The organism is Aerococcus sanguinicola (assembly GCF_008726925.1).
GTDB lineage: Bacteria > Bacillota > Bacilli > Lactobacillales > Aerococcaceae > Aerococcus.
On the sequence record NZ_VYWO01000007.1, the window covers coordinates 1 to 56,052 of the forward strand.

Genomic DNA, 56,052 nt, shown 5'->3' on the forward strand with positions numbered 1-56,052 from the left:
CCCTCTTTATATAGATGGATATAGTTAGCCAATTCTGCTGGTGAATGTTTTCTATTTGAACGCATAAAAACTCCCCCTAAAGTAGTTTACTTTTTTTAGTGTCTACTTTAGGGGGAGCATACCAGGGCGGTGCTTCACACTTTATTTAATTATTTACCTAATGCTGCTTTTGCTTGGTCGCAGATTGATGCGAAGGCATCGGCATCGTTGACTGCAAGGTCTGCAAGCATTTTACGGTTGATTTCAATGCCTGCTTGTTTCAAGCCGTTGATTAACTTGCTGTAGCTTAAGCCGTTAACGCGTGCTTGGGCATTGATACGGGTGATCCATAGGCGACGGAAGTCACGTTTTTTCTGACGACGGTCGCGGTAAGCGTACATATAAGATTTCATGACAGCTTGTTTCGCCATCTTGTAGTTTACGCTCTTAGTTCCGTAATAACCTTTTGCTAATTTAATATATTTTTTACGTCTTTTACGACTAACTGTTCCACCTTTAACTCGAGCCATTCGAAATTCCTCCTTGTTTCTCTAGATTATTACTTATTTGTAGGTATCTAACATTTGTTGGATACGTTTTTGGTCAGATTGATGAACCATTGTAGCTGGTTTGTGCTGACGACGTTGTTTCTTGGTCTTACCATGGAAACGGTGAGAGCGTTCTGAATGACTACGTTTTAACTTACCTGAAGCGGTAAATTTGAAGCGTTTAGCCGATGCACGGTGTGTTTTTTGTTTAGGCATAATAATTTCCTCCCATTTTTGTTAATTGGATTATTTGTCTTCAGGCTTAGGTGCTAGCATCAATTGCATAGACCGGCCTTCCATTTTTGGTTTTTGCTCAACTGTCGCGATATCGCTGATTTCGTTAGCAAAACGTTCCAGCACTTCACGTCCCAAGTCCTTATGAGTGATGGCACGTCCCTTGAAACGGATAGATACCTTCACCTTGTCGCCCTTGCCGATAAACTTGCGGCCTTGACGTAGTTTGGTGTTGAAGTCATTATCATCGATAGCTGGACTCAAACGGATTTCCTTAACTTGGATGGTCCGTTGGTTCTTGCGCTGTTCACGGGCCTTGCGTTGTTGTTGGTAACGGAACTTGCCGTAATCCATGATCCGGGCAACCGGTGGCTTAGCACCTGGTGACACGAGAACGAGGTCAAGTTCGTATTCGCCGGCCTTATCTAGAGCGTCTTTCTTAGAAAGCACACCCAACTGTTCACCATCAGGATCAATCACGCGCATTTCGCGTGCCCGAATCGATCCATTGACGATGTTATCTTTTTCTTTTGCGATAATTATCCCCCTCCATAGTTCAAATTTGCATTCATCGGTCATTGAGATTTCAGCATAGAAAAAGCGACGAATCCATAAAAGTACCCGTCGCTGCTCACACAAGGCTCCCCTTGTGCACTTGAATCTATCAACCCGAGGACGTCTTTGTCAACTCAGGTGAGAAACGGGTAGGTCTCTGCTTCTTGTCTCACTCAAACATCATAGCATGTTCCCTATCCAAGGTCAAGGATTAATTCAAAAAAGACTGGGAATCTTCTCCCAGCCTCTCCTTTAAAGCAATTATTCAGGTAAAATCCAATAAGCTTGACTTGATTCTTGGTTAATCTTCTCCACGGCGTCCTTGACTTGGTCGGACTTGTAGGCTTGGGAAACAGCCTTGACCCAGTCCTTATCCTTGTCCTCTTCCCGGACAACGAGTTGGAGCATGAATTCAGGGGCTACGTCTTCATAGGCCAGTGCGGTCTGGAAGTCGATACCCGCGTCGAAGGCTCGCGAGCCTGGAATGGCAGCAATGGCCAGGTCTGGTGTGGTCCGCGCTAGGTTGGGTGAACTGATGACCTCGATCTTCACGTTTTTCGGATTTTCTGTGATATTTTCCACATTTAAGTTGGCCTTGTCCGCATTCGGATCTAACTTAATGATCCCTTCCTTCTCTAGCAAGAGCAAGGCCCGTGACAGGTTAGAGGGGTCATCGGGTACTCCCACTTGGTCCCCTTCTGCTAAGCTATCCAGGCTATCCTTCTGTCCTGGGAAAATAGCCATAGGGACAGTTGGCAGGGGCTGGATATTGGTCAGGTGGGCATCTTTCTCCTCGTTGAAGTTCTCCATATAGAGGGTGTGCTGCTCAATATTGAGGTCAGCTGCCTTCTCTTCAAGGGCTACATCAGCTTCGCGTAAGTCGGTGAATTCAACCGTATCCACCTTGTAACCCTCTTCTTCGAGGATCGGTTTGACTACATCGAGGAAGAGGTCGCTGTAAGGGCCCGGTGAAGTAGCGAGGCGGATTTCCTGACTATCTTCGGCCGCCGCCTCATTCTGAGAAGCCTGCTGGGATCCGCAAGCCCCTAAGACCAAGAGGGACAAAAGGGCGAGGACCGCTGTTTTAACTTTATGCATACGAACACTCCTATCTGCTTACTTTTCATAAGTTTATATATACTAACATATTGTAAGCTCTTTGGGAACCAAAAGCCCCTCCCAGCTGATAGTTCTTTCCCATCATGGCTGACCAAGCATGCTATAATAGACGTAAAGCCAAGAGAAAGGATGACTTGAACAGATGACAGCACGTTGCAGCTGGGCCACGACGCCCGAACTTATTGCCTACCACGACCAGATTTGGGGCCGACCGACCACCGATGACCAGGCCCTCTTCAAAGCCCTGAGCCTAGAAATCATGCAGGGTGGCCTGTCCTGGGAGACCGTCCTCAAGAAAGCGGACGATTTCGATGCCGCCTATGATGGCTTCGACTACCAAAAGATTGCCCGCTATGACCGTTATAAGTACCAGGGCCTGCTCCAGGACAGCCGCTTGATCCGCAACCGGCGCAAGATCCAAGCCATTATCCACAATGCCCAGGTCCTAGTCGACTTACTGGATGAGGGCGAAGGCTTCTCCGACTATGTCTGGGACTTGATCGAGACCGCTAAGGACCAGGAGGACAGCCCGGAGGCCCTCAGCCAAGCAGTGGTCAAGAGCATGAAGAAAGACGGCTTCACCTACATCGGCCCCACCACCATGACCGCCTTCCTCCAAGCCATCGGCGCCTACAATCCCCATGAAGCGGGTTGTGATTTGGCGTAATATTATAAGATTATTTAACTAATTGCATGGATGAGCCTTCGTTTCATTTTGACTTTGGTCGTTAAAATGCCATGGCACCGGTTCGGGTCAAGGTCCCTCACCTAGCAAGACTCAAACGGCTAGTACGGCTAAATTATTAGCCTACTAGCCGTAATTCGCTTTGCTTGCTTGTTCATGGCTAACGACCAAAGTCAAACTCCACTACTGCTCATAATCGAAAACCAATCAATTATTTTGAAGATTGCAAACTAAAATTAATCCATCTCCAAAACAATATTAAAGCACGACTCCTCAAAGTAAGGGGCCGTGCTTTTCTGTGATATTTAATTATTAAAGTATTAAGCATTCAAAGGCCAACTTCGATAGCGCAACGGATGCTCACCACCGCGATTTGACTTCTCTTACTGCTCCAAGATTAAGTCCACAATTTCGTCAGCTGTGATGGTTCCAAAATATTGGCTGAGGTCGAACTGCTTTAGCTGGTCCAGGAGGTCTTGGCGACGGAGTGGCGTGCCAACTAGGGCGGTCTCAATATCAGCGATCGGTTGGCTGCCGAAGAAGTCGCCGTAGATCTTGCAGTCCCTTATCCGGCCTTGTTCGATGGCCAGGCTGATGTCGAAGGTGCCCCCCTTGAAGTGTTCATTGCGGTTGTATTCAAAGCGAGGGGAAGCGCCGAAGATCCAATCCCAGTTAGCGTATTTTTCTTCCATCATTTGGTCGATAGCGGCCCAGTCCTCATCGGTCAATTTATATTTCTTAATTTGGTCATAGGAAGTGACGCCTGCCGTCTTAACCAGGATCAGTTCCAAAAACTCTTCAGAGGTCAGGTCCTTATATTCGGAGTCCACATAGTCGCGTAAGTTACCTACCCGGCTTCTCACGGACTTGATGCCTTTTGACTCGATCTTCTTCTGGTTGGGACGGAGGGCGTTGACCATGTTCTCCATATCCACATCGAAGAGCAAGGAGTAGCCGCCGTAGACCCGGCCGTTCTTCATGGTCATGGCTGCCCCAGAAACCTTCTTCCCGTCAACCATCAAGTCATTGCGCCCACTCTTTTCGATCTGGGTCACACCGATTTCGCGGAGGATCTGCATCACGGGCTGGTACATTTTGTCGAAGTTGGAGAAGGCATTGGTATCCTGGCTATCCATCAAGAAACAAATATTAATCTCGCCCCGGTCCAGGTATACGGTCCCGCCTCCCGTATCCCGGCGGACCATCTGGATCCCATTGGCTTCCACATAGTCCATGTTGACTTCTTCCATGGCATTCTGATAGCGGCCAATCTGGACAAAAGGATCCGTCATATAAGGAAAGAGGATGGGTTCATCCAGGAAGATATGGTTCTGGGCATAGACCTGCATGGCCATGGCGACAGCCCCATTGTAGATCCATTCGCCGTCACGTTTCATTTCAATAATATACATCTTATCGGTCACTTCTTTCGTCTAAATTCTCAAGATCTTCGAGGAGTTGGCGGATATCCGCTTCCAGCCAGATGGTATTTGAACGAATGGCTGGTGGGATCCGGTAGTCCTTTAGATTCACAGTCAGATAGAGGGCTTGGGGGAAGGCCTCCGCCATATCTTGGAAGGGGTGCTTGATGACTTGGGGGGCCATATAGCCACAGCCCATCTCGAGGAGGAGGATCTTTTTGTCCTTGTTCTGGTCGAGGAAATGCTCATAACGGGCCTGCTCTTCCTTGAAGGCTTCATCTTCCACCATCCAATCCCAGTGGTTGCGCCGGTTGAGTTCCATCCGCTGGCCGCATGCTGGACACTGGGGAATCAGGTCGGCTGGCACCCGCATATCTTCTTGCCGGTCCACCATCTCTTCTACCAGGTCATCGATCCGGTAACGCTTGGGATGGCAGCCGTACATGCACTGCATGAGGATATACTTGCCCTGGACATCGAAGACCTTGTCGGGATCATAGTCGGCCTTCTCGAAGGCATTGTCCGCATTCGAAGTAATGATATGGTAGTTTCGCCCCTCCAAGGCTTGACGCATCCGCACATAGGACGCACCCAGGCCCTGGTCCAAATAATTCAACTTGACAAAACGACTAAAAAAGGCCCAAGATTCCGCCTCGTTGGCAAAGGGAAAGACGCTGGCCTGGAACATATCCAACCAACCATACTTGCTAATAAAATCCGGGAAGGCTTCTTGGAAGCGCGGTCCCACATAAGTGAAGCCATCCGCAGCTCCCATGCCCGCACCGACTCCGACTAGAATCGCCTCTGCCTCATTCAAGGCCTCTCGCAAGAGCTCAGCCTGGGAGACCTGGTCTTGTCTATCTAAAACTTGCCAATTCTGTGTCACAATTGCCGCCTCCTTCTCTAACATACATCCCTTATTATAACGCATATGAGCGCTTACTTCATGGATTTCTGCTTGTTCCTTATCTTAATCCAGCAAGCTATCTTACCAGGAAGGTAAATCAGCAATCGCTACAAAGCTCCTATTTTTGTCTCTTGGAGGAGCTAATACGGATACTTCCACTCCCCTTATGACCGTTACTGGGCCGGATACGGACACAGCTAGCTCCCTTATGACCGTTACTGGACTTGTTACGGACATAACTAGCTCCCTTGTGGCCGTTACTGGACCAGATACGGACACTACCACTACCCTTGTGGCCGTTACTGGACCAGATACGGACACTACCACTCCCCTTTTGACCGTTACTGGAGCTGATACGGTCACAACTAGCTCCCTTATGACCGTTACTGGACTTGTTACGGACATAACTAGCTCCCTTGTGGCCGTTACTGGACCAGATACGGACACTACTACTCCCCCTTATGACCGTTACTGGAGCAGATACGGTCACAACCACCCCCTTGTGGCCGTTACTAGCCCTTTGAAGCTCGCTAGCTGAGAGACCGGAGATCGGACCGTAGTGGTTAGCGGTTGGAGCATCAGCAACTTAGGGATATCGTACAAGACGTGCCAGCCGTTCTTGTCCTTCTTAAATTCAAGGGGCCAATTCAATAGCGCACCGCATGCCCACAGCACCATTTCTTTATAAACTTATTTCACTTTTGTCTTCCAATAATAAAAAGCCCAGCCAAAGATCAGCTGGACTTAGTGTAATTCAATTATTCGTGGTTCTTAACAGCTTCCTGTAAGGCCTCAAAGAAGGCTTGGAAGTCTTGGCTTTCGGTCTTCTTAGAGCCGTAGCGGCGGACCGTTACGGACCCTTCTTCAATTTCCTTGTCACCAAAGACTAATTGATAAGGAATCTTATGGGTTTGCGCTTCGCGAATCTTATAACCCATCTTTTCATTACGGTCGTCGACTTTAACCCGGAAGCCTTTTGCTTTCATCTCTTCTGCAATCTTGTAGACATAGTCGGCATGGGCATCTTCATTCACAGGGATGAGGACAGCTTGGGTTGGTGCCAACCAGGTTGGGAAGGCGCCCTTGTATTCCTCAATCAGGTAGGCGACAAAGCGTTCCATGGTTGAGATTACCCCGCGGTGGATAACCACTGGACGGTGGGTATTTTGACCATCTTCACCGACATAAGTAATGTTAAAGCGTTCAGGTAAGAGGAAGTCCAACTGAACCGTTGACAGGGTTTCTTCAGTGCCTAAAGCGGTCTTCGTTTGAACGTCAAGCTTAGGCCCGTAGAAGGCGGCTTCCCCTTCTGCTTCGAAGTAGTCTAAACCGAGACCATCCATGGCTTCCTTCAACATGGCTTGGGCCTTTTCCCACATTTCATCGTCATCGAAGTACTTATCGGTATCGTTAGGGTCGCGGTAGGACAGACGGAAACGATAATCGGTGATATGGAAGTCTTCATAAACTTCGCGAATCAAGTGGAGGACGCGGGTGAATTCATCCTTGATTTGGTCAGGGCGGACAAAGATATGGGCGTCATTCAAGGTCATTTCACGAACCCGTTGGAGACCAGAGAGGGAGCCTGACTTCTCATAGCGGTGCATCATCCCGAGTTCGGCAATCCGGATAGGCAGTTCCCGATAGGAGTGGATATGGTTTTGGTAGACTTCCATATGGTGAGGGCAGTTCATCGGACGGAGGACTAATTGTTCGCCATCGCCCATGTCCATTGGTGGGAACATGTCATCACGGTAGTGGTCCCAGTGACCGGACTTCTTGTAGAGGTCCACGTTAGCCATAATTGGCGTATAAACGTGCTCGTAGCCTTGAGCGACTTCCTTGTCCACAATATAGCGTTCCAACAAGCGGCGGATGGTTGCCCCTTCAGGTAGCCAGAATGGCAGGCCTTGGCCAACTTCAGGTGAGACGAGGAAGAGGTCGAGTTCCTTGCCTAACTTCCGGTGGTCGCGTTCCTTGGCTTCTTCGCGGCGCTTGAGGTCAGCCTTCAAGTCTTTCTCATTGAAATAAGCTGTCCCGTAAACCCGTTGCATCATGGGACGGTCAGAATCTCCGCGCCAGTAAGCCCCAGCTAAGGAAAGCAATTGGAAGTGCTTGATATAGCCAGTTGAAGGGACGTGGCCCCCGCGGCAAAGGTCGATAAATTCACCTTGGCTGTAGACGGTAAGGGTTTCGTCTTCTGGCAGGTCGTGGATTAATTCCAATTTATAAGGGTCTTCCTTGAAGATTTCTTTGGCTTCTTCCCGGCTCACTTCACGGCCTTCAATAGGGAAGTCTTCTTGGACAATTTTTTCCATCTCCGCTTGGATAGCCGGAAGGTCTTCTTCCTTGACTTGTTGGCCTTCGCCGTTGTCCGTGTCATAGTAGAAGCCATTCTCAATCGCAGGTCCCACCCCGAAGTGGATGTTAGGATAGATCCGGCGCAGGGCTTGGGCTAACAAGTGGGCACTAGAGTGGCGCAAGATTTCAAGAGCTTCCTCTTCATTAGACTTGGGATCAATTAATTCAATCGCCCCAGACTCATTGATCGGTTCATCTAAGCCCTTCAATTGGCCATCTAACTTATAAGCCAAGACGCGTTTGGCAAGACTGTTTGAGATGGACTTGGCAACTTCGCGGCCAGAAACACCGGCTTCGAATTCTTTGACTGCGCCATCTGGAAATGTGATTTGCATGGTTATCCTCCTTGTAAAATAAAAAAGCCCTAACTGAAGTTTCCTTCAATTAGGGACGTAATCTGATTCAATACGTGGTTCCACCCAATTTTTGCCTATTTAGGCACTCGTTCATGACCGATATCGGGGTTCACCGTTCAACTTCAATCATTGAAAGCCTCCGGAGTGGTCGCTATCTTTGTTTGCGGATCTTCCACCAAACAATCCGTCTCTAGCTTCAAACAAAAACTTTGTCTCCTTCATCGGCGCTTAACTAGTCTACCCCTATTAAAGCACTATTCAGATAAAAAAGCAAGCGCAGACTTCGGACCTTCCATAGATTTTCCCCAAAAAGATCTATGCGGCATCCTTATCATCCAAGCATCAGATCTCATCATGAAAGCTTTAGAGCGTCTCCTAGCCTTCAAATAAAAAAGCTTGGGCTAGGCGCCCAAGCTTGCTGGTGTTAGCTCAATTATTGAACACGTGAACCGTCTGAGTATTCACCGTCTTCGTGTGCACGACGACGTTCTTCAGCAGCTTTACGTTGTTCTTCGTTTTGTTTACGTTCCCATTCGCCACGAGTTACAACATCGTTAACGTTCATGTTAACTTCAACAACTTTTAAGCCAGTCATCTTGTTAACATTGTCTGAGATTTTCTTGATTGCTGATTCGAAAGCAGCAGGAATGTCCTTGCCGTATTCAGCAATAACTTCTAAGTCTAAAGCAACTTCTTTCTTACCAACTTCAGCGCTTACGCCTTTTGTTTCGTCTTCGCCGGAGCCTGAGAAGAAGCCTTTGATTCCTGAAGTAAAGCCACCTTGTAATTCAAGGATGCCTTCTACACCTTGTACAGAGTAGTTAGCAATTTTTTCAAGAACCTTGTCCGCGAAAGTTAATTCGTTTTCGTGTTGCACTTGGTTTTGTTCATTAGCTTTTTGTTCTGCCATGATTATCATCCTCCAAAAATTTTATTACAATTGCTTGTACTTTAATCATACCGATTTCTCAAATTATTTCAAATAATATGCCTTAGAAATTTTATAAATTGTGGTCAAAATATTTTCCAGCGTAAAAGCCAGCTACCGCAAGGACTGCCACCAAAATAGCGGTCCCAATATTAGTTGCCAAACTGACGACCGTAAATAAGAAAGCAGCAGCGGTACAGATTATACGCCATCTATAGGCATACCATGACTCTGGTGGTTGTTTCATTGCAATGCCTCCTCTACTTATCTAACGCGTGGTCCGTTCTGAGCTGCTTGAGCTTGAACCGCACGGGTATCAATTTGGTTGACTTTGACATTGACGGATCCTGGCTTAGCTCCTAACTTCCGGCCTACCGCATCTTCGACCCGTTCTTGGACCGACTTGGCGATAGTCGCAACCGGTGCATCTTGGCTAACATCGACGGTCACCTCTAGCTTGGTGTCCCCTGGATGATTGCCCATCTTAGCTTCAGCTTGTGGATGTTTCACCTCATCTACTGAACGTGCAGCATGCTTAGCCGCTGCTTCAGCAACCGTATGGTCAATGGTGACTTCCCCGTGCTCAGTATCCACTTTCAACCAGGCCTTCTTAGAGGTGGCAAAGCAAGCATAGAGCAGGAAGATTAAAGCAATCACAGCTACAACAGCCAAAACAATAGCAACCGTGGTGCTGACTTCCGGAATTCCTAAAACATAGACAGCAACAAATTCCGTCAGGTAAGGAATCGGATACAGCACAGCAATGGCTGCAAGCAAGGCTAAGAGTGCAATTAATGCGCCTAGAACTTGGATAAATTTAACAAATCCGTTCATCGAAAGGCTCCCCCCTATTCATCTTCTATTAAATTTAAAAAATAACAAGTATCTCTTATACCTTAAGATTAGCCTTTATTCCTTCTAAATGCAAATTATACGACTTTTAAAGCAGGAAAAATCCTAGCAAGGAGATGAGCGCGTGGCAAAAGTCGATCAGGCCAAGTGAAAAGTCTCTCAGCACGACCCTGGACCTTGGCCGAGCTGAGAGACTTTTCTCCTCATAAAATATACAATAATGTGCTTAGTCATGGCGGCGGTTGCGGCCGCCGACCTCAATTTCTTCAGCTAAGAAGCTGATACGCTCCATAATCCGTCCGGCCTTCACAGGCTCTAAATCGCCAGAATTGGTCCGCGCCAGGTGGGCTTCCAATTCGTCAAAATTAAAGTTAGACGAGAAGAAGGTCGGCAATTGTTCATTCATCCGATACTGGAGGATAACTCCCAAGATATCATCACGCAGCCAGGCTGAATTGCTCTCCGCCCCGATATCATCCAGCATGAGTAACGGAGCCTTCTGCAGACTCTCCAGCTTGTCCTGGACCGTATTGCTGGCAATGCTCTGCTTGATAGCCTGGGCAAATTGCGGGTAGTGAACCAGAGTGGACTCATAGCCCTTATCCGCCAAGTCATTAGCAATGGCTGCTAAAAGAAAGGTCTTCCCCACCCCGAAGGCACCGTGGAAATAGAGGGCCTTGTGGAAGCGGTCCGGCGCCTGGAGATAATCCCTGGTAAAGGTCAAAGCCCGGCTTGCTGCCTCTTGACGGGCAGGGTCATCCACGTCAAATTGGTCAAAATTTGCTTCCCGCAGAGACTTGGGCAGGTCCACCAGGGTAATCCGGCGGTTGCGCTTGAGGGCAGCTTGCTTGGCCAAGTAATCCTCATTGGCTACATACTGGACATCAATATAATTCACATTCATCTGCAGCTGGGGGTGGAAGTTAGGCATCTTGGGCGCATAGCCTGCCTGGATGCGGTTTTTCTCTTGGACAAATTCATAAATCTTAGATAAACTCCGCTGGATTAAGGCATCATCCACCTGGTCCTGGTGCTGGTTAATAAAGGCTTGGACGTCAGGATCGCTGAGGGCCTCTGCTTGGATTTCCTTGAGTCTTTGCTTATAGTCCTTTTGCTCTAGGATTTTCTTAATTTCTGGTCCGATATTTTGCATCTTAACGATCCTCCTTGTGCCTTTGGGCGATTAGGTCACGCAAGTTTTGCGACTGGTCACTGCTTGGCTCTGACTGGTCAGAGCGCTTCTCAGCCTGGTCGTCTGCCTTAAACCATTTAGGCTTGACCTCCTCGCGACCTGGGCGTCTTTGGTAGTTCTTCTTTTGGTAGCGGGCTTGCCGCTTCTCTTGCATGCGTTTGATTCGGGCTTGCTTTTGCTGGTCGAGCCGGCCCCGCAGGTAGAGGAGAGCCGCTTCGGGCGAATCCACCTGGTGCTGGCTCCAATCATCTGCCGTTGCTTCCAATAGGGGGCGACTCAGGCGCTCCTTCCCGTCCTCCACCAAGTAATAGTGGATCATGACATTGAGGGTGGCTGGATTAAGAATACCCATCTGCAGGATATCCCCGATAGCCTGGCTTTCATTCTTGGTCAAAAAGCCCCCCTGCTGGTCCTTGATCGACTTGGCAAAGGGCACCGAGGGATAATTGCGCAGGGTCGCTGTAAAGGTCAAATCCTCATCACTGAGCCCTTGCTCCTTCCAGAGCTTCTGGGCCTCTTCCTGGGCTTGTGCCTGGCGCTCCTGCCGCTCTTGGCTACGTTCCTTAAGCGGGGCCTTATTATCTAGGTCTGCCTGAGCCAAAGCAATGGCTTGGTACTTGTCCAGGTCGATTTTATTTGCTTTAATGTCACAAGCTTCCAGGGCCATACGCTGGAGGGTCACCTCATCGTAGCCGAAGATGGCATGGAGGGTCTGGGTCATCTCAATGACCTCCTTAGTGAGCGCCTTCTCACCGACAAAGCTTCCCTGGAGCAATTCCTTGAAGGCCAGGAGGTCAAAGTTGGAGTCCTGGCTCAAATCGAAATGCTTGTCCCCCTCATTGGTCCGAAGCAAGCCCTCTCTGGTCTCCTGGCTGACGGGGTAAATTGCCTGGGGCAGCCGGTAAACATCACGGAAAGAAGCCGTCACATCCCGCCAGTCCGCCTGTTCTAAGGCCTCGTAGGGATGCCAGGAGAAGCGGTCAACCAAACGCTGGAAACGGTCCTCCCCCACATAATAAATCAGCAGGGAAGACATTAGGGAATCTGTGAAGAATTTATCTGCAGGCAGGGGCGCCAACAAGTCATAGCGGGCCTGGACCTGCTTGTCTGGATTCTGGTTGTGGAAGACCTGGACTAAGCCCAGGGCCTCTAAACGCTGCCTGGCCCGGACATATTCTTCCTTGCCCATAACCAATTGCTCCATCAAGTCAGAATGGCGCAGGATGGCAGAATGCCAACTGCCTACTTCAATCTGGGCCCGCAAGCTCTGGTAGAGGGCGGCACTCTCTGCTCCAAGCATGGGCTGGTAGAGGTGAAGAAAAACAGCCATATCATTTTCCGAAAGCCATTCTTTCTGGTAGATGATAAGGCCGCTCTGTGGTTCTAAATTTTCCCATGGAACAAAGGCCAAATTAAAGCTCCCTTCTAATCCGTATCCCCATCTAAGTCGAGATTCTGCTGACCCTCAACCTGCTTGCGCTGGAGTTGCCGCAGCGACTCAATCTCTTCCAAGAAGACAGTAGGGTCTTCAAAGCGCCGGTAAACGCTGGCATAACGGATATAAGCTACTTCATCAATTGCTGGCAACCGGTCCATAACCATCTCCCCAATATCCTGGGAGGAGACTTCATCATGGGCCCGGGCCCGCAAGTCGGACTCAATCTCAGCGACCAAACGCTTCAAGTCTTCTAGGGCAACCGGCCGCTTCTCGCAAGAACGCACTAAGCCACGCAATAATTTCTCCCGTGAGAATTCTTGACGGTTACCGTCGCGTTTAATCACAAGGAGTGGCGGCTGTTCCACCCGTTCAAAGGTTGTAAAGCGGTAGTCGCAGGCCAAACAAGCCCGACGACGGCGGATGACGCTCCCCTCTTCCGTTGGCCGACTATCAACAACTTTGGTATTTTCATGATGGCATTTTGGACATTGCATATCTTTCTCACCTATTTCTATACAAGAAGGACAGATTCAAGCCTATTATAGCATACGCCAAGCTATTCAGCGACAGGATTTGGGCTAAAACCACTGATAGCTAACCAGGCATCCACCTGCTGGAAGGTATAGCCTAAATCCCTACCATTATCGATTAACACATCTGCCCACTCGGCCTTGCGTTCAATCGAAATCTGGGAACAAATGCGCTGGAAGGCTTCCGCTTCACTGAGCTGGTCCCGGGCCATCAAACGGTCCAACTGGGTTGATTCTGAACAATAGACCACCATGACCTGGTCGCAGATTTCCTGGTAACCCTCTTCATAGAGCAAGGGAATATCCAAAACGACTAGACGGTGTCCCGCTTCCTCATAGGCTTGGGTCTCCTGGCTGATCCACTGGCGGATATGGGGTTGGAGGGCCTGGTTGAGCTGCTGGCGGGCCTGGTCATCGGCAAAAATTAGCTGGCCCAACTTCTTGCGATTGATGGTCTGGTTGGGAAAGATATAGTCCTCCCCAAAAAGTTCACGGATAGCTTCTAAACCTGGCTGGCCTGGTTCTACCACTGCCCGGCTCCCCAGGTCGGCATCGACGATGGGATAGCCAAGCGCCTTGAGGTGTTGGCTCACAGAGCTCTTCCCCGTTGCAATAGATCCGGTTAATCCTAAGTGAAATGTCATCTTAGCTCCTTTCTTTCTTCAAGACTTGGCAGCGGGGACAGAAGGTCGTCCCCCGCTGTCCCACTTTAATCTTCTTCATCGGGGTCTGGCAGCGGGGACAAGCTAACCCGGCCCGTCCATAGGCATTGAGGGTCTGTTGGAAGCCCCCACTGTGGCCCAAGGCATCCGTATAAGAACGGATAGTCGTCCCCCCTTTCGCCATGGCTTCACGGATAACTTCTCCGGCATAGTGGACCAAGCGGTTGGCCTTGATCCGCGATACAGTATGGGCTGGCTGTTCGGGATGGAGCCGGGCCCGGTAGAGGATTTCATCCGCATAGATATTGCCAATCCCAGCGACCACATGCTGGTCCAAGAGCACCAGCTTAATGGCCTGCTTGCGCCGCTGGAGCTGCTGGTAGAAGGCATCCGCGTCAAGCTCCCAGGGTTCAGGGCCCAACTTGAGCCGGTCCAGTTCAGCAGCCAATTCTTCTTTAGGGAAGAGCCGGATGCGTCCAAACTTACGCACATCATGGTAGCGCAGGTCCCGGCCATCATCGAGCTGGAGGACCAGGTGGGTATGCTTGTCGACTGCCTGGTCGCTCGGCAGGACTAACCACTTGCCTTCCATACGCAGGTGGCTAATCCAAGCCCAGTCGCCCCAATCAAAGATTAAATACTTCCCTCGCCGGCCCATAGCTTCTAGGCGAAGCCCCGGCATAATGCGCTCAAAGGCTTGGGGACCTGGCTTTTCGATAATTTTAGGCCAAGTGAGCCTAAGGGCGGTCACCCGAGCCCCTAGTACCAGGTCTTCCAATCCCTGGCGGACCCGGTCCACTTCAGGTAATTCTGGCATCTTTCTGCCTCCTTTCGTCAAGAAAGCGAAAAGCCTGGCCGTCGATCGCTCTGCGGCCAAGCCTCTCATTCGCTTTCGCTAGCTGTTAAGATACTTATTTAGCATCGTACCAAGTGTCGCCATAATTACTATCTACCAGTAAAGGCACGTCCAATTGAACGGCTGATTCCATGACTTGGGGAACCAGTTCCTCTAGGCGGGCAATCTCTTCTTCAGGCGCTTCAAAGATCAATTCATCGTGGACTTGGATGAGCAGTTTGGCTTGAAGGCCTTCTTCCTCTAAGGCAGCCTCCATCTTCAACATGGCCAATTTAATAATATCAGCGGCTGTCCCTTGGATAGGCGTATTCATAGCTGTCCGTTCGGCAAAGGACCGCAGATTAAAGTTGCGGGCCTTAATATCCGGCAGGTAACGGCGCCGGTGGAAGAGGGTCTCCACATAGCCCTGTTGGCGAGCCGATTCTACAATTTCGTCCATATAGACCTTCACCTTGGGGAAGTTATCGAAGTAAGAATCAATAAAGGCCTTGGCTTGGGGCCGAGAAATATTGAGGTTCTTACTGAGGCCGTAGTCCGAAATGCCATAGACAATCCCGAAGTTAACCGCCTTGGCATCCCGGCGCTGGTTAGGGCTTACCTCGTCCTCATCAATTCCCAAAACCCGACTGGCCGTGGTCCGGTGGATGTCGCGGTTTTCTTTGAAGGCTTTTTGCAAGTGTTCATCCCCTGAAATATGGGCCAAGACCCGCAGCTCGATCTGAGAATAATCCGAGGAGAAAATCTTCCAACCGGGCTCTGATGGCACAAAGGCTTGGCGGATTTTCCGCCCATTCTCTGTCCGGATCGGAATATTCTGCAAGTTGGGGTCTGCCGAAGACAGGCGTCCCGTTGTGGTCAGGGTCTGGATGAAACGGGTGTGAACTTTGTGGTCTTTCTGGATAAAGTTCTGAATTCCTTCGATATAGGTCGATTGCAGTTTGGCCAGCTGGCGGTAGTCCAAGATTAAGTCAACGATGGCTGCCTTACCCTGGAGCTTCTCCAATTCCGATTGGGCCGTCGAATAGTGACCGGACTTGGTCTTCTTGCCCGCTGGGAGGCCCATCTCTTCGAAGAGGACATCACTTAATTGCTGGGTAGAATTGATATTGAAGTCGTGACCAGCTTCTTGGTAGATGGCTGCCTCTAAGTCCTCTAATTGGCCTTCGATAGCCTCATGCATGGTCTCTAAGGTCGAGCGTTCCACCCGGATCCCACGTATCTCCATATTGGCCAAGACTAAGGCCAAGGGGAGCTCCATCTCTCGGTAAAGTGCCGTCATCTGGTCCTCAGCTAGGCGGTCTTTGGCCAAGGGAACCATCCGACAAATCACATCGATCTTCCGCGCTAAGTGGCCATGCATCTGGCTCTCATCCTCAGGTACGGCTTGCTTCTTGCCCTTGCCGTAAACCATTTCATCATAAGCCAGGTCCTCGATGCCGAATTCCCGAGCAGCCTCCGCCAAGTCATTGGAATTATCCTTGGCATGGACTAAATAAGAGGCAATAAGGACGTCCTCCGATACCCCCTTGAAGTCGATTCCTTGCCGGGCTAACATGACCTTGGTCCGTTTGGCATCGAAAACTTGCTTGGTCCGGCTAGCATCCTCCGCCCATTCTTGGAAGGCTGGTGCGGCTAAGGCTACTTCCTTGGGCAGGATATAGACCTGGTCAGAATTCCCTAAGGCGAAGGCGATAATCTCCCCCTGGTGGTAGTTCTTAGCGAACATTTCCCCATAGAAGGCCATCTCTTCCGCCTGGAATAGTTCAGCCGTCACTTGGCCCGCTTCCGTCAAGACCTGGTAAGGAATGTCCCGGGCTTCCGCTTGGACCTGGTCCGAGAGGTCGGCGTCATCCAAGAGATCCGCCATAAAGCGGTTGAAGTTCATCTCTTTGTAGAAATCCACTAAGGCTTCTTGGTTCACTGCTCTTTTCTTGATATCCTCATAGCTGATGGTTAAGGGGGCGTCATCCAGGATACGGGCTAATTTCTTGGACAAGAAGGCCTCTTCCTTGTCATTGACCAGGTTTTCTTTGCGTTTCTTCCCTGATACCTTGTCCAGGTTGTCATAGACCCCCTCTACCGAGCCAAATTCATGGAGGAGCTTGAGGGCTGTCTTCTCACCAATCCCAGTGACCCCGGGATAATTGTCGGAAGAATCCCCCATCAGCCCCTTCATATCAACAATCTGTTCTGGCGTGATTTGCCAAGCTTCTTCGATGGAAGCTGGGGTATACTCCTCTAATTGGCTGACGCCACGGCGGGTAATGTCCACCCGGATATTGTCCCGGGCCAATTGCGTCAAGTCCCGGTCGCCCGAAATCACTACCACATCAAAAAGCTCGGGGTCGGCTTGTAAGGCTAGTGTCCCGATAATATCATCGGCCTCATAATTGGCTAATTCATAATGGGCCAGGCCAAAAGCATCGAGCAAGACATTAAAGAAGGGCATCTGCTCCCTGAATTCAGAAGGCGCGCTCTGGCGTCCCCCCTTGTAGTCGTCATACATCTCCGTCCGGAAAGTGGTCTTCCCAGCATCCCAAGCAACCAGGGCATGGGTCGGTTCTTCCTTATCTAGCACCGTCTTTAGCATGGCGTGGAAGGCATAGAGGGCATTGGTATGCAAACCATTCTTATTGACGAAAGAATCTAAATTTTGAATAGCATAGAAGGCTCGAAAAGCCAGGGAAGAGCCGTCGAATAAGAGCAATTTATTTTTTTTAGTCACTGTTTAGATCGCCTCCGTTGACACGTTTCAGTTCACTAGAATCAATAATTTGTGGTTGGTCGGTTAAGGTTTCTTCCGGTGGGAGGACCATCAGCATGGCGTCTAAGACCCGGTCTTCGCCTGTCGTCTCGTTATTTCCAATGACATGGATGGTCACATAGCCCCGCCATTCCTCGATCCGAATGACTTCAAAATGATAGGTAATGCTCGAATCATGGCGGATCGCCTTATTGATTGTAAAATTCATCTCCACCAACATGGACCCCGGACCTGGAAAATGCATAGAAACCGTCCGCGTAATCGCCCCCATCAAGGCAATCGGGGGAATCACTGTCTCCAAATCAACCGCTTGGTGGGCCTCCTCCGTTTTCAAATAACGGGGATTAATATCGTTCGTCACTCCCATGTAGAGGAGAATATCCCGCTCCCGGAACCGCTCCGTCATGGTAAAGGTATCCCCCACCTCAATCGCATGCAGAGGTTTTCCAAAAGACAAGCCATCATCATTATAAATCGCCATGACACACCCTCACTTCCTATTTTCTCTACTCATTCTATCAAATACCCAAAAGAAACACAAAAACAAAAGGGTGTGAGAGGATGCGGTTAGACTTGAATAGCGAGGAGCATCCATTCCGCTTTTGAATTTGACCATTAAAGAGCCATGGCACCGGTTCGAGCCAAGGTCTCTCACCTAGCGAGCTTCAAAGTTAGAGTGTGACAGAAGTCGTTAAGCTCTGAACCACTGGAGCAAAGGATGGAAGAACCTTGTCAAAGGTTCAGCCAGCCTTTGTGAAGTGGAGTCAGAGCTGACTTCTGGAACAGGTTTGGGCTCGTACGGCTTGAGCCTACGAGCCATAATTCACATCGCTTGCTGATTCATGGCTAATGGTCAAATTCAAAGCTCCATTCCTGCTCAAAACTAAGTCGCTGCAGTCATAAGATTTAACTTTTTAAAAAATAAGCTCAAAAACTTCTAGAGCTATGGCTAAACTATGCTTGCTTTAATATCTGATAATTTAGAAAATTAAAAAGCAAATTATTTCATCTAGGCAGAGAGCCGTGGAATTATTTCAAGCTTGCTAAATCGAACCCGACTAAAAAAGGGGGTGAGGAGGCGCGGTTAGCTTCCTTTCACTGGAGCAAGTCACCAGAGCAGTCTGGAGGACTGCGGCGGAGACTTGTGAAGTGACAAGGAAGCTGCGCAACCGAACCCGACTAGAAAAGGGTGTGAGGGCTAGCGGGAGAAATAGACCTCTGGAGGCAAAAGCCAGAGAAGACTGAAAGTCTTCGGCGGATCTTGCTGAAGAGGAGCTATTTCTGCTAGACTGAACCCAACTAGGGTGTGAGAGCGTGCAGTAGACTCGGTTAATTGTGCTCAACAGCTCCGAATGCAAACCGCCTGAAGTCATTTTGCCTTCATCAGCTCTGAGCGCAAATCGACCCTCCTCCTCGAATCTTCATCCCTTGCCAAAACAAAAACTTCCTAGTTAGCTACACGTCTGGCTAGCTAGGAAGTTTGCTTATTTAGTATGACTTTCTAATTGTCGGGGAATTGCTTGTAGTGGACCTTCCGATATTCTTCTTCCGTCATAATGTCACGGACATTCACGTTTACTTCCACAACTTCTAAGCCCGTTGCTTCATGGATGCGCTTGTTGACATTTTCTACAATTTCATCAAAGATCTTAGGAATTTCCTTACCGTAGGCGACGACAATATCGAGGTCAACAGCCACTTCTACCTTACCCACTTCAGCATTCACGCCATCTTGGTAATGGTCGCCTTCTTCATGGCCCTCAGCCTCTCCTTGGTCGTGTTGGCCTTCTTGCTCATTATTTTCCTCCTCATCAGAGAAACTTTCTTGAGCTTTTTCTTTGACCTGGTCCGCCCAGTTAGCGGCTTGGGACAAGGCGGTATTGAAGGCATTGCCTTGGGTCGTTAGGACGCCATCGACTTCTAAGACGGCACGGCTAGCAATCGTTTCAATTGCTTGGGCATCAAAGTTCAATTCATTTTCTTGCTTGTTTTCTTCAGCCATTTCAGATCACTCTTTTCTCTCTTTAATTAGCTTGCTAGATTTAAGTTTACCATAGCATAAAATCCTCAAAAGACCAAAGTATAAGCCTTCAAAGTACCTATAAAAAGCCCAGGCCTTTAATCCCTGGGCTAATTTCTATTCATAAATACGGACGTCTGCCTTCTCAGCTTCGGGCAGGGCATCACGCAAGGCTTGGATGGTCTGGTCTGTGCCCGGTAGGACAAAATCTGCCGCAATCTCTGCCATGGGGAAGAGGACAAAGGCTCTCTCCTTAATTCGCGGATGCGGCAATTCCAAAATCTCATGGTCAATCACTTGGTCTTCATAGGCTAAGAGATCGACATCGATGGTGCGGGGGCCATTCTTAATAGTCCGCACCCGGTTGAGTTCATCCTCAATCTGCTGGGCAATCCCTAGCAAGGCGAAGGGATCACAGGTCGTTTCAACTTCTAGAACCATGTTCAAGAAGTCTGCCTGGTCCGCATAGCCTTTAGGCACGGTCTCATAGATGCGGGACTTTTGGACGACGGAAGTGGATTCATTCCGGTCTAGGGCCTTGATCGCCCGGTTCAAGAATTCTCGGCGGGGCTCAATGTTAGAGCCCAGAGCGATATAAGCATGGTGGGTTTCACTTGGCATAAATAGTCTCCTCCCTAATGGCGTTCACGATAAATCTCGACTGCAACCGAATCATAGTGGCCTGGAATCGGTGGGTCAGGTTTGGTGACTTTCACCTGCACAGCTTCTACGAGCTCCTGGCTAGCGAGGACTTCGTCAGCAATGACTTGGGCCAGACGTTCAATCAGCTTGAAGGGCGCCCCCTCCACGATCCGCTTGACCGTCTCATAGACCTCACCATAGTGGGCACTATCCGTCATTTGGTCGCTTTGCCCCGCCTGGCTGAGATCCAAGTAGAGGGCCAGGTCTACTATAAAACGTTGGCCTAGCTTAGTCTCTTCAGGAAAGAGGCCGTGATAGGCATAGAAATTTAAGCCGTTAAGGTAAATACAATCTCTTCTCACCAGACCACCCCTAGCCGCGAATCATTGATAGGACTTCTTTACGCAATTCGGAATTCTCCTTGAAACATCCAAGGGCGGCCTTGGTCACAGTAGAAGCGCCTTCTTTATGGACACCGCGAATAGACATGCACATATGCTCGGCTTCTAAGACGACAAAGACCCCTTCAACGTCGAGATTATCCGCAATGGTATGAGCCACTTCACTTGTAATTTGTTCTTGTAATTGAAGTCGGAGACTGATATCTTCTAAGATTCGTGCCAATTTGCTCAGGCCGACCACCTTGTCTGCCCCTGGCACATAAGCAATATGCCCAACCCCGTAGAAGGGTAAGAGATGGTGCTCGCACATGGAATGGAAAGGAATATCCTTGACTAATACGAGTTCACTATCTTCAGCAGTGAACTGCTTTTCCATATGTTGGGCAGGGGTCCGCTGGTAACCATCTAAAAGCTCCGCATACATCTTAGCTACCCGCTTAGGGGTTTCTTGTAAACCTTCCCGGTCAGGGTCTTCCCCGATTCCGATCAATAGGTCACGAATAGCTTGTTCAACTTTTTCTTTATCCATAATTCATATCATTTCCTAACTTCTTATTAATTAGATTCCTCATGTAGCCCACATAGTAGAAGCTCCCAAAAATCACTAAAACCGTGTCCTCATCCAAGAGCTCCATCGCTTTATTGAAGGCGTCTTCATAAGAATCAGATGGAATTATTGTATCATACTGTTCAGGATATATGGAAACGATTTTATCTCGAAGTTCTTCAGCCGTTAAGGCACGCGGTGTGTTGGGACGGACGGTCACCACTTGGTCTAGAATGGGAAGAATTTCGCTGACCGCATGGCTGACATCTTTATCAGCCAGCATGCCCATAATAGCAATGATCTTCTGGCCGGGAAAATAGCGCTGGAGGTTAAGCTTCAACTGGCTAACCCCGTCCAAATTGTGGGAACCATCCACAACAATAGTGGGCTGGTCATGCATAATTTCAAAGCGGGCCGGCCACTTCACTTGGTCCAAGCCGCGTGCAATAGCGTCATCAGAAATTTTGTAACCCTCTTGGCGCAGGGTCTGAATGACTTCCAGGACGACACTGGCATTCTGCACTTGATGGGCTTCTAGAAGGTTGAGCTGCCAGGTCTGACCCTTGTAGCTAAATCTCTGCTTGCGGGCTTGACCGCTTTCTAGGGCCTGGATATCCCCTGGGTCAACTTCCAAGTAAGGAGCGCCCATTTCTTCCGCTTTGGCCGCAATTACGGCCTTGGCTTCTGGGTCCTGTGGGTAGGAAATAACTGGTCGTCCGGCTTTGATGATGCCCGCCTTTTCTCTAGCAATTTCAGCTAGGCTGTGCCCGAGAATGCCCACATGGTCGAAGGCAATCTTCATCAGCAAAGTGACTAAGGGGGCTTGGACAAGATTCGTTGCATCCAAGCGGCCACCTAAACCGACTTCCAATACAAGTAAGTCACAGGCTTGGTCCGCAAAGATCAACCAGGCCATAGCCGTGTAGACTTCAAATTCGGTCAAGTGTAAGTCTAAGCGCTCGCAGGAGGCCTTAATCGCTTGGGCCGCCTGGATAATCGCCTCATCTGAGACAGGCTGGCGGTTGACCATAATCCGTTCATTAAAGGACATAATAGACGGCGAGGTATAAAGTCCAACCTTGTAGCCAGCTTCTTCCAGAATCGTTGCTAACATCATAGCCGCTGAGCCCTTGCCATTAGTTCCTGCAATATGAATGGTCGGCAGCTGGTCTTGGGGATTGCCCAACTCCGCCATCAATCGCGCGATCGTATCCAAGCCGAGGACCATTTTACCTTCTTCGGCTAGGGGCAGGAGCTCTTCTAGTGTTTGGTAATCCATAATTTTCTCCTATTGTTGCTTGTCTAAATATGCTTGCCCCTCATGGACAAAGGCGCGAACGTCCTGGAGGGCCAGTGCAACGCCTTCTTGCCAGAAGTCAATCTGGGTCAAGTCAACGTCTAAGTGTTTGGCGGCCAAGTCTTCAACCGTCATGACAGCCGTATCCCGCAAGAGGGCTGTATAGCGTTCCGTGAAGTGGTCGGGGTCTTTCATCAGTTCAGCCAAAATCCCCTGGCTAAAGAGGTAGCCAAAACTATAAGGGAAGTTGTAGAAAGGCACATCGGAAATAAAGAAATGCAGTTTGCTAGCCCAGAAATGGGGATGGTAGCTATCGAGCGCCCCCGCAAAGGCCTCGCGCTGGGCGGAAACCATGAGCTGGTTCAAGCGTTCTTCCCCGACATAGCCGGCTTGACGTTCGCTGTAGAAATTCTTCTCGAAGAGGTAGCGGGCCCGGATATCCATAAACATGGCTGTGGTATTTTCCAACTCAGCATTGAGTAATTGCAGACGTTGACCGGGATCTTCAGCTTCCTGTAATTGGCTGCTGGCAATCAAATTCTCAGCCAAGGTGGACGCTGTTTCCGCCACATTCATGGCATAAGCTTGCTGCCAGGTGGACAGGTCGCGCATGACATAAGAATGGAAGGCATGGCCTAGTTCATGCGCCAGGGTACTCACATCTTGAGCGGACCCGGTAAAAGTCATGAAGATCCGCGATTCCCCGTTGGCTAGAGGCTCGGTACAATAGCCACCTGGTCGCTTACCCGGCCGGTCTTCGGCTTCCACCCAGCCGGACTGGAGAGCTTGGTCCGCAAAGTCCGCCATCTCTTGGCTATAGGTCCGGAAATGATCGACCACAAAGCGGCAAGCTTCTTTCCAAGTATAGCGCTGAGCTTGACTGCCCGGTAAGGTTAAGGGCGCTGCCACATCCTGCCAATTTAGCTTATCCAAGTTGAGGAGTTTTTGCTTGGTCTTAAGGAATTGGAGGAGATCGGGACGGGCCCCATCGACTGCCTCCCACATGGCTTCTAAGGTCTGATAGCTCATCCGGTTGAGGCGCAGGGGTTCTTTGAGGAAGTCGTCCCCATGTGCCTTCTGCTTAGTCATCCGGTAGCCAGCTAAATGGTTCAAGATTCGCGCAAAGACGGGACCCATTTGGCTAAAGGCTTCTTCCCAAGCCTTAAAGAAGGCCGCTCGTTTCTCAGGGTCTTCATCGTCTAACATATGGTTCATGGCTTGGCCCACTGAGTAAACCGTCTGACTCCCCTCAGGCTGGATATGGAGGCAGGCAACCAGGCTATCATAGGTCTGCGACCATGCCTCGATGCCATCCCGGTCCAGAGCCAGGAGCAAGCGCTCGGTTTTTGGCTCCAGGGCCCGGCTAGCTTGCTGGCGTCTTTCCTCTAAGTGGAAACGATATGGGGCAAGCGCTGGACTAGCCAAGAGATCTCGCCAGTCTTCATCCGACCAGAGGAGCAGTTTTTGGTCAAATTTTAAGTTCAGACTATCAAAGCCTTCTAGGAGTTGGCCAACCCGGTCGAGAGCTAAGACGGGCTCTTCGGCTTGAATATCGGTATCCGCAGCCATTTGAGCAAAACTATCCAGAGTCACTAAGTCTGCTTCCAAGTCTTCTAAGCCCTGAATCAGTTGGTAGAGGGCTTGGTCAGCGTCCGCTTCTTTAGCTTCAAAGTTTTTTATTTTCTTATTTAAGAGTTCTTTTTCGATTTTAGCAGCTTCCAGGCTCTCCTTAAAAGCTGAGCCTTCTACCCCAGCTGGGTAGAGGTCATCAAGCTGCCAGGTGTTTGGATAAGTCATTGAATCCTCCTTAATTATGGTTTTCACACTTAAAACAATGGCATGAATGTTTGAAAACTGTCTTGGATACAGCCGCTATCTGCCTGCCGGTCGAAGGGCTATCTTTCTATTGACGTACAAAGTCTTTGCCTGCAAATTGCTTTATTGTATTTGCTCTCAGACCCTCCGAGTGCAAATAGGACGCTTGCTTTATGCTCTCAGAGAAGCTGAAAGCAGAAAAGCCAATGTGCCCTCAACGCCTCTGCTCACACCCTTTAGTCGGGCTCGACTTGGCAGACTCGGAGTGATTTCACAAGTCTCCGCCGCAGTCTGTAAGACTGCTCTGCGGACTTGCTCCAGTGAAAGGAAGCTAAACGCGCACCCTCACACCCTTTTTAGTTGGGCTCGCAGAGGCAGAAGTTTCTCCACTTCACACGATCGAAACGTGCAAGCAGAGCTTGCCCTTTTTCGTTCGTGCTCCAGTGGTAAGCTTCTAACCGCCTCTGCTCACACCCTTTTTTAAAGTATTTTTTCGCGGATGAGGCGTTGGCAGATGGGGAGTAAGATGAGCATGAAGGCGAGGTTGCCTAAGGCGTGGCCGGTGTCATAGGGGAGACCGGCTAGGTAATAGGTCCAGAAGGGCATGCCGAGGCCGAAGAGCAGGAGCATCATGTAGCTGACAACTAGGCCGTAACAGTAGCCGGCTATTAGGGACCAGGCTAAGACTACTAAAGGGGATTTGAAGGCCCCTAGCTTCATCAAGAGATAGCTGATCAGGACCACCGCCCCGTAAGCTAAGATCTGGCCAAGTGTCCAAGGCCCCATGCCTAAAATCAGATTGCTGAGCAGCATGATTAAGGTCGCTACGATCAAGCCCCCCGACAAGCCAAAAAGTGGCACGGCAAGGATAACCATATCCGTAACGGGTTGGATATTGGGCAGTCCACTGACGAGAATCCGCCCCACCACAGCTACAGCTACCCATAAGCTCAAATTCGTCAAACGCCGGGTCAACGATAATTGCTGGAAATAAGGATAGCGCACCAGGTCCAAGTCGACTTTAGGGATTTTCATTTTGTTTTTCCTCTTCTACTTTAGAACAAATTCTTAATACTTTCAATATTCTTCAATTCAATCGCGATCGTGCCATCTGGATTATTCTTAATTTCCACTACCTCAGGATCATTGAAGAGGTCAAGGGGAATCGTTAATTCGATTCCATTATCAAATTTCAACTTTTGGCGCTGCATCTTGGCCGATAACATATCAGGGCTTGCGGCTTGCTGGTGGATCATCCCCATTTCTTCCGTTTCCCGCAGATAGGTTTGCTTCTGACTCATGTTATCCCCGTAGAGTTGGTCCGCCAGCTTGCGGTTATCGAATTCTTGGTCATCATAGACCGCATGGTAGAGAATATCTTTAGCCTCTGCTAGGGCTTGGTAGTCGGCTTCATTATAATGCTTGGCCGTCTTTTCAACGCCTTTTTTCACAATTTTCAGATTTTCATTCATATTGAGATTAGTTTCAATACCAAGAAAAATCTCGCTCAGATAAGGCATCCGCTCGCCCGTCTCTTCCATCAAATGATTTTTCTCAATGAGGAAGTATTCACTCGTCTCTGGGCAATAAAGAAAGCCTTCGTCAATAGCTTGCTTGGCCTTGGGTAGGATGGACCGGTGAACAATCAGATCATTGCGCAGGACTTCGTCATCGGTTGAAACAAAATGGGTAAAGGATTCATTATGGTTCAATTTAAACATTCCTACAAAAGGAAAGTCATTCAGCACAATCGATACCCATAGTAGGTCTGCTGGCGGAATATCTGGATTTAGGCGCAAGATCTGAAAGAATTTAGAGGTCAGGGGCCGGGTAGTAGCTTGGAAGTCACTGGCCAGACTTTGGAGCTTGTCATAGATAGGCGCAGTTTCTGGAATCACGCCATTCTTCTGCTTACCGGTCTGCATGACCTGGTTGACCTTGCAATCCACATAATGAATAATGGTCTCGTCCCGGAAGTCTAAAGCCGCTTGAGAAAGGATAGCTTCGCTGGTATTAACATCATAAATATGGAGGATAGCATCCCGAATTTGAATCATGATCTTCCCTCTTTCTTGAAAAATTACACCCTTTCATTTTAACCAATTTAGCGCTAAAAAGCGAATGGAATTCTTGAAGGCAGGAGAACAGACCTTTAAGGGATTTTATGCTATGCTTGATGTAAATTAAAAGGAGGTTGCCTATGTCAGTCGAAACAGTTTTAAATTTTTGGTTTGAAGAATTAGGCCCAGAAAAATGGTTCAACGGTGGTGACAGTGTCGACCAAGAAATTGCAGAGCGTTTTAGCCAGCTCCACCAAGAAGTGCGAGATGGCGAGCATGCAGATTGGCGGGAAAGTTTACGCGGCCGTTTAGCAGAAATTATTGTTCTCGACCAGTTCTCAAGAAATCTCTACCGCGGGAGTGGTCAAGCCTATGCCCAGGATGATATGGCCCTCGCCCTGGCCCAAGAATGCATCCGCCTAGAAGACCTGTCTTCACTCAGCCCCGAAGCCCGCAGTTTCATCTATATGCCCTTCATGCACTCCGAGTCTCTTGTCATCCACAATCAGGCGATGGAACTTTTCAGCTCCGAAGAAGCTCTGGAGACCAACCTGAAATATGAAAAGGCCCACTATGAAATCATTGAAAAATTTGGCCGTTACCCCTACCGTAACGAGGCATTAGGCCGGGAAAACACCCCTGAAGAAGAAGAGTATTTAAAGCATAATGACGGTTTCTAGAAAGCCATCATAAACCCCCCTCGCATCTGAACGTTATCAGATAGAGGGGGTTTTATCTTTAGTCTTTTTAAAGGGGGACTTGTAAATGGGGCCCTGTTTGAAACTTGACTCGGTCCTACTTGCTAACAGGGCCCTCATTTGAAACTTGAAACGATCCTACTTGCTAACAGGGCCCCCATTTGAAACTTGGCCCGGTCCTACTTGCTAACAGGGCCCTCATTTGAAACTTGATCCGGTCCTACTTGCTAACAGGGCCCCCATTTGAAACTTGACCCATATCTAACAATAAAAACAAGCTAGCGAGGAAGAGTCTTCCTTGCTAGCTTGTTTTTTATTGTATACTTCTAACCGCCAAGTCTCTCACCCTTTAATTTAGGGATGATTTCGTCTCTGAGGTAGGCTTTGAATTCAGGGCCGGTTTGTTTGTGGCGGAGGGCGTATTGGATGCTGGCTTTGACCATGCCGAGGGGTTCGCCAACTTCATACCATTCGCCATTGAAGATAAGGCCATTTAAGCCTTGGTCTTGGGCAATCTGGCTGAGGGCATCACTGAGTTCGATTTCGCCAGAAATAGGGTTCACTTCTTGACCTGCTAGGGCTTGGAAGATGCTTTTGTCTAGGACATAGCGCCCACAGATAGCGTATTGGCTAGGCGCCTGGCCTTGAGGTTTTTCAATGACATTACCTGCTTGGAGCATCCCCTCTTCTGCGGCTTGGTCAGGGTCCAGGATACCATAAAGATGGGTCAAATCTTCATCAATTTCTTGGACTAGAACAGAGCTCTTGCCCGTCTTATCATAGGCTGCCATGAGGGCCTGGGAGGCAGACTCTTCACTCACTAAGATGTTATCACTCAACATCAAGAGGAAGGGCTCTTCTCCTACAAAGGACTCTGCCAGGGCAACTGCATCGCCCAAGCCCTTAGGATAGTGCTGACGTTTGAACTGGATATTCTCCAAGGTGGAATCTTGGACCATGGCTAGGAGCTCATCCTTGCCCTTGGCTTCCAAGTTCTCTTCCAATTCAATATTGGCATCGAAATGGTCTTCTACTGAGCGCTTATGGCGGCCGGTAATGACAAGAATCTCTTCAATTCCTGCTGCTAGGGCTTCTTCAACAACAAATTGGACAGCTGGTTTGTCCATGACAGGGATGATTTCCTTGGCCATGGACTTGGTTGCTGGGAGGAAACGTGTTCCTAAACCAGCTACTGGAATAACCGCTTTTCTAATCTTTTTCACTTGCTTGGCTCCTTTCAGCACCGTTTGCGTCTAAGTCTCTAACGTGATTTCAAGGCTTCGGCATAGGCTCGACCGTACTTAGGCACATCACCTGCTCCCATAAAGAGAACAACAGCATCATGGTAGCCCATCAGTGGGCTCATATCGTCTAAGTCTAAGATTTGAACCGGCTTGGTCACTTTGGCAGCCAGGTCTTCGCTGGATACTTGGTGGGTATCCTGCTCCCGCGCTGAAGCAAAAATCTCACACAAGAAGACTTCATCCGCCTGGTCAAGCGCCTGAGCGAATTCATCCATCAAGGCCAGGGTTCGACTGTAGGTATGGGGTTGGAAGACCGCAATAATCTTCTTCTCCGGATAGCGTTGTTTAGCAGCATCCAGAGTGGCTGTAATTTCTGAAGGATGGTGGGCATAATCGTCCACGAGAATCATGTCAGCTACTTCTGTCACATTGAAGCGACGTTTGACCCCAGCGAAGGATAAGAGGGCTTCTTGCACCTTGTCAGCTGGGAAGTTTTCTAAGCAGCAGAAGCCAATCACAGCCAAGCTATTGAGGATATTGTGCTCCCCGCAGCCCTTGATTTGGAAGTGGCCATAGTCTTTGCCTTGGACTTCCACATCAAATTGGCAGCCCGTCGTATCCCGAACCACATGGTGGGCAACAATATCATAGTCCCCCTCAATGCCGTAATAAAGCACATGGTCCTTGTCGGCTAGGCGTTGGAGGTAGGGGTCATCTCCATACATGATGGCCTTCTTCTGTACCTGGCTGGCGAACTGGCTGTTAGCCGCAAAGACTTGGTCAATGTTTTGATAATAGTCTGGATGATCGAAATCAATATTCGTAAAGATCGCATAGTCCGGTTCATAGGCGAGGAAGTGCTCCCGGTATTCATCAGCCTCTAGGACAAAGTATTCCGCCGCTTCATCCCCGTAACCAGTCCCATCTCCAATCAAATAGGAAGTGGGAACATTGAGGGAGAGGACATGGGACATCAGGCCTGTGGTTGAGGTTTTACCGTGCGAGCCCGTGATAGCCACGCTCGTATAATGCTTAATCAATTCACCCAAGAACTTGTGGTAGCGGGTTACTTTCAGGCCAAGGGCTTTGGCCTTCTTAACCTCTGGATGGTCATCAGGGAAGGCGTTACCTAGGATGATTTCCATGCCTTCATGAATATTATTCGGATCGAATGTTAAGAGACGAATATCTGCAGCTTCTAAGCCTTGTTGGGTAAAGAAGTAGGTCTCCACATCTGAACCTTGCACCTTATAGCCTGCTCCGTATAGAACCAGTGCCAAGGCACTCATTCCAGAACCTTTGATTCCTGTGAAGTGATAGATCGTTTCTTTATTCATGGTTATGCTTATCTCCTGTTCCTTGGTGTTTCGAATAATAAGGGGTTTGTTTACTGTCCTCATCGTTTAAGCCAGCAAACACACTCCCCTTGGCATAGCGGGGCCGCTCCTGGGCCATAATCGCTTGAAAATCGCGGTTGAGTCCACCCTGGCGTTGCTTGCTTGAACTGGTCTTCTGTCCGTTAGACTTGACGGGTTGATTGGCAGCCTTGTGGGGCTTACTTGGCTTATTAGATCCTTGGATCAAGTGCTTGGCCTGTGCCTTTGTAGCCTCCTGCCGCCGCTTCTTGTCTCGCATATAGTCTGCCTGGTCAGAGCTCTTGACGGACCGGGTCTGAGCTTTCTGCTGGATAGAGGGAACCTCAGACGGTCGGAAGGCCCGACGGAATTGATAGTTCTCATAAGCCCGCAAGTCACGCCGTATCTTCTCATAGCGTGCTTCCCGCTCTTCATCCCGGTGGAGGGCATAGTCTTGTTGGCCCTCCCGTTGGCGGCTCGGTCGTCGGCTAGACACCGTATTAAAATTATTAATGGGCTGCTGGCGAGCCTGGTCGAAGCGGTGCTGGCGCTGGGCTTCCTTCTGATGGCTTTGAGGGGTCCACCACTTGTCATAGCTCTGGGGCTGGCGGTCACGCTTCTGCTCATTGAGATCACTTCGCCAATTCATATAGTTCGGGAAGTAAGGTTTTTGGGCCTTATCAGTTAAGAGCTTGTCATCTTTCTTTTGGTAAAAGGGTTGAAAATGCTCTTCACGCTCGCGTTTCAACCGTTCATCCTGCCACTTCAAGGCTCCCCCTCCTTAGCTTCTTAGTCTCTTCTAGTCCGTTGTCAAACTGGACAGATCCAATTCAGAAAACGGTGTTCCTACAGGCACGTCGTCCTTAATTTCAATAATTCCTTGGAGCTTGTGTTCAGGGTCAACGCCTAATTCGTAAGCTGAACACAACATCCCTGAGCTCTGCACACCGCGCAATTCACTTGGCCAAATCACTAGACCATCCGGCATCACGGCGCCTGGTAAGGCAGCAACGACCTTCATGCCTTCATGCACATTGGCTGCCCCGCAAACAATTTGATAGCTTTGGTCGTCGCCCACCTGGGTTTCGGTAATATGCAAGTGGTCCGAATCCTCATGGTCAACACACGACTTCACATAGCCGACCACAATAGCCGGGTCATTATTGGTGCTGATGGTTTCAAAGCCCTTCTCATAGAGCAGTTGGTTGAGCGTATCGAGCTGCTCATCTGTCAAGTGCACCTGGCCTGACCCCTCTAATTTAATATAGTCAGAGATGGAATGGAAGTTATAACCCATGGTATTATCCGTCTCTTGGTTATAAATCCGCGTGATTCCTGCAATAGTTTCCGTTGCAATTTGGTCTCTTTGTAACTGGCCGCGTGTCACCATCAAGACATCGCCGACGCCCTTCGGATTGTAAAAACAGATCCACATGAATAATTTGCTCCTTTTCTTCATTTACTGGCAGTCTAGCTACCTTGCTTTGGCTTCATCCCAAGATGAAAAAATAGTCTAGTTAATTTCTAAACTAGACAAGCCTTCTTAATATAAAGCATCAGATCATTCCTTTCAAATTATATACTTTTTACCCAAAAAAGGCAACGCCCCTCCATCATAGGGACAGAATTATTCCAAGAATGGGCTAAAAACAGGCTCTTAGCCTAGCTGGAGGCACTTAGCACTGTTAGCGTTTTAATTTAAAGGATTTCTTGCTATAATAGGACTAATATTAGAGAGGAGTGTTTGATTTGGTATTTGATTTAAAAGACAATGTAAAAAATAAGGCCTATGCCCTAGCTGGCAGCCTCTTCGTCTGCGGCGCTGTTATTGGGGCTGTCTCCACCGCCCTCTACCTGGACAGCCGGGAAACAGGGAAAAAAGCTCAAGTTGACGGGCAAAGTGTCATTGAAGAAGTTAAGAAACTCTTAGCTCAAGGCGGAGAAATTGAAGGCTCATGGATTGAACTCCAACCCCTGACGAAAGAACGCTACGGCCAAGAACAGATCCTTTACTTTGGTGGTGTCTCTCGCCAAGAAAAAGGTCACCTGGTCCAATATGAATTCATTGCAGATGCCCAGAGTGGGCAGATCATTGACCTCTACAAAGTCTAAAATAAGCACAGAAAAAAGTTCGGCCGTTTGTACGCGCCGAACTTTTTTACTTATGCCTCTGCTTGGGGATAATGGCCTCCAAGCGGTAAATGGGCTGGCCCTTAGCCGCAAACTTCTCTTCATATTCCGTCATGATGTTCCCTTCAAAATCACTGGCGTGGAGGTCCAGCCAGACCTGGCGGAAGGCCATGCCATACTGGGACATGCTCGCTAGGGAATATTCAAAGAGACCCTGGTTATCGGTCTTAAAGTGGACCTCCCCTTCTGGCTTGAGGACAGCTTGGTACTGGGCCAGGAACTTAGGGCTGGTCAAACGCCGCTTGGTATGGCGACGCTTAGGCCAAGGATCCGAGAAGTTCAAATAAATCCGGTCCAAGCTATGGCCTTCAAAAAAGTTTGAAATTTCGCGGCCATCAGAGCGGATAAAACGGAGGTTAGGCAAGTCCTGATCCTCTTCTAATACCTTCTGCAGGGCCATCACGAGCACATCAGAATACATCTCGATTCCCACATAGTTGATCTCTGGGTGGGCCTTGGCCATACCAATCAGGAATTGGCCCTTGCCTGTCCCCACTTCCACATGGAGGGGCTGGGCCTTCTCAAAGACCTGGTTCCACTTACCCTGGGCTTGGTCGGGGTCTGGCACCACAATGTTAGGGTAATCCTTAATCATATCAATTGCCCACGGTTTATGTCTTACACGCATAGTAAGCCTCCTTCATTCGCTATCTGTTTATTATTTTATAAGTAATCAATTGGTCTTGGCCATAAGCTCCCTGAGCAAAAATAAAAGCGGGCCAAGCGCTCTAAGGGAGGGAGCCCGCCTGCTTCTATTACCCGTTATCAGCTAATACTGCTCTTGGAAATACCGGTTGTCATAAATATGTCTCAATTTTAAAATGGCTTCATTGACGTCTAGCTGGCGGTCTTTGCGGTAGCTTTCCTTAATCAAAAGCAAAAGATTAATTAAAGCAAACCACTCAATCCGTAGATAAGTCCCCTCGTCCACCTCGAGGCCGTAACGTTCCCACCAGCTTTCCCAATCTTCGCCAGGAATGTATTGGACAAGGACCTGGGTCAAGTCAGACATGGGGTCGGCAATTCGCACCGACTCCCAATCGACCAAGTAGAGACGGTTTTGCTCAGATAGTAAGAAATTCTTACGGTTGAGGTCACCGTGGCAGACGGTCCTAAGGGATTGGTTGATAAAGGCGGCGCTATCTTCCAGGTAAGCCACCACCTCATTCAAGAGACTGTGGGAAGCCAAATGCTCGTGGAGTTGGTCCTGGTAGGCCGCAAGAAAATCCTGGCAGTCCCACTCTTGGCCGCCAATCTTGACCAACATCTTGTAGAGGTGGTCGGAATGTTGGTAGCGGTGGATGAGATTGATGACCTGGCTTTGGTGCATCTCTTGTTCCGTCAGGGTGTGGCCGCGCAACCATTCTTGGGCTGAGAAGGTATCCCCCGTACTGGTCCGCTTCGACCAGATTAAGCGCGGGGTGATTCCTTCCATGGAGAGAGCAGCAAGGAAAGGAGAAGAATTGCGCTTGAGGAAGACACGTTCCTGCTTATGGGTGCCCATGAAGGCCTGGCCCGTATCCCCACCAATTGGATGCAAGGTCCACTCCTTATCGAATTGATATTCCAATGCTCTTCCCTCCCTTATCTTTAAGATGGTTTTTCTTGCTTAGAAGCTATAAAAAGAAAAACTAAAGCATTCATTATTGTAGTCATTATTTTCCATATAGTCAATCATTTCGTTAGATCTTTTGCTTCTTTCTTCCAGCGCTGCGGGCCCTTTTTTTCTTTTGCAGTCTTCGCGGCAGATAGTAGCGAATAAAGAGAAACTCAAAAACAAGAGCGGTCAATAGATAGACCAAGGCCCAAATCCCGAAGCCTGCCAAGCAAAGGGCAAGACTAAGGACGAGAACTTGAAAGGTGTAAACTTGACCCAGGAGGCCTTGAAAGGCTCTAAGTCCCTGGTCGTCAGATTCCGGATAGAGCTTGAGCATGGTCTGCCCCTCCTTAGCCTTAGCCAAGGGTAACAATTGGAAGTGGCTAGCATAGTTTAGTAGGAGGAAGACGACCAGGGTCAAGCCGTGTTTAGGCAAGGTGAAGGCCAACAAGAGACTTACGAGGGTCAGGCGGCGCCAAATTGGAAAGAGGTCCGTGCTCCGCCAGAAGCTGCGGCTGTAAAGATAGGCATGGGCAGACGGGGCCTTGTCTAAAGAGAGGGTCAAGGCATCCAAATAAGCGCGACGCTTGGTCTGCTTCTTGCCCGCCTTCAGATCGACAAAGAGGGATAAGAAGCTAGTTAGGCTCTGCTTGGCCTGGCCTTCATCCCCTAGCAAGGTCTGCCAGTCCCAGCGATCCCCCCAAGTGCTATGGAAGGCCTGCCAGAGCGCATAGCCGCCAGCCAGAGCCAAGCCCCAGACTGCTTGATAGGCAAAAGCCAGGCCATAAACCAGAAGAATAAGGACGAGGTGAAGCCAAGCGGGCTGGCCTGACCGCCCTTGGTAGGCTTCCATGTCTGCCATTAACCCTGTTGCCTTCAGAAGGATAAAGCTCAATGCCAAGGCTAAGAGCTCCCAGCCGGTCCAGTTCAGGCCCCATTTGAGATAGGGCCAGGCCAAAAAACAGGCCAGGGGGGCTAAGAAGCTTTGCTTAAGCAGTGACGACCTAAAAGCCGCCTTAAAATAAGCCTTCCATTCGGTCTCAAGGGCCAGGAGAAATTGGATATCGGCTTCCTTCAAATAGGTCCGCACGCCTCCCAGCCAAGTCATCAAGCTAAAGGCGACAATTAAGAGGCCATCAGCGATGACTTGCCGGCCTTGGAGCGCCTGGACCCAGCGCGAATAGTTTAGCGAGAGCGCCCCCACTAGAAACATCAAAGCGATGACAAAGTGGTCATTAAAAATATAGCGGCTATAATAGAGAAAATCTTGAAATTTTTTTTCCTGGCGTTTGTTAAACAATGCTTTCAAGTTTAAGCCTCCCTTGCCAGTTGGATATAGAGTTCTTCCAGACTAGCCGCTTCCTGGCCAAAGACTTGGCGGATATCTGCCAGACTTCCTTGGGCACGCAGGTAGCCTTCATGGAGGAAGAGGAAACGATCGCAATAGGTCTCTGCATTGGCCAAGACGTGGGTAGACATCAGGACCATGGCGCCCCTTGCCCGTTTCTGCTCCAGGATTTGGATGAAGTCATGGGTGGCTAAGGGGTCCAGGCCGAGAAAGGGCTCATCAATGATATAGAGGTCCGCTTCCACCATCATGGCACAGACAATCATCAACTTTTGTCGCATCCCCTTGGAGAAGTGCTTGGGCATCCAATCGAGCTTATTATCGAGGCGAAAGGCCTTGAGCATGGGCATGGCTCGGTCTAGAATGTCAGCTTTGTCGATCTGATAAGCTAGGCCGATGAGGTTCAAGTGCTCACGCAGGGTCAGTTCATCATAAATCATGGGCATTTCGGGAATATAGGTGAAGGCCTGGCGGTAGGCCCGGTTATCTTCATCTAGGCTTTGCCCATTGAGCCGGATCTCCCCTGACTGAGGCTTTAAGAGGCCAATGATATGCTTAATCAAGGTGGACTTGCCTGCCCCATTCAGTCCAATTAAGCCGATAATTTCTCCCGCTTGAATATCAAAATTAATATCGTGGATGACTGGCCGGTTCAGGTAACCGCCAGTTAGCTGCTTGACGCTGAGACTCATTCTCGTCTTCCTTTCCGCTTTTTCAATTTAAGTCTAGTTTATCAAAGTTTGCTTGGGAATTTAACTTTAAAGTTTAAAGTTTTGGCTAAGACAGGAAATTAGGACAAGGGCTTGGGATTTTTTAAGGGACGACTGACTTTTACCGCAAGTCGCTCTTCAATTGTTCCCCCCTAAAGATTATGCTAAAATGAGCCTAGTATAAGAATTATCAATTGAAAGTGGTGGATCAAATGACTGATTGTATCTTTTGTAAGTTAGCTAATGGGGAAATCCCAACCAATATCGTCTATGAAGATGAGGTTGTGACCGCCTTCTTAGACACTAGCCAGGTAACCGAAGGCCATACCCTTATTGTGCCTAAGAAACACCTGCAGGATATCTATGACTATGATATTAAGGATTCTGGGGCCATCTTCCGTCGTATTCCAATTGTTGTCCAAGCCCTCCAAGCCGCTCTTCCTGACATGAAAGGGGTCAATATCCTAAACAATAATGGCGAAGTGGCCTATCAGAGTGTCTTCCATTCCCATATCCACATCATCCCCCGCTACAGTCGGGATGGCGATGACTTCAAGGTCGTAATGCCTGATAATGGTGACCAATACTCCAATGAAGACCTCGCTAAGCTGGCTCAAAAGATCCAGGAAAAGGTTGAGGTGTAGGATGGCCATGAGTTTTCTTAAAGGTTTAGTGACTGGCGCTGTCGTCGGAGGGATAACGGCCCTCCTCAAGAACCCCAATACGGGTGAAGAGAACCGCCGCAAGCTCCGCGCCTATAGCCAGGATATTACCGCCGCTTCACGGAAGCTCGAAGGCAGTCTCGCCGAAACGCAGATGGCTCTGACTGACTTAGCCAACCAGGGCTTGTCAACGGCCAAAGTTGCCCGTGATGACCTCAGTGAAGCCATCCGTGACTTCCAGACCTCTAGCCTTCCCCACCGCAATGCCATGCAGGAGAAGCTTGCCAAGATTAATGCGGACCTTGAACTGACCCAGATGAGCCTTGAAAACCTTGAAGAAAAGCTTCAACAAGATAAAAAGTAAATTTCTTTAAAGGATCCCCCAAAGCTGCTCAGCTGCGGCAGACTTATGTTATATTTAAGCTACAAAATAAGAATTTGATCAAGGAGTCATCGCATGAATTGGAATAAGAAATTAAGCTTAGGCGCCCTCACTTGCGCCACTGTTTTCAGCCTCGCCGCTTGCTCCAGCCAGAATGAAGCTGGTCAGAATGTTATTGCTAAAGGCGAAGGCATTGAAGTAACGGAAGATGAATTAGTCAAAGAACTCAAGGATTCAGCGGGGAATGCTGCTGTCCAGCAACTTGTTTTTGGCGAAATCTTCGAAAATGAACTGGGCAAAGACCGGGTCAAGGAAATCGAAGATGAAGTCGATGCCGATACCGTCAAATTAGTGGCCCAATACGGCGACGAAGACAAGTTCAAAGAAGTCGTTGCGGCTAATGGCTATAGCAGTGTGGACGAATATAAAAAAGCCCTCCGCTATTTTAAACTTCTGACGGAAACCATCTCTAAAAACATCAAGGTTTCTGATGACGAGCTAAAGAAAGCCTACGAAAATTATGAAGCGCCACGAAAGGTTTCCCACATCCTCGTTAAAGATGAAGATAAGGCCAAAGACCTCATTAAGCAAATTAACGAAGGTGGCGATTTCGCTAGACTAGCGGAAGAGCACTCGGAAGACAAGGGCTCTGCCAAAGCAGGCGGGAGCCTGGGTGAGGTCACTAAGGGCATGATGGTTAAGGAATTCGAAGAACCTGCCTTCAAGCTCAAGGCTGGCGAAATGACCCAAGAGCCGGTCAAGAGCCAGTACGGTTGGCACATCATCAAAGTCGATGAAGTGGGCAATAAGGGCTCATTCGACGAAGAGAAAGACCAATTAGAAAAACAAATTCGAAAACAAAAAATGGACGACCCTAAACAGGTCCAACAAGTGCTCAAGGATGTCCTAGACAAATACCAAGTGAAGATTACCGATAAGGACTTCAAGAATGCACTCGATACCTTCCAAACTTCAAATGACCAAGAAGCCGCTAAGAAGCAGGCTGAAGCAGAAGAAGCCAAGGAAGAAAGTAAATAAAATTGCCTGCAAAAAGGCCAGCTCCCAAGCTAGGAGCTGGCCTTTTTGTCTGTATAAACGTAAGAAGGATCTTTTTATTGGTTGGGCTGTCAAGCTACACTTGAGGCCTCTGTTTGAGGGTTGGACAGTATCAAGCCACACTTGGAGTCTGTGTTTGAAGCTTGGATCATTGACCAAAGCTTAGCACATGGTCTCACACTCTACCTAGTCGGGTTCAGCCGATTTGTAATCAGAGCTGACGAGTGCAATCATCCGAGCCTAATCGTCAAGTTTCACACCCTTTCTAGTTGGGTTCGCAAAGGCAGAAAGGGTGTGACTTCAGCAAAAGGGAACGATCGGCTTGCAGCCGCTCTTATCCCTTTTGCCTCCAGTCATCCCTTTCTTAACGCCTTTGCTCACAACCTTTAGTCGGGTTCGGTCGCGCAGCTTCCTTGTCACTTCCCAAGTCCCCGCCGCAGTCCTCCAGACTGCTCTGCTGACTTGCTCCAGTGAAATGAAGCTACCCGCGCGCCTTCACACCCTTTTTTATCCCCAAACTTCTTCTGCAATTGAACGTACTAGGGCGATTTTTGCCCATTGTTGGTCTTCGGTTAGGCTGTTGCCTTCTTCGGTTGAGGAGAAGCCACATTGGGGGCTGAGGCAGAGCTTGTCTAAAGGAATGTATTTGGCTGCTTCGTGGATGCGTTGGATCACCTGGTCGCGGTCTTCTAATTCACCTGTCTTAGAAGTGATCAAACCGAGGACAACTACGCGGTCATCGCCAATTTTGGCGAGGGGTTCAAAGCCACCTGCCCGGTCCGAATCATATTCCAAGTAATAGGCTTGGGCATGTTCATTAGCGAAGAGTTCGTCTGCTACGGAGTCATAGCCCCCTTGGCCGAACCAGTGTGACCGGTAGTTGCCCCGGCAGACATGGCTAGTAATCGTTAAGCCTTCAGGTGCCCCGTCAATGGCCAGATTATTCACATAGCGGTAGAGTCCAGCTAGGTAGGCCTTCTCATCAGCCTTGGCTTGGCGTTCAGATTCTGGATAGTCTTCCAGGTGGATATCAACGAGTCGGCCCCAGGTGCAGTCGTCGAACTGAACCACTGTCGCTCCTTCCGCTGCAAAGTCTTCTAAGACATCAATATAGGCTTTAGCGATTGCCTGAGCGAGCTCACGGTGTTCATCTTCTCCATAGAAGGCCTGGGTAGATGCTTGGTTATGGGGTTTGAGTAATTCTTGCAATAATTGAGCAGGGGCTGGGATGGTTTGCTTCACTTCACTTGCCGCTGACTTATGATCACGGACAAATTTGAAGTCTTCCACAAAAGGATGGTTGTGTCCGTCTAATTCACGGCTTGTTAAAGAAGCCGTTTCAGCACGGGTCTTCATGTCGTGGAATTGGCCACCTTCTTCAATATAACGCTTCTCAATTCCGTTCAAGCCCCACATAAAGTCGTAATGCCACCAGCTGCGGCGGAATTCACCGTCAGAAACAGCTTTCAGGCCAGCTTCTTCTTGCTTTTGAATTAATTTGATGATGGCTTCATCTTCGACTTGGCGCAGGGCCTGACCATCGATTTCTCCCGCTTCAAAAGCTTGACGTGCTTCCTTCAAATGAGCAGGCCGTAAAAAGCTCCCCACAGTATCAAAGCGGTAAGGTTGTTGTTGACGTTTTGTAAATTCTCCCATTTTATAGCCTCCATTTTTTGTTCGTTAGAACCGAACTCTCTCAGTTCAATATAAGCTCTAGTATACGGTTAATTTTTCTTATTTTAAAGCCCTTATTCGATACAGCTTACAGAACAAAGGTGTTCGCTTTTATTGATCAGTCAAGCGGTCATAGCTCCTCACTTGGCGGACTTGGTAATTGCTTAGGATCTGGTCCAAGTCAGCCAGATCATCAATGAAGAAAATCCGCTCATAATCTTCTTGGGCAAGAAAACCGGCCTGGCACATGTTAGCAAAAAGCTCCTGCATGGGCCGGTAATAGTCAGCCACATTAAGGAAAGCACAAGGGCGGTCCGATTGGCCGAGTCGGGCTAAGGAAATCGCCTCTGAGATCTCTTCTAGGGTACCTGGTCCCCCTGGCAAGGCCAGGCAAGCATCCGATAAGGCCAACATTCTTGCCTTACGTTCAGCCATCGTCTCCACAATCTCCAAGTGGCTGAGACCTGAATGGGCAATTTCCTTGTCTTTGAGGAAGGCAGGCATCACGCCATAGACCTCAGCGCCCTGGTCCAGGACTTCATCGGCCAGGATCCCCATAAGTCCCGTCCGTCCACCACCATAAACCAGGCGGTGGCCTGAACGTGCTAGCCACTGACCGAGATCACGTGCAGCCTGGGCATATAAGGGATCCTTCCCAGGATTAGCCCCACAGTATACTAATATATTCATTATCATCACTTCTTTCCTTAACACTAAAAGAAGCCCCCGCCTCCCCTCTCAGGGACTTGGCTGGGGCCTGCTTGTCTGCTTATGCTTGGTCTAAGTTCGGACGGTAGAATGTCCGCCCATCCATGCCTGGGATATAGGCCGAGAATTCACCCGGAGCTGTTTTCTCTAGAGCAGCGCTGACCATATACATGGAAGCATCCAGGTCGTCAATCCGGTGGAGGACCTCCGCTTCTAAGACGTGGGGCCTTACTGGGCTCCCATATTCCTTCTTCCCATGGTGGGCCAAGACCATATGCTTCAAGAGCATGAGCTCTTCACTGGTCTGGTCCAAGCCCAGATCTTGGATGGCAAGGCTCAATTTTTCGGCGACTAAGGAGATATGACCCAAGAGATTCCCTTGGACCGTATAGTTCCCGCTGAGCGGATCGGATAATTCGCTCGTTTTAGCGATGTCATGGAGGATCACTCCCGCATAGAGAAGGTCGGCATTCAGGACGGGGTAGAGCTTCTGTACCGCCTTAGCCAGTCCCAACATGGAAACTGTGTGGTAGGCCAAGCCCCCCACGAAGGCATGGTGGTGCTTCTTAGCAGCGGGATAGTAGTAGAAATCATCCCCTACCTCATCGAGGATGTAGCTAACTACTTGTTGGATTTCTTGCAAGTGAAAGTCAGCCACAGTGCGCTCAATCTCTTCCTGCATGGCTTCCTTGGACATCGGACCTTCTGGCATATAGAGCATGGGATCATGAGGTTCATGTTGTTCAGCCAGACGCATCTGCTCAATCCGAAATTGCGGTTGGCCATTGAAGAGCTCTCGGCGGCCGTAGAGGTAGACTACCCGACCAACTTGGAATTTTTCAGCATCTGCGTCTGTCATGCCCCAGAGTTTCCCATCTAAAATGCCCGACCGGTCCTGGAAGTTCAAAGCCAGGTAGTCCTTGCCATTGCGGTCCTGCCTAATATCGGCATTCTTAATCAGGGCAAAGGTCTTAAAATTTTGATCCATAGCAGCATCAAAGAGTCTTGTTGTTTCCATTCTCCCATCCTTTCATATTTAATCGTCAAGCTTAAATACGTGTAACTTCCTTGCTCGACCGGTTGAGGGCGGCACCTTCATCGATCGTTAACAGGATAATTTGTTGGTCCTGGCTGCGTTCATCGAGGAAGCGGTAAATGTTTTGTCGGTAGTAGTCATCAATATGGGCAAAGGCTTCGTCGATTAGGATTGGCATATTCAACTGACCGAGTTGGGCATTCAGGAAGGCAAAGCGCATCGCGACAAAAAGTAAAGCCTTCTCCCCTCGTGACAGTTGGTCCACACCTAGCCAGAGCTCATCTTCACTAAGGACTTCTACTGTATCATTCTGATAGCGTAGTTTCTCGAGTTCCCCATTTGACAGGTCATAGAGGTAGCGGTTGGCATGGCCCATCACGCGTTCCAGGGCTTCGCCTTCTTCGCCGACACTGGCCTGCTCGAAGGTCGCAACAGCTAGCTTATTCGCTGCCCATTCAACAGCTGAATCATAAGCTTGGTCCACATCACTCGCATGTTCGGCTTGGAGCTTGCTCATTAAGCCGCTAGCTTCAAGCTCGCGAATCTGCATCTCCAATTGCGCATTACGTTGGACTAAGTCTTGGATGCGCTGAGTCAACTGGCCCAGAGTGTGCACATTGTCTTCCAATTGTTGGTCAATGCTTTCATCCTTGTCGTGCAGTTGAGCAGCTTGGGGGTTGAGCGAGTGGTCAAGGAGGTCAAAGCGTTCCTTCTTAGCCAACATCTCTGCCTCCTTAGCCAAAGCCTCTTCAACCTCATCTGCCGACTCAAAGCCATAACGGTCTAAGAAGTCTTGGCGGGCCCGGCGCAAGCTTTGGATGCTTTGGTGGAGTTCTTGCTTCTGGTTCTTCTCAGCCTGGTAGCTTTGCGCAGTAAAGGCATGGTCCATCTCCAGCTGACGCAAGCTATGGTAGTCATCTTCAAAGGCTTGGAAAACGGAATCTTGGGACAGTGGATTATTAGAAATAACCTGGGCATAGTCCCGCCATTCTTGGTCGTGGGCTGCGGCATACTGGGCTGCTCCAGTGGCCTGGATTAACTGGTTACATTCCGCTTCTAAGGCATTGACCTGGGCCACATAATCATGGTCCAACCAGGTTAAAGGCTGGATATATTCAGAACCGCCCTTCTCTTGAACGAGGGCTTGGAGTTCAGCCATAAAGTTTTGTGATTCATTTTCCAATTCAGCTAATTGGTCATTTTGAATATCGATGCGGCGTTGGATTTCCGCCTGCTCGCTCTCAATATCGCGCAAGTCCAGGTCGAAGGCTTGTGATTCCTTCTTCACCGAGCGCTTGCCGAGGCCACTTTGGAGGAAACCAATAATTGTGAAGAGAATCCCCAAGGCACCGGCTGCCAAGCCCGACCCCATCATGAATGGCTTATCGGTAACAAAGTAGAGAATAGCAAGGATCAAGGCAAGGACAATCAAGATCAAACCAAACGTCTTGAGCCAGGAGCTGGTCCGCTCTTTAATGGTTCCCTTGAAGCTATTGTATTCGGACTGGACTTCATCATATTCGTCATGGAGGTCTTGGTTCTCTGCCATCAAGTCCTGGAGGTCATGCTTGGTATTCTCATAGAAGATCCGCCGATTATCCAGTTCTTGCCGGCGGTTTTGCCAGTCTTGGCGCTCACTAGCCGTTAATTCTTCTGGCAGTTCATCAATCGATTCCGCACCCAGAGCTGCTAACAAGCGATGTTCTTCATAGCGTTTCTGGATAAGTTGTTCCTTGAGCGCTTCATCACTGTTTAACTGCTCCCGGTAGGCCCGGGCTTCAGCCAGCATCTGGTCCGACACATGGTCATGGTTTAGTACCCATTCTTGACCAATAGAGAGCAGGCTATCCGCATCCGCTGGCTCTTCATTGGCTTCTTCATCGAGAACTAGGAAACCCTCCGTTTGGTCTATCTGGTCTTCATAGCGGGCTAGGTCTTGGTTTAAGTCATGCCAGGTCTCTGCTGCGCCTTCCGGGAAGTTATGGAAGTCATAACCAGCTAATTCAAAACCAAGGGCATTCTTTTCTTCAACGGATCCAGTTTCCTGGGAGGCAATCTGCAATTTCACCTGCTCGCTTTGGGCCTCGGATTCTTGCTGACGCAGGTCTTCCAGCTCTGCCTGGTTAGCCTGGAGTTCTTCTTCTAAGGCAAAATAATTCTGTTCATTGGCTGCAGCCTGGTCCAAACGTTGGCTGCTAGCTGCCAGCTGGTTAAGTTCTTGGTTCAGCTGGGGCTTTTGGCCATTAGGCAGGTAAAGGTCTGCGGCTTTAGCTTCTAGGTCTGGGGTAATGCCATTGAGCACCTGACGACCGCTAACGCCCAGGCTCACCAAGCTTTTAGCAAATTGATCTTCATCCTCCCAAACGAAAGCCATTAGGTCTTCTTCGTCAAAACCAAAGTAAGTCAGGTAATCGTCCTTTGTCAATCCTTCGAAGAGTTCATCGAAGGAAGAGACTTCTTCACGGGGATTCTCATTAACCGTCATAAATAATTGCTGGCGCCCCTGCTGTTTGATGCGCTCAATCATCACCTGGCCGTAAATCGTTTCTGTTAAATAGAGGCGGCCCCCATAATTCACATTGGGATTCACATCATAATTGCGACTATGCTTGCGTCGCATATTCGGAAAGCCGAACATGATAGAAAGAATAAAGCTCATCAAGGTTGATTTTCCCGAACCATTTCCACCAATAAAAACATTCAAATTTGGCTCCAAGTAGAAGGTCTGGTCGACCCACTTCCCGTAACCAAAAATTTCAATTTTTTGAATTTTCATTTTTTCCCCTCACTTATTTTTCTTTTTGTTCCACCGCTTGACGAACAATGATCTTCTCAATGGCCCGGCTTAGCACGTCCGCCTTGAAGCTTTCCCAATCAATTTGGGGCAGCATATAGCGTTGCCAGAGCTGGTTTTGCATCAATGGCGCCGTCAAGCTTTCCCACTCGGCGTCTGACTGCAAGTGGTGGAAGCTCTGTTGGAGTGCATCTTGGAAAGCCTTGGAATAAGACCAGCTGCTCTCTTCATCGATAACAAGTTTGAGCTCAGTCAGATAGATCTCTTGGTCGCGGTACTGGTCTTGGTTGCTCAAGCTCCACTGCAATTGATCGCGTAATTCCTCAGCGTAGCGGTCCCACCAGTAGAGGCTCTCTTCATTACCATCTGAGCGGAAGGCCAAGCGTACAAGGAGGTTCACGCCTTCGTTCTTGGCATACATGACTTCTTCGTGGAGAGCTCGCTCGACCACATTGCGTAAGTCCTCAATGTTCTCAAGTTTTGGCAGGTCTCTAACAGGCGAACTGAACTGCCAATCGGTTGTTTCGACGAATTCAAGTTCTGCTTCTTGATACTTCTTCAGGCTGACCAAGTAGACCCCCTTAGGCCCAGCTTCCTTGAAGCTAGCCCCTTGAATATTGCCTGGATAGACCACAGGGGGGTGGTCGGCTAGAAGTTGACGCTTATGGATATGGCCGAGTGCCCAGTAATCATATCCCAGGGCCGTTAAATCAGAAACATTGAAGGGGGCATAGTGGTGCTTGCCTTCATGGCGCTGGTTCTCCCCATGGATAACTCCAATTTGAAAGTCAATGCCTGGCTGCCTTTGGGGGAAGTCCTGGACCATGTCTCGCTCGATCCAAGCTTGCCCATAGGAAAAGCCGGTCACCATCACGTGCTCCCCAGACTTAGCCTGGAAATGGTAAGAGTCGACATGGTCGGGGAAGATATACACATTATCTGGCATGGCCAAACGGTGGGCATCCCCTTCAATATAGTCATGGTTACCATGGCAAACGATGGCCTGGATTCCCGCTTGGGCCAAACGCTCCATCCCCTGCCGGAAGGTAAACTGAGCTTGGAGAGATGCTGGTTCATTATGATAAATATCCCCGCTCACCACAACGAAGTCTACTGCTTCATTAATAGCAGTTTCAATAATGTTGTGGAAGCTAGCCGTCGTCGCCTGGCGGAGTTTCTCGTATAAGCTGGGATTCATTTTAGAGATTTTCTTAAATGGCTGGTCTAAATGCAGGTCAGCCGCATGTATAAATCGTATCATTTTATTTGATTCTCCTAATAGCTTGAACTGGGAATAGTTACTTAGCCATCTTTAGGCCTTGCCAAATGGAGGAAATGTCCTTCTTGGCAGACTACTCCTACCTTACAAGTTTACCATATCAAAAGGCTCGCTTACAATCATTCCGAACAAACTTTCGTGCCCTTTATCCTCTGGGACGAGCTAGCCTGTGACAGGATTTATATAGCAAGCAAAGGCTATCCACCGCTTCGCCTCCAGTAAGAAAAAGTGTCCCCACACCTCCCATTGAGATGTGGGGACACAGGTCTTAGCCTTCGTACTAATTTTCTTTTTGCTCATTAGCTTTTTGGTAGACTTCATAAATCGGTTGGGTAACCACCTTGTTAATCTCTTCCACCAATTGGTTCAATTGTTTCTCAGCTTGTAAGAGCTGACTGATGGTTTCATTAGCTGCCATTTCTTTCTCCAAGTCTTGGGCTTCTTGGATTTCTTCTTGGCTAATTTCATTACCTAATTGCATCTTCGTTTGAACATCCACTTGGAGTTGGCGGAATTTATTATATAGGGCGAAGGCTTCTTCGTCTTGAACGACTGCCTCCATCGCATGTTTTAAGCCCTGGTAGTCCTCATGGGCGCGCACATCACGTTCTAATTGGTTGATGGTGTCATAAATATTGGCCATTCCATTTCCTCCTTTATTTGTCTTCATTTGCTTAATATATCATGCCGAGCCAGTTTTGAAAAGTAATTTGACCAGAAAAAGAAGAGAAGAAGTCCCGGGCCCCTTCCATTAAGCGGTCTAGAAGGCTTGAGGCATTATCTTCAATGGTCGCTTGGTTGGTAGTCGTCTCATCCCCATCGGACGATGAAATCCCATTGACTTCATTATAATAACGGGTCGAGGCTGCTTCCAGGTTGAACGGGGTGTTGGGACTATTAGCCAAGAGTTCCGCCATAATGTTATGGAAGGTATTCCCCGATTGGACAGGTGAACTGTTCCAGAGATAATTCTCCGCACTGGTCTGGTCAAAGCCATACCAACTGGCAACCACCATGTCGGGCGTATAGGCGACATACCATTCATCATTCACACCGTCACCTGCTCCACTATTGCCTGCTTGGCTGAGTTCAACCGTCCCCGTCTTACCCGCTAATTCATAGCCTGCCGGTTCCATGGCTGCCCCGGTTCCGCCTTCATTATAGACGTCGAGCATCATCCGGGTCATTTCCTTGGCATTCGCTTCACTGAGGGCTTGGTTCTGTTTGGGCTTCTGTTCCTCGACGATGACATTGCCCGAACTGTCGACAACCTTTTGAATGAAGACGCCTTCTGAGCGCTTGCCCTTGTTGACGAAGGCAGTGTAGGCCGAGGCCATTTCCATAGGGGAAGCCCCCTTAGATAAGCCGCCTAGGGCAGAAGATAAGGTCTTATCGCCATCCGTATAAGGAATCCCAAAGTCATCCAACTTGGCCATGGCGGTGTTGACACCAATCTCATTCATCAACCAAACAGCTGATGTATTCTTACTCTTAGCTAGAGCTTGCCAGAGAAGGATTTCCCCCTGGCTCTGCTTGTCATGGTTCTCAGGCTTGTACTTATCCGTTCCATATTCCTTCACTTCATCCGGAATGACATCATTCGCCTCAAAACCATTCTCTAAGGCCGGACTATAGACATTCAAGGGCTTGAGGGTTGAACCCGGTTGCCGCTTCATCTGAGTGGCCCGGTTAAAGCCCCTAAAGGAGTGACCCCCCGTTCCTCCCACTGTCGCTAGGACGCCCCCACTGTAGGGATCCATCACAACTGTTGCTGATTGGGCGGTATTTCCAGCTGGTGAGACAGGGAAGAGACTGGACTGGTCATAAATCCCCTGCAGACCTTCCTGGTACTTGGGGTCCAAGTTAGTATAAATCCGGTAGCCCCCCTTCATCAGGTCATCCTCACTCAAGCCATGCTTGTTAATAGCTTCTTCAATCACCGCATCGAAATAATAAGGGTATTTGTATTGGTCGCTCCCGACATCATTATTCTGCTGGGGCATATCAGAGGCCATGGCCACTTGGGCATCCTCTTGGGCAATAAACCCATTGTCTGCCATCAATTGAAGGACCGTATTCCGCCGGTTGATCGTTTCTTCATAATTATCAACCGGGTTGTAAATACTTGGCCCCTTCAGAGCACCCGCTAGAACGGCCGCGTTGGCTAAGTCCAAGTTAGCAGCTGAGCTACCAAAATACTTCTGGCTAGCATCCTCCACCCCATAGACCCCATTCCCAAAGTAGGAGTGGTTCAAGTACATCTCCAAAATCTTATCCTTGGGGTAGGTCTTTTCAATTTCAAGGGCAATAAAGAGCTCTTTAAACTTCCGCATCAGGCTCTGCTCATTGGTCAGAAAAGAGTTTTTAACCAATTGCTGGGTCAAAGTCGACCCCCCACCGACTACTGAACCGCCGTGGAGGACATAGCCGACTGCCGCTCGAGCAATCCCAATGGGGTCAAAGCCCCTGTGCTTATAGAAACGTTTATCTTCAGTCGAAACGACTGCATTCTTAATATTATCTGAAATTTGATCGATAGTCACATAGGTCCCGTGGTCCGAAGACAGGGTCCCTGCTAGGTTGCCTGAATTATCATAGACTTCAGTGGTCACCTGGAGCTGCTTCTCCAAGTTGTCAACATCAGTCATTTTGGCACTAATTAATAAATAACTTTCAAAAATCAAAGCAAAAAATAAGCCAATAAAAATGAGCCATTTAGTTAGGCGGAATTTTTTCCAATAGGCTTTAAACTTTCCCTTAAAACCCTGGCTGTCTTCCCCCTTCTTTGGCTTGGCTTGGTTTTTGTCACCGCGCATAAAAAATCTCCTACTCTCTCTTCTATTGATCTCAGGCGGATTAAACCACTCTCCTATTTTCCCATGTTGGGCTGGGAATTGCAATTTTTGCTAGGGAACTTAAGCGAAACTTATCTTCCTAGTCGAGCTTATCGTGGGCGTAGTGGTGGCTCAATTCCAAGTGGTTGAAGTTTTGCTGGCGGAGTACCTCATAGATTACGATGGCGGCACAGTTGGAGAGATTGAGGGCGCGGACATGGGTGTCATCCATGGGCAGACGTAAGCATTGGGCTTCGTGGGCCCGCATGAAGTCCTCAGGCAAGCCCGTTGTTTCCTTACCAAACATTAAGAAGATATCTTCTCCAGCTGTCTCATTATAGTCGACATCGGTATAGGTATGGTGGGCGAATTTAGTAATGAGGTAGAGTCGACGGTCCCCTAAATATTCCATAAAGGCTTGTAAATCCTTATGCAAGGTCACATCCACACTGTGCCAATAATCCAAACCAGCCCGCTTGAGGTGCTTATCATCCAAGGAGAAGCCCAGGGGTTCAATCAGGTGCAGGTGGGTGTCGGTCGCCGCACAGGTCCGGGCTATATTCCCTGTATTGGGTGGAATAAGGGGTTCATATAATACAATGTGATTGGTCATCTTTATCGCTTCCTTTGTCTCTTATTTCGCTTTTTCTTGATTCTTTCAACCGCTTGGCTGAATTCAACCACTGTTTCTTGGTCAGCTTCTGGACCGGCTTCTTCAATACGGAGCCGGTCTTCCATAAAACTTAGGAGCTCTGGATTGAACTGGCGCTCGATGATACTCACCGCATAGGCAGCCGTTCCGCGGATCATGGGCCGGGGATCCTTCTCGATCATCTCCAACAAGAGGGGGATAGCCGACCGGTCCCGGTAGTTAGCCAAGGCTAAGATGGCATTGCGCTGCAAGGGCTTCTTCCCCCGCCAAGCCCCTGCCAGATGGCCGAACTGTTCCTTGAACTCTCGGTTAGATAGGGTCAGCATAGGCTTTAGCAAGGGTTCCACCTGGTCGCGCTCTGGCTCCATGGCGGCATGGTAGTGGCTGTCTACATGTTGGTTATAAGGGCAGACCTGCTGGCAGATGTCACAGCCATAAATCTGGTGCCCCACTTGCCGGCGAAAGGCCTGGGGGATATAGCCCTTGGTCTGGGTCAGGTAGGAGATGCAGACTTTCGCATTCATCTTCCCCTCGCCTAGCAAGGCTCCCGTCGGACAAAAGTCCAAACAACGGGTGCAGTCGCCACAGGCATTAGCCTTGGGGGCATCAGGCACCAGGGGCAGGTTGGTAATAATCTCCCCCAGATAGATAAAGGAGCCAAACTCTTCATTGATAATTAGCCCATTTCGGCCAATAAAACCAATGCCGGCCCGCTGCGCAACAGCCACATCAGGGAGTTCGCCCGTATCCACCATGGTCTTGGTCTGAATTCCTGGATAACGTTCTTCCAAAGCTTGGACCAGGTCACTAGCCGCTCGGTGGAGAATACTATGGTAGTCTTCCCCCCAACTCGCTCGGGCGAATTGCCCCCTTCGCTCCCCCCGGTTACGTTCTTTAGGATAGAGCGGTTTATTGGGATAGGCCATAGCAAAGGCAATAATCGAAGCTGCCCCATCCAGCAAGTCCTTGGGGTACAAGCGCTCCTCGATGACAGGATGTTCAAAGCCCGTGGTGCGGCCTTCAGCCTCCGCTTCTTCCAGCGACTGACGGATATGGGTGAAATCATCCGCACTGGTAAAGCCTACTACATTCATCCCTACTTCTTCTAGGGCTAGCTGGCGGATCTTTTCCGTTTCAACTTGCCAATCGATGGTCACTACGATTCCTCCCTTCCCTCAGTCTTAGCTTGACGATCCTTTCAATTATAATCTATTCCCCATAATTTGCAATCTAACCCAGGTCTGATTTCCATGAGAATTTGATAAAATTTAGCCTGAAATTTCTAAAAGATTTATTTTTTTAAGCTTTTAATGGGGCTTTGTGCTATGATAGAGTAACACTTAATGTCCATACAGGCAATCGATTCAATATATTATCTATGAGGGGAGTTCTGAAAGTGAATATTTTACAGCAACGAATTATTGATGATGGCGAGGTTTTTCCTAATAATGTCTTGAAGGTTGATTCCTTCTTAAACCACCAAATTGACCCGCATATCATGTACAGCATCGCCAATGATTTCTACCAACACTTCAAGAGTGCAGGAATCACTAAGATCCTAACGATTGAAGCCTCTGGTATTGCACCAGCCATCTTCGTGGCCCAGAAATTCGATGTCCCGATGCTCTTTGCTAAGAAAAAAGAACCTTCTACCCTACAAAACCAAGAAGTCTATACCGAATTGGTCCACAGCTATACTAAGAATACAGACAGCAACATCGTCGTATCTAAACAATTCCTCGATGCAGATGATAAAGTCCTCGTTGTGGATGACTTCCTCGCAAATGGCGAAGCAGCTATGGGCTTAATTTCTATCGCTGAACAAGCAGGCGCAGATGTCGCTGGCGTTGCCATCTGTATTGAAAAATCCTTCCAAAATGGCCGCCAACGTATCTTAGACCATGGTTATGAAGTTTATTCAGCTGCCCGCATTGCTTCCCTTGAAAACAACCAAGTTCGCTTTAACGACGGACATTAAGCTATAAATTTAGCTCATAAAAATTAAACGAGGCATGGACAAGAAGTCCAGCCTCGTTTTTTGTCGCTGTTTTGACTTATTTGATGATATTCTGCGGTTCGCCCTCAGCAAAGGCCAAGGCATTCTCAAAGGCTGTATTAGCCCGGAGAACCATAGCCTCATCGGTCAGGTAGCCGATATGAGGGGTTAGGATGGTGTTCTTAGCCGAAAGCAGAGGTTCATCTTCACTGAGTGGGGGCTCTTGGTTGAAGACATCGATGCCTGCACCCGCAATCCTGCCTTCGTTCAAGGCCTCTGCTAGCGCTTGACTGTCAACAATAGGGCCCCGAGCCACGTTAATGAGGATCGCATCGGACTTCATCTTAGCAATCATTTCCTTGGAGATTAGCCCCTCTGTCTCAGCTGTAGCGGGAAGGTGGATGGAAATGATATCCGCTTCCGCCATCACTTCCTCTAAGCTCCCATAGCGCATGCCGAGCGCCTTGGCTTCATCCTTCTCAGAGCGATTATAGCCGAGGAGTTCAGCGCCCAGTGCTCGGTAGGCCTTGGCGGTTGCAAGCCCAATAGCCCCTGTCCCAATAATAGCAACCTTGGCTTGGCTGATTTCTCGTCCTTGGATAGGGCCGGGAAAGTCCGCTGTCTTCCGAGCATCCTGGTTACTGGCAGGAAGCTGGCGGAAAAGAGATAAAGCAAGGCCTAGGGATAGCTCAGCAACCGCTTGATTGGCATAGCCCGATGCATTACAAATCGCGATGCCTTTAGCCGCTGCAGCCTCCTGGTCCACATGGTCTACCCCCGTAAAGGCGACATCAATTAATTGAGTTTGCTCTAAACGGTCAATCACCTCGGCAGGATAGGGTGTGTTCCCAATAATCACAATGTCCGCATCCTGACTGCGTTCTAGGAGCTCATCTGGATCCGTGGTCCGCTCCTTATAGTAAGTAAAGTCATGCCCAGCATCTTTAAGCTTTTGGGCGAGTTCTTCGATATAGCTATCTTCAACTCTTAGGTTTTCGAGTAAATTAATCTTCATAAAGGCCTCCTTCAATAAATTTTGCTGCACGAGTCTCTTCTTCCCTCATTATAAACAAAAATGCCCAACAAAAAAAGCCAACCCCCTTGGATTGACTTTTTCTTGTGTTGTTTAGTCGGGTTCAGGCTAGCAGAAATAGCTCCTCTTCAACAAAATCCGCCGAAGACTTTTAGTCTTCTCTGGCTTTTGCCTCCAGAGGTCTATTTCTACCGCTAGCCTTCACACCCTGTTTAGTCGGGTTCGAGGATGCAGAAAGGGCTCCTCTTCGTAAAAGTCCGTCGAAGGCCTTCAGCCTTCTCTGGTCTTTTACTCCAGAGGTCCCTTCCTCCCGCATCCTCTCGCACCCTTCCTAGTCGGGTTCGGTCGCGCAGCTTCCTTGTCACTTCACAAGTCTCCGCCGCTGTCCTTCAGACTGCTCTGGTGACTTGCTCCAGTGAAAGGAAGCTAACCGCGCGCCCTCTCACCCTTTTTAGTCGGGTTCACAAAGGCAGAAAGGAAGTGACTTCAGCAAAGTGGAACGAACGGCTTACAGCCGCTCTTTTCCCCTTTGCCTCCAGTCATTCCTTTCTAAGCGCTCTTGCTCACACCCTTAGTTAAAGACTACGACTGGCATGCCGACGTGGACTAGGGAGTAGACGGTTGGCATGACGGATGGTTGGACGTTGATACAGCCGTTGGAGCCGTTTTGGTGGTACCAGCCACCGCCGAAGACGGGTTGCCAGTTCGCATCGTGAATCCCCTGGCCAACATAGTCAAAGGGTACCCAGTAGGAAACAGGTGAAGCGTACTTGTTACCTGTCTTAGGATCGAAGCCCCGGAGAACAGAAGGTGACTGCATGTTGTTAACCGCGAAGGCACCTGGATTGGTTGGTGTCATATCATGGCCAGATACAATATCCGTGCTCAACTGCAATTCCCCATTGAGGTAGATAAACATTTTTTGGTTGATCATATCGACTTCTACATAATCCTTACCAAAGAAATTATCCTGGCCGTAGCCTGACCCAGCAATAGACGGTTCAATCACCGTATCTTCACCCTTTAAGGCCGCTTGGGCAACTTCATCCGCTGCCCTAGAGCGGTCAATATACCAACCGTAAGTACCTGGTTGGACAGTAACAACGCCGGCCATTGTGGATTGGAAATCATGAGAAGTTAAGAGCCCCGAGATTTCTTGGTTCAAGCCTTGGAGATACACGTTGACTTGTTCCATATCGACAGCTGGTTCTCCTTGGTCGTCAATGTATAACCAGCTAGCAATTTCCTCTTCTGGAATCTGGTGGTCTTTGCCATCCACCTTAAGTACGAGCTTAGAGCCTTTAATATCATCTAGCTTTTTGATCTTAGATTGTAGACTCGGATCGTCTTCCTTAAGGGTTGGTTGAATATAGGCATCCGCTAAGTTAACTTGGTAGTTGCCGTTATCTATATTCTTATTGAAGAGTTTTTGTAAGGCATCAGCCGAAATTTGATTCCCTTGAACGGAATCAACAACCGTAAAACCTTGGTCTGAAGAATTCTCTAGACGAGCATTTTCGGATTCTTTACGCTGAGAATTGTCAATTCCCAACTGGTTCATAATCTTATCGATGGTTGCGCCATCCAAGTCACCAGCCACATACTTACCTTGGAGTTGCCGATCGGTAAAGAAGGCGAGCGGCCAAGCCCATTGATTTTGATTCGCCAGCATTTTCTCCAAGGCGGGCTGACTTTCGATGGGCAAGCCTAAACTATCGATTGGAAGTTGAGCAATTTCCTTATCCCCTTCCTTGACATCAATCGTTTGGCCGGCTATTTTTTCCGAAACTTTTTTATCAGCTTCTTCCAAGTTTAAGTTCGACACACTTGTGGCGGAGACTTGAGTACGGGGAAGAAAATGTTGACTATAATAGTAAACGCCACCCCCATATAGTCCTAATACAACCACAAAGGCGATAACTAGTCCCCACACTAGTCCCTTCGAAGACTCATTCTGCCTAGACATATATTTCCCTCCATTTTCTTCGATAAATAAAGGACCTCCTTTTAAGGATGTCCTCATGAATAAACTTTCAGTTATTTCTACACCTAATAGAATACACGATTTAATAGGCTTTGTAAAACATAATAGACCATCTGAATATATTTTTAAACTTTAGACTTGCCTTTTGTCTCAGTAGAGGTCATCATAAGAGAAAAAGTAAAGAAAGGGTGTCATTATGCCTCCACAGTCCAAATTTCAAGAGTTTTTACTCATTTTTTCTGGCTTAATTTTAATGGTTATCGCAGCCTTTGCTGGGATCTATATCCTTAGCCTCGGCCCTAGTTTACTAGTCCGCCTGCTTGTTTATCTGATGTTTCTTTTAATCTTCGTCAGTGCGGGGCTTTCCATTTATTACTTTGTTTTTCGCAATAAATCCTAAACTTGGTCTTCCAAGTGCTGCTCATATTCATTGAGCGTCATCCCATCATGGCTTTCAATGAACTTCTCCCGTCTTTCCATCCGGTAAACATCCATCTTCTTTTTGAAGAGCTCACCAGTAGTTGGTGGCGTCCAAGAAATCGCATTGGCTCCTGCCGCTATCACTTCGCGGATGCTGTCATCACTCTTACCCCCTGTTGCAATAATCGGTATATCAGGATAGCGTTCACGAATCCTAGCAACCAAAGCAGGCGTCTCCTTACCACTGGCTACATTCAAAATATCTACCCCAGCTTTTAGGCGGGCGTCTATATCGTTATAAGCGGACACAATTGTTGCAATGATCGGTGAATCGATCGTCCTTTCAATCATTTCAATTGTTTCTACCGGCATGGGTGCATTGACAACAACCCCCATTACCCCTTCAGCCTCTGCAAACAAAGCAATATCTGCACTGCGCTTGCCGCTTGTTAAGCCGCCCCCCACACCTGCAAAGACGGGAGCTGTACTAACTGTTGAAATCGCTGAAACAATGGCCGGATGAGGGGTTTGCGGGTAGACCGCAAGTATAGCATCTGCATTACTATAGCAGATTGTCGCAACATCCGTCGAAAAGAGGAAAGACTTTAAGCGACGACCATAAATCCGGATCCCAGAAGCGTCTCGAATCACATCAGGAACTTTAAGGGTATCTTTTCTTAAAGCCGAGCTCACACTCGGTGTTTTTTTAGGTGTTTTCACGTTTAAACGGCTCCTTTTTTTATTTACAGCTACATTTTATCAGCTTTTCAAGCTTAATAAAACCATTTGAAAGGATTTAGCCCCTCTTTTTATCCACTTAAAAATACTAAACCCTAAACTCCATATGAGGTTAAGCAGTTGGCGTTAAGTTCAACATAAAGAAAAACCTAGGAACATTGATTTAACAACATTCCCAGGCTTTCTAAAAAGTTCTTTGACGCTCTTATATGAGCTTAGAATGCCGACGGTGGGGGTCGAACCCACACGTCCGGTAAAGGACATTGGATTTTGAGTCCAACGCGTCTGCCAATTCCGCCACGTCGGCATATTGTATGAAGGCAAAGAAAGGCGGTAGTCGGATTTGAACCGGCGATCAAGGTTTTGCAGACCCATGCCTTACCACTTGGCTATACCGCCATACTTTAAAATATAAAACTGGGGTAGCTGGATTCGAACCAACGCATAACAGAGTCAAAGTCTGTTGCCTTACCACTTGGCGATACCCCAATAATAAGGGCGAATGAGGGGAATCGAACCCCCGAGTGTCGGAGCCACAATCCGATGCGTTAACCACTTCGCCACATCCGCCATATTAAAATGGATAAAACAGGGACAGTAGGAATCGAACCCACATTGACGGTTTTGGAGACCGTAGTTCTACCGTTAAACTATGTCCCTATTCAATTAAATCCCTGACAACCTTTAAAAAGATTGTAATGGTGGGAATAGGATTCGAACCTATGAACCCGAAGGAGCGGATTTACAGTCCGCCGCGTTTAGCCACTTCGCTATCCCACCAGAGTGGTCCAAGACAGAGTCGAACTGCCGACACCTTGAGCTTCAATCAAGTGCTCTACCAACTGAGCTATTGGACCTTTTTTTAAAAGTTGAACGGTCCCGACGGGAATTGAACCCGCGATCTCCTGCGTGACAGGCAGGCGTGATAACCCCTACACCACGGGACCTTAGTAGTAATAAAAACTACTTATGGAGAATGAGGGGTTCGAACCCCCGACATCCTGCTTGTAAGGCAGACGCTCTCCCAGCTGAGCTAATTCTCCGGTGTATTGACAACTTTTAATGACCCGTACGGGATTCGAACCCGTGTTACCGCCGTGAAAGGGCGGTGTCTTAACCGCTTGACCAACGGGCCAATACACTTAATATTTAAATGTTACGGAGAGTAAGGGATTCGAACCCTTGAAACAGTTTCCCGTTTACATGATTTCCAATCATGCTCCTTCGGCCTCTCGGACAACTCTCCAGGCTGGATTGCAGGATTATCCTCACTCACCAACTCCGCAAGTAGGACTCGAACCTACGACATCTTGATTAACAGTCAAGCGCTACTACCAACTGAGCTATTGCGGAATAATAAACTGCGCGGCAGCGTCCTAGTCTCACAGGGGGCAACCCCCAACTACATTCGGCGCTAAGAAGCTTAACTGCTGTGTTCGGCATGGGAACAGGTGTGACCTTCTTGCCATTACCACCGCACAATTTTTTATTTA

At 48.7% G+C, this 56,052-nt stretch carries 53 protein-coding genes, 12 tRNA genes and 1 rRNA gene; 7 read left to right on the forward strand and 59 right to left on the reverse strand.

The features are described 5' to 3' along the window. Window positions 1–149 precede the first annotated feature (149 nt). The 4 genes from rplT to F6I03_RS08755 all read right to left on the reverse strand — a co-directional run bounded on the left by rplT (window position 150) and on the right by F6I03_RS08755 (window position 2,414). A complete protein-coding gene (gene rplT / locus F6I03_RS08740; protein WP_070430428.1) occupies window positions 150–509 on the reverse strand; it encodes a 50S ribosomal protein L20 in 360 nt (119 codons plus the stop codon). A 33-nt stretch (window positions 510–542) separates the two neighbouring features. Next, window positions 543–743 carry a 50S ribosomal protein L35 gene (gene rpmI, locus F6I03_RS08745; protein WP_070430427.1) on the reverse strand — a complete coding sequence of 67 codons (201 nt, stop codon included), beginning with the start codon at window positions 741–743 and terminating at the stop codon, window positions 543–545. 30 nt (window positions 744–773) lie between these two features. After that, window positions 774–1,340, reverse strand: coding sequence for a translation initiation factor IF-3 (gene infC / locus F6I03_RS08750; protein ID WP_083290511.1), 567 nt, complete (start codon window positions 1,338–1,340; stop codon window positions 774–776). Window positions 1,341–1,577: 237 nt separating this feature from the next. After that, a complete protein-coding gene (locus F6I03_RS08755; RefSeq protein WP_070430426.1) occupies window positions 1,578–2,414 on the reverse strand; it encodes a MetQ/NlpA family ABC transporter substrate-binding protein in 837 nt (278 codons plus the stop codon). Between the two features lie 163 nt (window positions 2,415–2,577). On the opposite strand from F6I03_RS08755, the gene F6I03_RS08760 reads away from it, so the two are divergent. Then, entirely contained in the window at window positions 2,578–3,102 is a 525-nt protein-coding gene (locus tag F6I03_RS08760; protein WP_070430425.1) for a DNA-3-methyladenine glycosylase I, read from the forward strand. Between the two features lie 401 nt (window positions 3,103–3,503). On the opposite strand, the gene F6I03_RS08765 is transcribed toward F6I03_RS08760, so the two are convergent. From F6I03_RS08765 to F6I03_RS08870, 22 genes are all read right to left on the reverse strand, one after another. Further along, the gene (locus F6I03_RS08765; protein ID WP_070430424.1) at window positions 3,504–4,532 is read right to left on the reverse strand and encodes a lipoate--protein ligase; all 1,029 of its coding nucleotides are present in this window, start codon (window positions 4,530–4,532) and stop codon (window positions 3,504–3,506) included. Between the two features lies 1 nt (window position 4,533). Then, the gene (locus F6I03_RS08770) at window positions 4,534–5,427 is read right to left on the reverse strand and encodes a deacetylase SIR2 (protein WP_224788514.1); all 894 of its coding nucleotides are present in this window, start codon (window positions 5,425–5,427) and stop codon (window positions 4,534–4,536) included. A 139-nt stretch (window positions 5,428–5,566) separates the two neighbouring features. Next, a complete protein-coding gene (locus tag F6I03_RS08775) occupies window positions 5,567–5,938 on the reverse strand; it encodes a hypothetical protein (RefSeq protein ID WP_150983110.1) in 372 nt (123 codons plus the stop codon). A gap of 268 nt (window positions 5,939–6,206) precedes the next feature. After that, window positions 6,207–8,144 carry a threonine--tRNA ligase gene (gene thrS, locus F6I03_RS08780; RefSeq protein WP_070430421.1) on the reverse strand — a complete coding sequence of 646 codons (1,938 nt, stop codon included), beginning with the start codon at window positions 8,142–8,144 and terminating at the stop codon, window positions 6,207–6,209. A gap of 454 nt (window positions 8,145–8,598) precedes the next feature. Next, entirely contained in the window at window positions 8,599–9,075 is a 477-nt protein-coding gene (locus F6I03_RS08785; protein WP_070430420.1) for an Asp23/Gls24 family envelope stress response protein, read from the reverse strand. Window positions 9,076–9,166: 91 nt separating this feature from the next. Beyond that, entirely contained in the window at window positions 9,167–9,340 is a 174-nt protein-coding gene (locus tag F6I03_RS08790; protein ID WP_083290510.1) for a DUF2273 domain-containing protein, read from the reverse strand. Between the two features lie 17 nt (window positions 9,341–9,357). Further along, on the reverse strand, window positions 9,358–9,927 hold the full coding sequence (gene amaP, locus F6I03_RS08795; protein ID WP_070430419.1) for an alkaline shock response membrane anchor protein AmaP: 570 nt from the start codon (window positions 9,925–9,927) through the stop codon (window positions 9,358–9,360). Between the two features lie 244 nt (window positions 9,928–10,171). Next, the gene (dnaI, locus tag F6I03_RS08800; RefSeq protein ID WP_070430418.1) at window positions 10,172–11,098 is read right to left on the reverse strand and encodes a primosomal protein DnaI; all 927 of its coding nucleotides are present in this window, start codon (window positions 11,096–11,098) and stop codon (window positions 10,172–10,174) included. A 1-nt stretch (window position 11,099) separates the two neighbouring features. Further along, window positions 11,100–12,548, reverse strand: a complete 1,449-nt coding sequence (locus F6I03_RS08805) for a DnaD domain protein (RefSeq protein WP_070430417.1) — start codon at window positions 12,546–12,548, stop codon at window positions 11,100–11,102. A 14-nt stretch (window positions 12,549–12,562) separates the two neighbouring features. Beyond that, window positions 12,563–13,069: a transcriptional regulator NrdR gene (gene nrdR, locus F6I03_RS08810; RefSeq protein ID WP_070430416.1), complete on the reverse strand. Its 507-nt coding sequence runs from the start codon at window positions 13,067–13,069 to the stop codon at window positions 12,563–12,565. 62 nt (window positions 13,070–13,131) lie between these two features. Further along, entirely contained in the window at window positions 13,132–13,749 is a 618-nt protein-coding gene (coaE, locus tag F6I03_RS08815; RefSeq protein WP_070430415.1) for a dephospho-CoA kinase, read from the reverse strand. 1 nt (window position 13,750) lies between these two features. After that, window positions 13,751–14,584: a bifunctional DNA-formamidopyrimidine glycosylase/DNA-(apurinic or apyrimidinic site) lyase gene (gene mutM / locus F6I03_RS08820; protein WP_070430414.1), complete on the reverse strand. Its 834-nt coding sequence runs from the start codon at window positions 14,582–14,584 to the stop codon at window positions 13,751–13,753. Between the two features lie 94 nt (window positions 14,585–14,678). Then, on the reverse strand, window positions 14,679–17,348 hold the full coding sequence (polA, locus tag F6I03_RS08825; protein WP_070430413.1) for a DNA polymerase I: 2,670 nt from the start codon (window positions 17,346–17,348) through the stop codon (window positions 14,679–14,681). Further along, window positions 17,341–17,868, reverse strand: coding sequence for a dehydrogenase (locus F6I03_RS08830; RefSeq protein WP_070430412.1), 528 nt, complete (start codon window positions 17,866–17,868; stop codon window positions 17,341–17,343). The genes polA and F6I03_RS08830 overlap by 8 nt, the downstream gene beginning before the upstream one ends. A gap of 1,020 nt (window positions 17,869–18,888) precedes the next feature. After that, entirely contained in the window at window positions 18,889–19,389 is a 501-nt protein-coding gene (locus tag F6I03_RS08835; protein ID WP_070431048.1) for an Asp23/Gls24 family envelope stress response protein, read from the reverse strand. 135 nt (window positions 19,390–19,524) lie between these two features. After that, window positions 19,525–20,028 carry a 2-amino-4-hydroxy-6-hydroxymethyldihydropteridine diphosphokinase gene (gene folK / locus F6I03_RS08840; RefSeq protein ID WP_150983111.1) on the reverse strand — a complete coding sequence of 168 codons (504 nt, stop codon included), beginning with the start codon at window positions 20,026–20,028 and terminating at the stop codon, window positions 19,525–19,527. Between the two features lie 14 nt (window positions 20,029–20,042). Further along, window positions 20,043–20,411: a dihydroneopterin aldolase gene (folB, locus tag F6I03_RS08845; RefSeq protein WP_070431046.1), complete on the reverse strand. Its 369-nt coding sequence runs from the start codon at window positions 20,409–20,411 to the stop codon at window positions 20,043–20,045. Between the two features lie 10 nt (window positions 20,412–20,421). Next, window positions 20,422–20,982 (reverse strand): GTP cyclohydrolase I FolE, encoded by a 561-nt coding sequence (folE, locus tag F6I03_RS08850; protein ID WP_210383789.1) that lies wholly within the window; start codon window positions 20,980–20,982, stop codon window positions 20,422–20,424. Further along, window positions 20,972–22,276 carry a bifunctional folylpolyglutamate synthase/dihydrofolate synthase gene (locus F6I03_RS08855; RefSeq protein ID WP_070431044.1) on the reverse strand — a complete coding sequence of 435 codons (1,305 nt, stop codon included), beginning with the start codon at window positions 22,274–22,276 and terminating at the stop codon, window positions 20,972–20,974. Before F6I03_RS08855 ends, folE begins: the two co-directional genes overlap by 11 nt. A gap of 9 nt (window positions 22,277–22,285) precedes the next feature. Beyond that, window positions 22,286–24,091: a M3 family oligoendopeptidase gene (locus tag F6I03_RS08860; protein WP_070431043.1), complete on the reverse strand. Its 1,806-nt coding sequence runs from the start codon at window positions 24,089–24,091 to the stop codon at window positions 22,286–22,288. Between the two features lie 498 nt (window positions 24,092–24,589). Next, window positions 24,590–25,144 carry an ECF transporter S component gene (locus tag F6I03_RS08865; protein ID WP_083290571.1) on the reverse strand — a complete coding sequence of 185 codons (555 nt, stop codon included), beginning with the start codon at window positions 25,142–25,144 and terminating at the stop codon, window positions 24,590–24,592. Between the two features lie 20 nt (window positions 25,145–25,164). Continuing rightward, entirely contained in the window at window positions 25,165–26,166 is a 1,002-nt protein-coding gene (locus F6I03_RS08870) for a nucleoid-associated protein (protein WP_070431042.1), read from the reverse strand. A 143-nt stretch (window positions 26,167–26,309) separates the two neighbouring features. On the opposite strand from F6I03_RS08870, the gene F6I03_RS08875 reads away from it, so the two are divergent. Further along, complete coding sequence (locus F6I03_RS08875) at window positions 26,310–26,849, forward strand: DUF924 family protein (protein WP_070431041.1); 540 nt, start codon at window positions 26,310–26,312, stop codon at window positions 26,847–26,849. A gap of 344 nt (window positions 26,850–27,193) precedes the next feature. Here the strand turns inward: F6I03_RS08875 and F6I03_RS08880 are convergent, their stop codons facing one another. The 4 genes from F6I03_RS08880 to ytpR are packed head-to-tail and all read right to left on the reverse strand — an operon-like array spanning window position 27,194 to window position 30,901. Continuing rightward, the gene (locus F6I03_RS08880) at window positions 27,194–28,090 is read right to left on the reverse strand and encodes a UTP--glucose-1-phosphate uridylyltransferase (RefSeq protein ID WP_070431040.1); all 897 of its coding nucleotides are present in this window, start codon (window positions 28,088–28,090) and stop codon (window positions 27,194–27,196) included. A gap of 38 nt (window positions 28,091–28,128) precedes the next feature. Next, on the reverse strand, window positions 28,129–29,448 hold the full coding sequence (murC, locus tag F6I03_RS08885; RefSeq protein WP_070431039.1) for a UDP-N-acetylmuramate--L-alanine ligase: 1,320 nt from the start codon (window positions 29,446–29,448) through the stop codon (window positions 28,129–28,131). After that, the gene (locus F6I03_RS08890) at window positions 29,441–30,235 is read right to left on the reverse strand and encodes a hypothetical protein (protein WP_070431038.1); all 795 of its coding nucleotides are present in this window, start codon (window positions 30,233–30,235) and stop codon (window positions 29,441–29,443) included. The genes murC and F6I03_RS08890 overlap by 8 nt, the downstream gene beginning before the upstream one ends. A 30-nt stretch (window positions 30,236–30,265) precedes the next feature. Next, the gene (gene ytpR, locus F6I03_RS08895; RefSeq protein WP_070431037.1) at window positions 30,266–30,901 is read right to left on the reverse strand and encodes a YtpR family tRNA-binding protein; all 636 of its coding nucleotides are present in this window, start codon (window positions 30,899–30,901) and stop codon (window positions 30,266–30,268) included. Window positions 30,902–31,215: 314 nt separating this feature from the next. Here ytpR and F6I03_RS08900 point away from each other — a divergent pair, with 314 nt between their 5' ends. Continuing rightward, the gene (locus tag F6I03_RS08900) at window positions 31,216–31,578 is read left to right on the forward strand and encodes a hypothetical protein (RefSeq protein WP_070431036.1); all 363 of its coding nucleotides are present in this window, start codon (window positions 31,216–31,218) and stop codon (window positions 31,576–31,578) included. A 46-nt stretch (window positions 31,579–31,624) separates the two neighbouring features. On the opposite strand, the gene trmB is transcribed toward F6I03_RS08900, so the two are convergent. The 4 genes from trmB to F6I03_RS08920 all read right to left on the reverse strand — a co-directional run bounded on the left by trmB (window position 31,625) and on the right by F6I03_RS08920 (window position 35,293). Next, on the reverse strand, window positions 31,625–32,284 hold the full coding sequence (gene trmB / locus F6I03_RS08905) for a tRNA (guanosine(46)-N7)-methyltransferase TrmB (protein WP_070431035.1): 660 nt from the start codon (window positions 32,282–32,284) through the stop codon (window positions 31,625–31,627). Window positions 32,285–32,425: 141 nt separating this feature from the next. Further along, window positions 32,426–33,226 (reverse strand): phosphotransferase family protein, encoded by an 801-nt coding sequence (locus tag F6I03_RS08910; RefSeq protein WP_070431034.1) that lies wholly within the window; start codon window positions 33,224–33,226, stop codon window positions 32,426–32,428. 112 nt (window positions 33,227–33,338) lie between these two features. Further along, on the reverse strand, window positions 33,339–34,562 hold the full coding sequence (locus tag F6I03_RS08915) for an ABC transporter permease (protein WP_070626308.1): 1,224 nt from the start codon (window positions 34,560–34,562) through the stop codon (window positions 33,339–33,341). A 2-nt stretch (window positions 34,563–34,564) separates the two neighbouring features. Continuing rightward, the gene (locus F6I03_RS08920; RefSeq protein ID WP_070431032.1) at window positions 34,565–35,293 is read right to left on the reverse strand and encodes an ABC transporter ATP-binding protein; all 729 of its coding nucleotides are present in this window, start codon (window positions 35,291–35,293) and stop codon (window positions 34,565–34,567) included. Between the two features lie 230 nt (window positions 35,294–35,523). On the opposite strand from F6I03_RS08920, the gene F6I03_RS08925 reads away from it, so the two are divergent. The 3 genes from F6I03_RS08925 (at window position 35,524) to F6I03_RS08935 (ending at window position 37,393) form a co-directional block, all read left to right on the forward strand. Next, the gene (locus tag F6I03_RS08925; RefSeq protein WP_070431031.1) at window positions 35,524–35,955 is read left to right on the forward strand and encodes an HIT family protein; all 432 of its coding nucleotides are present in this window, start codon (window positions 35,524–35,526) and stop codon (window positions 35,953–35,955) included. Between the two features lie 7 nt (window positions 35,956–35,962). Beyond that, window positions 35,963–36,337: a YtxH domain-containing protein gene (locus tag F6I03_RS08930; RefSeq protein WP_070431050.1), complete on the forward strand. Its 375-nt coding sequence runs from the start codon at window positions 35,963–35,965 to the stop codon at window positions 36,335–36,337. Between the two features lie 93 nt (window positions 36,338–36,430). Further along, window positions 36,431–37,393: a peptidylprolyl isomerase gene (locus F6I03_RS08935; protein ID WP_070626309.1), complete on the forward strand. Its 963-nt coding sequence runs from the start codon at window positions 36,431–36,433 to the stop codon at window positions 37,391–37,393. A 525-nt stretch (window positions 37,394–37,918) separates the two neighbouring features. On the opposite strand, the gene F6I03_RS08940 is transcribed toward F6I03_RS08935, so the two are convergent. From F6I03_RS08940 to queG, 9 genes are all read right to left on the reverse strand, one after another. Further along, the gene (locus tag F6I03_RS08940; RefSeq protein ID WP_070431029.1) at window positions 37,919–39,067 is read right to left on the reverse strand and encodes a 5-methyltetrahydropteroyltriglutamate--homocysteine S-methyltransferase; all 1,149 of its coding nucleotides are present in this window, start codon (window positions 39,065–39,067) and stop codon (window positions 37,919–37,921) included. 129 nt (window positions 39,068–39,196) lie between these two features. Further along, window positions 39,197–39,775 (reverse strand): TIGR00730 family Rossman fold protein, encoded by a 579-nt coding sequence (locus F6I03_RS08945; protein ID WP_070431028.1) that lies wholly within the window; start codon window positions 39,773–39,775, stop codon window positions 39,197–39,199. A 79-nt stretch (window positions 39,776–39,854) separates the two neighbouring features. Further along, the gene (locus F6I03_RS08950; protein WP_070431027.1) at window positions 39,855–40,811 is read right to left on the reverse strand and encodes a 3'-5' exoribonuclease YhaM family protein; all 957 of its coding nucleotides are present in this window, start codon (window positions 40,809–40,811) and stop codon (window positions 39,855–39,857) included. 31 nt (window positions 40,812–40,842) lie between these two features. After that, entirely contained in the window at window positions 40,843–43,605 is a 2,763-nt protein-coding gene (locus F6I03_RS08955; protein ID WP_070431026.1) for an ATP-binding protein, read from the reverse strand. Window positions 43,606–43,618: 13 nt separating this feature from the next. Next, entirely contained in the window at window positions 43,619–44,884 is a 1,266-nt protein-coding gene (locus tag F6I03_RS08960; protein ID WP_070431025.1) for a metallophosphoesterase family protein, read from the reverse strand. 298 nt (window positions 44,885–45,182) lie between these two features. After that, the gene (locus tag F6I03_RS08965) at window positions 45,183–45,545 is read right to left on the reverse strand and encodes a YlbF family regulator (protein WP_070431024.1); all 363 of its coding nucleotides are present in this window, start codon (window positions 45,543–45,545) and stop codon (window positions 45,183–45,185) included. 31 nt (window positions 45,546–45,576) lie between these two features. Next, window positions 45,577–47,718 carry a transglycosylase domain-containing protein gene (locus tag F6I03_RS08970; RefSeq protein WP_070431023.1) on the reverse strand — a complete coding sequence of 714 codons (2,142 nt, stop codon included), beginning with the start codon at window positions 47,716–47,718 and terminating at the stop codon, window positions 45,577–45,579. Between the two features lie 118 nt (window positions 47,719–47,836). Next, the gene (gene trmL / locus F6I03_RS08975) at window positions 47,837–48,349 is read right to left on the reverse strand and encodes a tRNA (uridine(34)/cytosine(34)/5-carboxymethylaminomethyluridine(34)-2'-O)-methyltransferase TrmL (protein WP_070431022.1); all 513 of its coding nucleotides are present in this window, start codon (window positions 48,347–48,349) and stop codon (window positions 47,837–47,839) included. A 2-nt stretch (window positions 48,350–48,351) separates the two neighbouring features. Then, window positions 48,352–49,545: a tRNA epoxyqueuosine(34) reductase QueG gene (gene queG, locus F6I03_RS08980; RefSeq protein WP_224788516.1), complete on the reverse strand. Its 1,194-nt coding sequence runs from the start codon at window positions 49,543–49,545 to the stop codon at window positions 48,352–48,354. 239 nt (window positions 49,546–49,784) lie between these two features. Here queG and F6I03_RS08985 point away from each other — a divergent pair, with 239 nt between their 5' ends. Continuing rightward, window positions 49,785–50,366: a xanthine phosphoribosyltransferase gene (locus F6I03_RS08985; RefSeq protein WP_070431021.1), complete on the forward strand. Its 582-nt coding sequence runs from the start codon at window positions 49,785–49,787 to the stop codon at window positions 50,364–50,366. A gap of 76 nt (window positions 50,367–50,442) precedes the next feature. Here the strand turns inward: F6I03_RS08985 and F6I03_RS08990 are convergent, their stop codons facing one another. The 16 genes from F6I03_RS08990 to rrf all read right to left on the reverse strand — a co-directional run bounded on the left by F6I03_RS08990 (window position 50,443) and on the right by rrf (window position 56,038). Next, on the reverse strand, window positions 50,443–51,399 hold the full coding sequence (locus tag F6I03_RS08990) for an NAD(P)-dependent oxidoreductase (RefSeq protein ID WP_070431020.1): 957 nt from the start codon (window positions 51,397–51,399) through the stop codon (window positions 50,443–50,445). Between the two features lie 589 nt (window positions 51,400–51,988). Beyond that, on the reverse strand, window positions 51,989–53,350 hold the full coding sequence (locus F6I03_RS08995) for a L,D-transpeptidase family protein (RefSeq protein ID WP_168163707.1): 1,362 nt from the start codon (window positions 53,348–53,350) through the stop codon (window positions 51,989–51,991). A 447-nt stretch (window positions 53,351–53,797) separates the two neighbouring features. Further along, complete coding sequence (locus F6I03_RS09000) at window positions 53,798–54,541, reverse strand: hydrolase (RefSeq protein ID WP_070430478.1); 744 nt, start codon at window positions 54,539–54,541, stop codon at window positions 53,798–53,800. 239 nt (window positions 54,542–54,780) lie between these two features. Next, a tRNA-Leu gene (locus tag F6I03_RS09005) sits at window positions 54,781–54,866 on the reverse strand. Between the two features lie 21 nt (window positions 54,867–54,887). Continuing rightward, window positions 54,888–54,958 (reverse strand) — tRNA-Cys (locus tag F6I03_RS09010). An 18-nt stretch (window positions 54,959–54,976) separates the two neighbouring features. Continuing rightward, window positions 54,977–55,048: transfer RNA gene (locus F6I03_RS09015), tRNA-Gln, on the reverse strand. A gap of 8 nt (window positions 55,049–55,056) precedes the next feature. Beyond that, window positions 55,057–55,129, reverse strand: a tRNA-His gene (locus F6I03_RS09020). A gap of 19 nt (window positions 55,130–55,148) precedes the next feature. Beyond that, a tRNA-Trp gene (locus tag F6I03_RS09025) sits at window positions 55,149–55,219 on the reverse strand. A gap of 39 nt (window positions 55,220–55,258) precedes the next feature. Continuing rightward, window positions 55,259–55,339: transfer RNA gene (locus tag F6I03_RS09030), tRNA-Tyr, on the reverse strand. Window positions 55,340–55,343: 4 nt separating this feature from the next. Next, window positions 55,344–55,416: transfer RNA gene (locus F6I03_RS09035), tRNA-Phe, on the reverse strand. Window positions 55,417–55,433: 17 nt separating this feature from the next. Beyond that, window positions 55,434–55,506: transfer RNA gene (locus F6I03_RS09040), tRNA-Asp, on the reverse strand. Window positions 55,507–55,529: 23 nt separating this feature from the next. After that, a tRNA-Val gene (locus F6I03_RS09045) sits at window positions 55,530–55,602 on the reverse strand. Between the two features lie 20 nt (window positions 55,603–55,622). Continuing rightward, window positions 55,623–55,694: transfer RNA gene (locus F6I03_RS09050), tRNA-Glu, on the reverse strand. A gap of 24 nt (window positions 55,695–55,718) precedes the next feature. Continuing rightward, window positions 55,719–55,805: transfer RNA gene (locus F6I03_RS09055), tRNA-Ser, on the reverse strand. 33 nt (window positions 55,806–55,838) lie between these two features. After that, window positions 55,839–55,912, reverse strand: a tRNA-Asn gene (locus F6I03_RS09060). A 10-nt stretch (window positions 55,913–55,922) separates the two neighbouring features. Then, window positions 55,923–56,038 (reverse strand): 5S ribosomal RNA (gene rrf / locus F6I03_RS09065). Window positions 56,039–56,052: the final 14 nt, after the last annotated feature.

What these genes read in the sequence shown, in the direction of transcription:
- F6I03_RS08965 (WP_070431024.1), bottom strand. Translation starts at nt 45,545, where the DNA reads ATGGCCAATATTTATGACACCATCAACCAATTAGAACGTGATGTGCGC.
- ytpR (WP_070431037.1), bottom strand. Translation starts at nt 30,901, where the DNA reads ATGTGGATCTGTTTTTACAATCCGAAGGGCGTCGGCGATGTCTTGATG.
- F6I03_RS08870 (WP_070431042.1), bottom strand. Translation starts at nt 26,166, where the DNA reads ATGATTCAAATTCGGGATGCTATCCTCCATATTTATGATGTTAATACC.
- F6I03_RS08940 (WP_070431029.1), bottom strand. Translation starts at nt 39,067, where the DNA reads ATGGGAGAATTTACAAAACGTCAACAACAACCTTACCGCTTTGATACT.
- F6I03_RS08760 (WP_070430425.1), top strand. Translation starts at nt 2,578, where the DNA reads ATGACAGCACGTTGCAGCTGGGCCACGACGCCCGAACTTATTGCCTAC.
- folK (WP_150983111.1), bottom strand. Translation starts at nt 20,028, where the DNA reads ATGCCAAGTGAAACCCACCATGCTTATATCGCTCTGGGCTCTAACATT.
- thrS (WP_070430421.1), bottom strand. Translation starts at nt 8,144, where the DNA reads ATGCAAATCACATTTCCAGATGGCGCAGTCAAAGAATTCGAAGCCGGT.
- amaP (WP_070430419.1), bottom strand. Translation starts at nt 9,927, where the DNA reads ATGAACGGATTTGTTAAATTTATCCAAGTTCTAGGCGCATTAATTGCA.
- F6I03_RS08925 (WP_070431031.1), top strand. Translation starts at nt 35,524, where the DNA reads ATGACTGATTGTATCTTTTGTAAGTTAGCTAATGGGGAAATCCCAACC.
- F6I03_RS08930 (WP_070431050.1), top strand. Translation starts at nt 35,963, where the DNA reads ATGAGTTTTCTTAAAGGTTTAGTGACTGGCGCTGTCGTCGGAGGGATA.
- F6I03_RS08960 (WP_070431025.1), bottom strand. Translation starts at nt 44,884, where the DNA reads ATGATACGATTTATACATGCGGCTGACCTGCATTTAGACCAGCCATTT.
- F6I03_RS08860 (WP_070431043.1), bottom strand. Translation starts at nt 24,091, where the DNA reads ATGACTTATCCAAACACCTGGCAGCTTGATGACCTCTACCCAGCTGGG.
- trmB (WP_070431035.1), bottom strand. Translation starts at nt 32,284, where the DNA reads ATGCGTGTAAGACATAAACCGTGGGCAATTGATATGATTAAGGATTAC.
- F6I03_RS08970 (WP_070431023.1), bottom strand. Translation starts at nt 47,718, where the DNA reads ATGCGCGGTGACAAAAACCAAGCCAAGCCAAAGAAGGGGGAAGACAGC.
- F6I03_RS08935 (WP_070626309.1), top strand. Translation starts at nt 36,431, where the DNA reads ATGAATTGGAATAAGAAATTAAGCTTAGGCGCCCTCACTTGCGCCACT.
- mutM (WP_070430414.1), bottom strand. Translation starts at nt 14,584, where the DNA reads ATGCCAGAATTACCTGAAGTGGACCGGGTCCGCCAGGGATTGGAAGAC.
- trmL (WP_070431022.1), bottom strand. Translation starts at nt 48,349, where the DNA reads ATGACCAATCACATTGTATTATATGAACCCCTTATTCCACCCAATACA.
- F6I03_RS08955 (WP_070431026.1), bottom strand. Translation starts at nt 43,605, where the DNA reads ATGAAAATTCAAAAAATTGAAATTTTTGGTTACGGGAAGTGGGTCGAC.
- F6I03_RS08785 (WP_070430420.1), bottom strand. Translation starts at nt 9,075, where the DNA reads ATGGCAGAACAAAAAGCTAATGAACAAAACCAAGTGCAACACGAAAAC.
- murC (WP_070431039.1), bottom strand. Translation starts at nt 29,448, where the DNA reads ATGAATAAAGAAACGATCTATCACTTCACAGGAATCAAAGGTTCTGGA.
- F6I03_RS08990 (WP_070431020.1), bottom strand. Translation starts at nt 51,399, where the DNA reads ATGAAGATTAATTTACTCGAAAACCTAAGAGTTGAAGATAGCTATATC.
- F6I03_RS08790 (WP_083290510.1), bottom strand. Translation starts at nt 9,340, where the DNA reads ATGAAACAACCACCAGAGTCATGGTATGCCTATAGATGGCGTATAATC.
- rplT (WP_070430428.1), bottom strand. Translation starts at nt 509, where the DNA reads ATGGCTCGAGTTAAAGGTGGAACAGTTAGTCGTAAAAGACGTAAAAAA.
- F6I03_RS08855 (WP_070431044.1), bottom strand. Translation starts at nt 22,276, where the DNA reads ATGGATTACCAAACACTAGAAGAGCTCCTGCCCCTAGCCGAAGAAGGT.
- F6I03_RS08765 (WP_070430424.1), bottom strand. Translation starts at nt 4,532, where the DNA reads ATGTATATTATTGAAATGAAACGTGACGGCGAATGGATCTACAATGGG.
- F6I03_RS08755 (WP_070430426.1), bottom strand. Translation starts at nt 2,414, where the DNA reads ATGCATAAAGTTAAAACAGCGGTCCTCGCCCTTTTGTCCCTCTTGGTC.
- dnaI (WP_070430418.1), bottom strand. Translation starts at nt 11,098, where the DNA reads ATGCAAAATATCGGACCAGAAATTAAGAAAATCCTAGAGCAAAAGGAC.
- nrdR (WP_070430416.1), bottom strand. Translation starts at nt 13,069, where the DNA reads ATGCAATGTCCAAAATGCCATCATGAAAATACCAAAGTTGTTGATAGT.
- infC (WP_083290511.1), bottom strand. Translation starts at nt 1,340, where the DNA reads ATGACCGATGAATGCAAATTTGAACTATGGAGGGGGATAATTATCGCA.
- F6I03_RS08830 (WP_070430412.1), bottom strand. Translation starts at nt 17,868, where the DNA reads ATGGCGATTTATAATGATGATGGCTTGTCTTTTGGAAAACCTCTGCAT.
- F6I03_RS08835 (WP_070431048.1), bottom strand. Translation starts at nt 19,389, where the DNA reads ATGGCTGAAGAAAACAAGCAAGAAAATGAATTGAACTTTGATGCCCAA.
- coaE (WP_070430415.1), bottom strand. Translation starts at nt 13,749, where the DNA reads ATGACATTTCACTTAGGATTAACCGGATCTATTGCAACGGGGAAGAGC.
- F6I03_RS08945 (WP_070431028.1), bottom strand. Translation starts at nt 39,775, where the DNA reads ATGAATATATTAGTATACTGTGGGGCTAATCCTGGGAAGGATCCCTTA.
- F6I03_RS08865 (WP_083290571.1), bottom strand. Translation starts at nt 25,144, where the DNA reads ATGAAAATCCCTAAAGTCGACTTGGACCTGGTGCGCTATCCTTATTTC.
- F6I03_RS08920 (WP_070431032.1), bottom strand. Translation starts at nt 35,293, where the DNA reads ATGAGTCTCAGCGTCAAGCAGCTAACTGGCGGTTACCTGAACCGGCCA.
- rpmI (WP_070430427.1), bottom strand. Translation starts at nt 743, where the DNA reads ATGCCTAAACAAAAAACACACCGTGCATCGGCTAAACGCTTCAAATTT.
- F6I03_RS08875 (WP_070431041.1), top strand. Translation starts at nt 26,310, where the DNA reads ATGTCAGTCGAAACAGTTTTAAATTTTTGGTTTGAAGAATTAGGCCCA.
- F6I03_RS08950 (WP_070431027.1), bottom strand. Translation starts at nt 40,811, where the DNA reads ATGGAAACAACAAGACTCTTTGATGCTGCTATGGATCAAAATTTTAAG.